This window comes from Prescottella sp. D32, from assembly GCF_037287305.1.
Taxonomy (GTDB): Bacteria; Actinomycetota; Actinomycetes; order Mycobacteriales; family Mycobacteriaceae; genus Prescottella; species Prescottella equi.
On sequence record NZ_JARBSW010000001.1, the window covers coordinates 1,034,235 to 1,089,697 of the forward strand.

A 55,463-nucleotide genomic window follows, 5' to 3' on the forward strand; every position below is an offset into this window, starting at 1 on the left:
GGACGGCTGCACCTGCAGGTGTTCTCGCTGATGCGTTCGCCACACCGGATGAAGTTCCTCGCCGGTTCCGAATCCGGGATGGGCGCGTGGATCAGTGACACCACCCCCGAGCGGATCGCCGCGCGATTCCGAGAGGTCGCGCCGTGACGGTCTGGTTCGACGCCCGTTCCGACGCCGAACTCGCTACTGCGGTAACGGATTCGTTCCGCCACGAGTTCGGCGTGGGCGCGGACGGCGTGTGGGCGGCACCCGGTCGGGTCAACCTGATCGGCGAGCACGTGGACTACGCGGGCGGGCTGTGCCTGCCGATCGCGTTGCCGCACAGCACCGCGGTCGCGGTGACGCGTCGTACCGACGGGCTGATCCGGCTGCGGTCGTCGAACGGCGACCCGTGGGACGGCCGGCTCGCCGACATCGGCCCCGGGCGGCCGGCGGGGTGGGCGTCGTACCCGGCTGGCGTGATCTGGGCACTGCGTGAGAAGGGCTTGCTCACTGGCGATTTCGGCGGAGTGGATGCCGTGTTCGTGTCCACCGTGCCGATCGGCGCGGGGCTGTCGAGTTCGGCGGCGCTCGAATGTTCGCTCGCGCTCGCGCTGGTTCCCGACGCCGATCGGGCGGACCTGGCAGCGGCGTGCGTGCGGGCCGAGAACGACGTCGCCCTCGCCCCCACCGGCGGAATGGACCAGGCGGCGTCGCTGCGTGCATCGGAAGAGACTGCGCTGCTGCTGGATTCGGATTCGGGTGAAGTGTCTCACGTACCGTTCGTCCCGGAGGATTTGTCGCTGTTGGTGATCGACACCCGGGCGCCGCACCGGTTGGCGGACGGGCAGTACGCGAAACGTCGGGCGGCGGTGGAGCGGGCGACGCGTCGGCTCGGGGTGGCGTCGCTGCGCGTACTGGCCGATCGGGGGCGGGAGGGCGCGGACGCGGTCCGGTCGCTGAAGGACGACGTCCTGCGGCGGCGGGCGTGGCACGTGATCAGCGAGATCGCCCGCGTCCGGCTCGCGGTGGCGGCAGCGGAATCCGGGGACTTCGCGGAGTTCGGCCGACTGCTGTACGCGTCGCACATGTCGTTGCACCGCGACTTCGAGGTCTCGTGCCCCGAGCTCGACACCGCCGTCGAGGCCGCGATGGTCGCCGGGGCGCTCGGTGCGCGCATGACCGGTGGCGGGTTCGGTGGTTCCGCGATCGCACTGCTCCCCGCAGAGAAGGTCGACGACGCGATCGACACCGCCCGCCGCCTGGCCGCGGACCGAGGCCTGCCCGAACCGGCCTTCGCCGTCGTCGCCGCTTCGGCCCCCGCCCGCCGCCTGCTCTGACGCCCCCCTCTCGCGTTTTGCGCACTTATCGCGCCTTCCGGGGTGCCCCGGGGCGCGATAAGTGCGCAAAACGCGGGAGCCGGGATCCCGTGGACCGGGAGACGGGGATCCCCTCCCTGCAGGGACCGGGCATGCTCGGTCCAGTCGAGGAACGGAGCGCCGGTGAGCCAGGAGCGGGTGCGGATGTCGGAGCTGGGCTCCGATTCGGTGTCGGTGCTACGGATCATCGCCTACTTCGACGAACTGGGGGAGTCGGCCGCCAACGCGGACACCATCGTGCGGGCGGCGGCACTGCTCGCGGAGTGCTCCGTCGGTGCGGGCTGGGCGTCCGGCACCGTGATCGGCTACGACGCGCTCGGGAACCCTCGGGGCGACCTGCGCCCACCGGCCTGCGGCCCCGAGGGGCCCGGCGTGTGGCTCGACCGCGACGGCACCGACCGCCCCCTCGACTCGGTGCTGCTGGACCGCCTCCGCCACACCCTGCGGGTCGCGGCCGCGCGCTCCGGATCGTCGGAGACACTGCGGCTGGGGGACCCCGCGCTGCTCGAGGTGGTGCTGTCGGACAAGGAGCGCCGTGAGGACCGGGTGCGGGCGGTGGGTCTGCTCGGACTCGACCCCACGCGCGACATTCGGGTCCTGGCGGTGTCGTCGAACACGAGTACCACTGCTGTCGAACAGATCTCACGGATCTGCGTGGGCCGGTTGGTCCGCTCCGTCGACGTCGGAAACCTCACGGCCGTGCTCCTGCAGGACGGCGCCGACAGCCGTACGCTCGCCGACGATCTGCACGCCGCGATGGCCGACGCGTACCCGACGTCGGGCGTCGATCGCGGCCCGTGGGTGGGGATCGGGGAACGACTGAGCGTGTATGCGGCGCCGACGTCGTGGAAACAGGCGCGGCGGGCGCTGCGGTTCGCGTCGTCCACCGGGTACGGCCGGCGGGCGGTGGCGTATTCACGGCTCGGTTCGCTCGAGCTGCTGGTCGAACTGCCCCTCGAACGCCTGCTCAACGACCGGGACGTCGCCCGGATCAACGCGATCGCGGCGTCGGCGTCCGGCGCCCAGGACGTGGCGACGCTCGAGGCGTTCTGCGTGTTCGGGTCCCTGCGACGCACAGCCGCCGAACTGCACGTCCATCACAGCACCGTCGCCGCTCGACTGGCGCACCTGGAAGCCGAGATGGGCTGGAACCTCGAGGACTCGATGGACCGGTTCACTGCGACGCTGGTGCTGATGATCCGGCGGATGGCCTTGTCGTCTACCGAGTTGGCGGCGTCCGAGGTGTTCGGTTCGGGCTTCTGAGCCCGACGCCCGATACCGGCGCCCGACGCTCGTCGGACCCGACGGGCGGAACGGTCGACGCGCGTCGGGTGACCGGTACGGGTCCGATGGGTGACGATCGTCGCGAAGTTCGTTTCATCGGAAAGGAATTCGCACATGGCCGTGATCGACCCGAATCGCACGTGGGAACTGCTCGAGCAGCGCCTCGCCGTCACCACCGATGCCCGCCACCGAGTCGTTCTCGGTGCGGTGATCGAGCACATGCGAGCGGAGGCCGCCCCGGACCTGGATCGGCTGATGGCGACGCTGAATCCCGCTCCCGACTACCACTTCTGGAACGGCGGCCAGGACGTCGGGCCGAAGGGCACCGAGGGTGTGAAGACGTATTACATCGACTTCCTCGCGACCCGCACCAACATCCTCGAGTACGAGCTCGACCGGCTCGTCGTGGACGACCACTGCCTGGTCACCGAGGGTTTTCTCAAGCAGATCCACCCCGGCTCGTATCCTGCGCAGATCGGCATCCCGGTCGACGACGAGGCGGCCGACTATCTCGTCGTCTTCCGTCAGCTGATCCTGTGGCCGGTGGACGAGGACGGGCTCATCCAGGGCGAGGACTCGTACCACTCCGGCCCGTCGAGCGTCACCAAGCTGTCGTTCGAGGAGTTGCCGCAGGAGTACGTCGACCTGGTGCACACCCCGGCCACCTGACCCCCGAACGCGTTTTGCGCACTTGTCGCGCCCGGGGCACCGGGATTTCCGCGACAAGTGCGCAAAACGCGAGGGGGAGGGGGACAGGGAGGAGGAGGGGGGAAGGGTACCGACCTCAGTCGGCGTCGCCGACCGTGACGGCGACGGCCTCCTCGACGCTGTGCGGTTCGGGATCGTGATCGTCGACGTGCGCCAGCACCTTTCGTCCCGTGGCGAGGACCAGGATGCCCAGGACGGTGCATCCGGCGCCCACCCAGAACGGCACGTGGACGTTGTGCTCGCCGAGCTTGCCGGCGACGTACGGAGCCGCTGCGCCGCCGACGAAGCGGACGAAGCTGTACGCGGCCGACGCCGTCGAACGTTCGATCGGCGCCGAGATCATCACGGTCTCGGTGATGAGGGTGTTGTTGACGCCCAGGAACAGTCCCGCCAGGACGACGCACACCACCAGTGCCGGCTTGGAGTCGGTGAACAGTGCCATCGCCGCGAGGTCGACGGCGAACAGGCTGAGGGCGGCGATCATCATCGGCAGCGTGCCGAAGCGGCGCTGCAGGCGCGGGGCCAGGAACACCGACGCGATCGCCAGCGCCACACCCCAGCCGAAGAAGATGAAGCCGATCGAGTACGCGCCCATGTCCAGCGGGAACGGGGTGTAGGCGAGCAGCGTGAAGAAGCCGTAGTTGTAGAGCAGCGCGGTGATCGCGACCGTCAGCAGACCGCGGTGGCGCAACGCGAGGAACGGTGCGGCCAGCGAGGTCCGGTGCGTCGGCTTGGGCGCCTTGGGCAGCATCACCATGATCAGGATGAAGGCGATGGCCATGAGCGTCGCGACACCGAAGAACGGTGCGCGCCAGCTGATGTTGCCGAGCACTCCACCGACCAGCGGTCCGACGGCGATACCGATGCCGAGCGCCGCCTCGTACAGGATGATCGCCTGTGCGACACCGCCACTGGCAGCGCCGACGATCGCCGCGAGGGCGGTCGCGATGAACAGTGCGTTGCCCAGACCCCAGCCGGCACGGAAGCCGACGATCTGGTTGATGGTGTCCGACGTGCCGGCCGCCGCCGCGAACACCACGATGATCGCCAGGCCCCACAGCAGCGTCTTCTTGGCGCCGATGCGGCTCGAGATCATGCCGGTGAACAGCATGGCGACGCCCGTGACCAGCATGTAGCTGGTGAACAGCAGCGACACCTGCGACGGGGTGGCGTCGAGCTGTTCGGCGATGGGCTTGAGGATCGGGTCGACGAGCCCGATGCCCATGAAGGCGATGACGCTGGCGAAGGCGACGGCCCACACCGCTTTCGGTTGATGCAGGATGCTCGGCTTGCTCGCGGCCGGTGCGGTCGTGGTGCTCACGTATCCCTCCTCGGGTGATGTCGTGGTGGTCAGCGCTCTGCTGCGGCGGTCCGGATGATCGCCCGGAGTTCACCCAGTCCGTCCGAGATGCGGGCTACCTGCTCCGGCTCGAGGTGCGCGAAGTGTGGCGTCAGCGCGTCGGCGACCTCGTGGCGGGCCTCGGCGAGCCAGCGCCGTCCGTCGTCGCTGATGCCGACGAGGACGGCCCGGCAGTCGTCGGGATCCGTCTGGCGCGATACCAGCCCCTCCTCGCCGAGGCGCTTGAGCAGTGCCGTCGCCGACGGCTGGGAACAGCGGTCGAGGCGCGCGAAGGTGCTGATCCGGATGGGGCCCTGCTCCTCGAGTAGCGACAGTGCCCGCATCCACGGCCGGGGGCGGTCGTCGACGGAGAGTGCCGACGCGAGTCGGGTGAACCGGTGGGCGTTGCTCACCAGCTCGACGAGCAGGTCTCGGAACTGCGGATCGGTGGAACTCACGGAAGATAATAATTACATAAGCTAACTATCTATGTCTACCCCTCGCGTTTTGCGCACTTGTCGCGGGTTCGGCGCCCCGGAAACCGCGACAAGTGCGCAAAACGCGGGGAGGGGAAAGGCAGGGAAGGAGGGGCGCGGCGGTACGGTCGTGCGAAATCGGACACGGCGCTCCCAGCGAAGACCGTCGTGCCGGATCGGACACGAGGAGTGGGCATGGCATTCGCGAGCGGCAAGAAGTGGGGACTCGAGCACGCGGTGTTCGCCGGGGCGACGGCGGCGACGATCTTCGGTGCGGTCACCGGACGGGAGCGGGTCCAGCAGGTGGCGAAGCCGTTGATCGCGCCCGCGCTCGCGACCCGGGTCCTGCGCCGGCGCGACGACCTGGACACCGCCGACGCCGCGCTGCTCGTGGCGGGCCTGGCCGCCGCCACCGTCGGTGACGTGTTCATGATCGACCCCGACGTCGACGCCCGCCTGCGCCGCGGCGCCACGTCGTTCGGCGTCATGCAGACGACGTATTCGTCGTTGCTGGTCCGTCGGGGCGCCAAGCCGCGGCGGGCGGCGGTTCTCCCGCGACTCGGTGCCTGGGTGGGCGCGTCAACCCTGTTGCACGCGAAAGCTCCCGCCGTCGCGAAGACCCTCACCGGGTACGGGGCGCTGCTCGGCACCACCGCGACGCTCGCCGCCGATCCTGCGCTCGCGCCCGGCGCCTCGGACGTCGCGGGACTGCCGATGCCCAACCGCGGCGACCGCCGCAGCTGGCTCGGCCTCGGCGGGCTCCTCTTCACCGGTTCCGACGGAACGATCGTGGTGCGCAAGCTCTTCCTGCGCGGCGAGAAGACGCGGGCCGCGGCCGAGGGCGCGATCCTCGCCTCGTACGCGGCCGCGCAACTGCTGCTCGTCGAGGGGATGATCGAGTTGGGCCGACACGCACGGAAGCGAATGGGCTAGGGGTAGATCAGGATTCGATCGCGATTGCGCGGGTCGACGCGGATCGAGATCGTCTCGCCCGGGAGGAAGCGCTCGCGGAACTCGCGCGCGACCTCGTAAACCACGGTGCCGGTGTACGACTCGGATCCGGGCACCGTCAGCGCCAGATCGAGTTCGGTGAGCTGGCCGTTGTCGACCGTCCGGCGCAGCGGTTGCGCGCGGCGGATGGTCGCCCATCCCTCGATCCCGTGCCTGGCCAGTTTGCGCTCGGACCGGGTGGGGCGGTCGGCCCACATCATGCCCAGCCCGAGGGTGGAGCCGTACGCCGCGAGAAGACCGCCGATCTGGTACGGGATCGTGCCCTCGGGAGTGTGCTCGACGAGCCAGCCGAGCCAGGCCGACAGCACGATGAGGTAGCCGACGGTGATGAAGCAGACGGTGCGAACGATGCGTGGGTGATTCATGGCCTTCTCTTCTTGACGCCACCCAGCCTAGTCGTCCGAAGTGCGCCCGGCAGCGTCGTAACCGGGCTGCGCGACGATCACCGGAGCGAGCCATCGCTGCAGGTAACGGCGTAGTTCGGCGTCCGGGCGCTGCGGGTTGCCGGGGGAGACGAAGAACGACTGCATCGTCCGCAACAGATGCTCGACGAGTTCGCTCAGGGCCGCGTCGTCGTAGCCGTGCCGCGCCCAGTCGACGTCGAAGCGCCTGATCATGGTGAGGCCGAAGGCCTGCGCCTCCTCGGACGTGATGCCGTCCGTGTGGGAGTGCGCGCCCGAGAGCATGATGCCCAGGTGCGGAGTCCGGCGGACGTCGTCGAGCGTGTAGACGACGGCCTCGACCAGGGCGTCGGCGGGATCGCGGCGCCCCTGCACGTGGTCGGTGAGGCGATCGAGGAAGTCGCCGACCGACGCGATCGCGGACGCCCGCATCAGCGCGTCGGCGCTCGGGAAGTAGCGGTACACCGTCTGCCGGATCACGCCCAGCGATTCGGCGACGTCCGCGATGCTGACGGCCGATCCGGTGCGGGAGATCCCCTCGACCGCGGCGGCGACGATCCGCCGCGCGGCCTCGTCGTCGTCGACCGGCGGCTTGCCGCCCCATCCGCGTCTGCGTGCCACGGCCGGACCGTACCAGCCGTGCGGCCGGTCCCCGCGCAGGTGGCGACGATTTCGCCGAAACCAATCATACAAATGACAAGTCGATCGTATGATTGCTGCGATCGTGGCCCCGGCCTGCCAGGACGGGCCCGCACCGACGACGAACGAGGTAAGTGCGCATGACGGATCTCAAGCCCCGGAAGATGGATTTCGGCTTCGACGACGGGGACGTCCCGTTCCTGTGGAACCCCGACAACCCGGCCTGGTCGAGCATGTCGAACGCGGTGTCGTTCCTGGCCATCGGCTTCGAGAAGATGATCGTGAAGCTGATCCTGCAGGCCAAGCCCCTCATCACCGACCCCGAGGTCGCGGAGGAGGCGGTGGCGTTCATGAGGCAGGAGGGCCACCACTCGACTGCACACCGCCAGCACGTGAACGGGCTGATCCGCAGCTACCCGGGCCTGCAGAACACCCTCGACGCGGTCGTCGGCGAGTTCGATCTGCTGACCGAGCGCACTTCGATCAACTACCGGCTCGCGTACACCGCCGACCTCGAGGCGACGTTCACGCCCGTCTTCAAGCTCATGCTCGACAACGAGGCCACCCTGTTCCGGCCCGGCGACGACCGGGTTGCGTCGCTGTTCCTGTGGCACTTCGTCGAGGAGGTCGAGCACCGCAGTTCGGCACTGATCATCTACAACTCGATCGTCGGCAACGAGCTGTACCGGATGCGGATGGCGCCGTCGATCTTCGCGCACGTCATGAAGTCCATCCGCATCGCGTGTGCCGGCTTCAACCAGCATGTTCCGCTGTCCGAGCGGAAGGTCGACTCGCTGTCGATGTTCGCGCGGCACCGGGTCAAGCAGCGGGTGCTCACCACCCTCGCGCCGTACCTGACCAAGGGTCCGATGCCGCGCGCGTTCGACGGCCTCCCCATCGGCGAGCAGCTCACCGCGCTGCGCGGTGCCGTCCGCAGCCAGATGCCCGGCCACAACCCGACGCACGAGAACCTGCCGGTGCTGGCCGACGAGTGGTTCACCCGCTACGACGCCGGTGACGACTGCACCCGTTGGTACTCGGCCGCGCCGGTGTCGTCGGGGGTGAACTGATGTCGGACCTGTGTACGCCCACGTTCGAGGACCTGGCGACCCGGCTCGGTTTCTCGTGCGAGGAGGCCGGCGGCTTCTTCGAGCTGCGTAACCCGGCGGCGTTGGAGAACTGGACGCTGCCCGTCCTCGAGCTGACCATCGTCCTCGGTTCGGTCCTGGCGCTCGTGTACGCGATCGTGCGGCTGCGCCGGCACGGCGATCCCACCAACCTGGTGCTGTGGTTCGGCGCCACCGCGTTCCTGTTCGTGATCGAGCCGCCCATCTACTTCCCGGGCACGTTCGGTACCGAGGAATACCTCGGCACGATGTTCGCGCACAACGTGTTCACCGTCGACTTCCTGTGGGGCAGACTGCCGCTGTACATCATCGCGATCTATCCGTTGATGGCCACGCTGGCGTTCGAGCTCGTCCGCATGCTCGGCGTGTTCCGGCGCTACGGGGTGTTCCTCGGCGCGGTGTGCGTCGGCTTCGTCCACCACGCGTTCTACGAGATCTTCGACCAGCTCGGACCGCAGCTGCGGTGGTGGGAGTGGACGCTCGACAACAAGGTCAACCTGCCGTTCTTCGACTCGGTGCCGCTGCCGAGTGTGGTGGTGTTCGCCGCGCTGTGGCCGATGTCGCTGGCGCTGTGCGTCCAGTTCTTCGTCGGCCGGCACGTGGACGGGGGACGGCACTTCTCCGGGCTCGAATTGGTGTGGCGCACTGTCGTGGTCGGCCTCGTGGCGTCGGTCGGGGTGTTCGTTCTGCCGCTCCCGGCCACGGTCTTCGGCATGGGCAGCGACACGGTCCGCGGCGTCCTCTACGCGGCCGAACTCGTCGCCGTCACGGTGGTCGCGGTGCCGCTGCTGGTGAAGCAGTGGTCCCGATTGCGGTCGAGGACCTCCGACGTTCCGGCCTACTCCAACGACTTCGTCCGCATCTACGCCGTCGTGTACCTCGTGGTGATGGGCGGGTTGTGGCTGAGCGCCCTGCCCGACTTCTTCGGGGCGGTCGACGGCGTCACCACGAACGGTGATCCGATCGGCAACATCTGGTACACGATCGCATGCTTCGCCGTCGCGATCGCGTGCGTCGCCGCGACGTTCACCGTGCCGCGCCCGACCGCCGACCGGGACACGGCCCCCGACGAGCGTCCGGTGACCAACTCGGCCTGAGTGCACACGGTTTCGTCCCGCAGCGCCTAGCCTGACGGCATGGCAGCGACATCTCGGCCCACCGTGTTCGTCACCGGCGCCGCGGCGGGGATCGGCCGCGCGACCGCCCTCGAGTTCGCGCGCCGCGGGTACTTCGTGGGCGCATACGACATCGACGAGGACGGGCTCGGCTCCCTGCGCGAGGAGATCGTCGCGCAGGGTGGCCGGGCCCGCACCGGCGTCCTGGACGTCACCGACGCCGACGAGTGGCGGCTGCGTCTGGCCGAGTTCACCGCGGGGAACGGTCGACTCGACGTCCTCGTCAACAATGCCGGTGTCCTGGCGTCGGGGCACTTCGAGGACATTCCCCTGGAGACACAGCGGCGGATGGTGGACATCAACGTCGTCGGCATGATGAACGGCATGTACACGGCGTTTCCGTACCTGAAGGAGACGCCGGGAGCGCAGGTGGTGAACCTGGCGTCGGCGTCGGCGATCTACGGCCAGCCCGAACTCGCGACGTACAGCGCCACCAAGTTCGCGGTGCGCGGACTCACGGAGGCACTCGAACTGGAGTGGCGCGGCCACGACATCCGGGTGCTCGACGTGTGGCCGCTGTTCGTGCGGACCGGGATGATCCGCGGGATGTCCATCGGCAGCACCCGGTCGCTGGGCGTGCGGCTCACCCCGGAACACGTCGCGCGGGCTGTGTTCGACGCCACCCGGAATCGGGGACGGTTCCCGAAGGTGCACTTCCCTGTCGGCACTCAGGCCCGGGTCCTCGCCGCGGCATCGGGGATCTCGCCCTCGTGGCTGGCGCGGCTGTCGAACAAGGTACTCAGCCGCGCCTGAATCGAGTGCCGGTGTGGACGACTAGAGTTCGGTGACGGCGGATGGCGTCGAGAAATCGGTCAGGAGTGGGTGTGCGTCGGGGATTTCTGTCGTGGCTGGGAGTGGCCGCGGCGCTGACCGCCGTGCCGGCGCTTGCCGGGTGCGGAAGTTCGGCGCAGACACCGGCGGCCGAACCCACCACTACCGTCGCAGCGCCGACGACCACGACATCCGTGGCCGCGCCCACCACCACGACGACGACGGCCCCGACGACCACCACGACGGCGCCCACGACCACCGCGGCGGCCACCACGACGCTCACCGACGTGCAGTTCCAGCGCAACGAGTCGTACTTCTTCTCCTCGCCCGACGGCACCTTCACGTGCGGGATCGTGCGGCTGCCGGGCCGCACCGAGGCCGGCTGCGAGGGCGTCACCACACCGGTGCCGCCGCGGCCCGAGGACTGCATGGTCAGCTGGGGGAACGGGATCCGCGTCGAGGACACCGGACGCGGCGCATTCATGTGCTCGGGCGGGCAGCTCTACACGTCCGGCTCCGGCACCGAACCGGTCCTCGCGCCGGGTACCCCGCTCGCGAAGCTCGGGTACACCTGCGCGACGACGGCGTCGTCGGTGACGTGCACCAACGACGAGACCGGGCACGGGTTCACCGTCGCCCCCGATTCGAACGAGACGTTTTGACCAGCGAGGAACCGAAGATGCACTCCCCGCTCGCCGACGACGCAGACGCGGCGGGTCCCACCGAGTGGGGCGAGCACCCGCACGGCGTAGGCCCGTGGGCGGACGAGCACGAGACGCCGATGCCGATCGACGAGCGCTACGACCCGCAGTTGCTCGTCGACGGCGACCGCCGCAACGTCGTCGACGCGTACCGCTACTGGACGCGGGAAGCGATCGTCGCCGACATCGACTCCCGACGGCACCCGCTGCACGTGGCGATCGAGAACTTCGCGCACGACTCGAACATCGGCACGGTGGTGCGCACCGCGAACGCGTTCGCGGCCGCCGCGGTCCACATCGTCGGGCGTCGACGCTGGAATCGGCGCGGCGCCATGGTCACCGACCGCTACCAGCACCTGGTCCACCACACCGATCTCGACGAGTTGGCCGCGTTCGCGCGGGAGAACGGGCTGACGGTCGTCGCGGTCGACAACACGCCGGGGTCGGTACCGATCGAGACGGTCGAGTTGCCGCGGGACTGCCTACTGCTTTTCGGGCAGGAGGGGCCCGGCGTCACCGAGCAGGGGCACGCGGTCGCGTCGATGACGGTGTCGATCGCTCAGTTCGGATCCACCCGCAGCATCAACGCCGGAGTCGCGGCGGGAATCGCGATGCACACCTGGATCCGTCAGCACGCGGATCTCGGCCGGGCGTGGTGACCGGACCGCGCGGCACATACCAGCGAGTCCGGTAGCAAAAGTACCGGCGCCCAGGCAAGATCGGGGCATGCAGCGCGAATGGTCTGCCCGGGCGGACGCCGCCGAGGAGGCGGTCATGACCCGGCACATTCGCCGCGTGTGGGGGATGCCGGGGACCGCGCTCGCGGTGGTGGCGTGGCCCGCGGTGCGGCGCGAACGGATGTTCGTCAACTGGCACTACTGGTGGCAGGCGAACCTCATCAACTGCACCGTCGACGCCGCGGAACGAAACCCCACCGCACGCCGCCGGCGTCGGCTCGCGCGGCTCATTCGCGGTCACCGCTTCCGGAACATCTCGGGCTGGACCAACAACTACTACGACGACATGGCGTGGCTCGCGCTCGCGCTCGAACGTGCGCAGCGGATGCAGTTGATCGACAGCCGCAAAGCGCTGTCGACACTCGAGTCGCAACTGTTCGATGCCTGGTCACCCGATTCCGGCGGTGGGATCCCGTGGCGTAGGAACTCCGATTTCTTCAACACCCCGGCGAACGGGCCGGCCGGACTGGTACTCGCCCGGCTCGGCCGGTTGTGGCGGGCGCAGGCGATCGCGGACTGGATCGACGAGACGCTCCGCGATCCGGAGACGGGACTGATCTTCGACGGCATCCGGTCCGACGGCACGATCGAACGCAACATCTACTCGTACTGCCAGGGCACGGTGCTCAGCCTCGAGACGGAGCTGGCGGTCCGGATGGGCGCACCCCGGCACCTGTCGAGGGTGCACCGTCTGGTCGACGCGATCGACGAGCGACTGACGCGCGGCGGGGTGATCCGCGACGGGGGAGGTGGCGACGGCGGCCTGTTCAACGGGCTGCTCGCCCGATACCTGGCGCTGGTGGCGCTCATGCTGCCCGGCGATGCCCCGGAGGACGTCCGCGCCCGGCAACTCGCCGCGCAGTTGGTGCTCGGCTCGGCGGAGGCGGCGTGGGAGAACCGGCTCCAGGTCGAGGAGCTGCCACTGTTCGGCAAGGACTGGAGCATTCCCGCGCAGCTACCCGGCCTCGGTTCGGGGATCGCGACGTTCTCCGACGGGTCGGTGCATCCGTCGGACATCGCCGAACGGGACCTGTCGGTGCAGTTGGGCGGCTGGCTGCTGATGGAATCGGCGTACCTGGTGTCGGCGGCCGGATACCCGAAGCGTCGGTGACCGAGCGTCAGTTGTGGACGTCGTCGACTTCGACGTCCTCGGCCGGCTTCGCCATCTCGCGGCGATAGCTCCACACTCCCGCGGCGGTGCCGATCACGAGCAGCGTCACCAGGAGCCCGAGTACGAGCGGCATCAGCCACGGCACCCGTTCGAGCAGGGAACCGCAGTAGAAACCGATCATCAGCAGCACCGGCGCCCACACGACCGCACCGATGCTGCTGGCGATCGTGTAGCGCCGGTGGTCCATGTTCGCGGCACCCGCAACCATCGGGCACAGCGTCCGGACCCAGGGAATCCAGCGGGCGACCAGGACCGCCCAGAAGCCGTGCCGGTCGAGGAGCACGTTCACCTTGTGCAGGTTCGCCGCATTGACGTACTTGCCGTTGCGACGGGCCACGAGATGGTGGCCGCTGCGCTTTCCGATCGCGTAGCCCACCTGGTTGCCGGCGATCGCGGCGCCCATCGCGCCGGCCGACAGCGCCCACGTGTGCTGCGCGCCCGCCTCGTGCGTCGCGAGCACGATGCCCGCCGTCACCAGCAGCGAGTCACCGGGCAGGAACAGCCCGATGATCAGTGCGCACTCCAGGAAGACGAACGTGAGAACGATGATCCAGACCAGTGCGGGACCGGCCGATTCGAGCGGGCCGAAGGAGCCGGCCGCAATGGTCATCGTCAAGCGGTGGGGTCGTTCGGGGTCCGCACGGGCTCGATGGGCTCGACGCCCTCGACAGAGGTCTTCGGCGCCTTGCGGGAACCGAAGTAGCGCTTACCCACCTCGACGATGATGGGGACCACCGACACCAGGACGATGCCGATGAAGATGTAGTCGATGTTGTCGGCGATGAACTGGATCTGGCCGAGCCAGAAACCGAGGAGCGTGACGCCGGCGCCCCACACGATGCCACCGATGACGTTGTAGGTGATGAACGTCGAGTACTTCATCTTCGACGCGCCCGCGACGAGCGGCGCGTAGGTGCGCACGATCGGCACGAAGCGGGCCAGGAAGATGGTGGCCGGGCCGTGCTTCTCGAAGAAGGCGTGCGCCTCGTCGATGTAGCTCTTCTTGAAGACCTTCGCGTCGTTCGACTTGAACAGGGCCGAGCCGCCCTTCGCGCCGATCAGGTAGCCCACCTGGTCGCCGAGGACCGCGGCGATCGGGATGGTCACCATCAGCACCCACAGCGGTGCGAACGGTTCCACCTCCGCCGACTTCGACGCCGCGATCAGACCGGCGGTGAACAGGAGCGAGTCGCCCGGCAGGAGCGGGAACAGCAGACCCGACTCGATGAAGACGACCAGTAGGAGGCCGATCAGCATCCAGGTGCCGAACGAGTTCAGCAGATTCACTGGATCGAGGAATCCCGGCAGCAATGCCAGATTCGTGGTCACGGGCTCCGAGGCTGCCAGCACATTCACGCGCACCAGACTACCGGCGGCCGCTGAGAGACCGCTGAGTCCACCGGGCCGGGTGAGCCGACACGGTCCGGACACCAAGGGAGGCGGGGGCGCGTACGGGTTGCCATACTGCATAGAGAACCGGCGCGCCGTCACAGTCGGCCGCGCCATCAACCGTCACATGGAGGACAGCCGCCGTGCCTATCGCAACTCCCGAGGTCTACGCCGAGATGCTCGGCCGCGCCAAGGAGCACTCCTTCGCCTTCCCCGCCATCAACTGCACGTCGTCGGAGACGATCAACGCCGCGATCAAGGGTTTCGCGGACGCAGGCAGTGACGGCATCATCCAGTTCTCGACCGGTGGCGCGGAGTTCGGCTCGGGCCTGGGCGTCAAGGACATGGTGACGGGTGCGGTCGCGCTCGCCGAGTTCGCGCACGTCGTCGCCGCCAAGTACGACGTGACGATCGCGCTGCACACCGACCACTGCCCCAAGGACAAGCTGGACACCTTCGTGCGCCCGCTGCTCGCGATCTCCCAGGAGCGCGTGAACAACGGTCGGAACCCGCTGTTCCAGTCGCACATGTGGGACGGCTCGGCCGTGCCGATCGACGAGAACCTCGAGATCGCGCAGGAGCTGCTGAAGCTGTCGAAGGCCGCGAACATCATCCTCGAGGTCGAGATCGGCGTCGTCGGCGGTGAAGAGGACGGCGTCGAGGCCGAGATCAACGACAAGCTGTACACGTCGCGTGAGGACTTCGAGAAGACGGTCGACGCGCTCGGTGTCGGCGAGAACGGCAAGTACCTGCTGGCCGCGACGTTCGGCAACGTCCACGGCGTCTACAAGCCGGGCAACGTCGTCCTCAAGCCCGAGGTGCTCAAGGAGGGCCAGGAGACGGCCGTCGCCAAGCTGGGTCTGTCCGCGGGCTCGAAGCCGTTCGACTTCGTCTTCCACGGCGGTTCGGGCTCGCTGAAGTCGGAGATCGAGGACTCGCTGCGCTACGGCGTCGTGAAGATGAACGTCGACACCGACACGCAGTACGCGTTCTCGCGTCCGATCGTCGGCCACATGTTCTCGAACTACGACGGCGTCCTGAAGATCGACGGCGAGGTCGGCAACAAGAAGGTCTACGACCCGCGCAGCTACCTCAAGAAGGCCGAGGCCGGTATGACCGCCCGCGTCATCGAGGCCTGCAACGACCTCAAGTCCGCGGGACGCTCCGTCTCCGCCGGCTAGTCACCCTTTTCGCGTTTTGCGCACTTATCGCGGTTCCCGGGACGGGAAACCCGCGATAAGTGCGCAAAACGCGTTTCGGGGGCGGTGCGCTACTCGCGGTCGCACACCTTCCAGGTGCCGTCGACTCGCTCGAGGTCGAGTGTGCGCGGCGACGCGTCGGACGGATCGGCCTCGGTGTGCGCGGTGACCTGAGCGATCGCGGTGTCCCCGGTGATCTGGACGGTGTCGACGCTCGTGACCACCGGGACACCGCCGTGCGCGACGACGTCGCGGTGCACGCCGGCGAAGTCGGCGGGCGGGATGTCGCGGTAGAAGTCCGCCAGCGTGCCGCACGTCGAGGACTGCAGGGCGCCCAGATTGCCGGAGTCGAGGGCCTGCGCGAAGGTGTCGACGGCGTTCCGGACGCGGGACTCGTCAGGGTCCTGGGCGCCGGTGCGGGCGATGACGAAACCGGTCACGCCGAGCGCGGCCAGGACGCCGACCACCGCCAACGTCGACGCGACGATCCAACCGCGGTTGCCCCCGCGCCGCCGATCCTTCTTCGTGCTCGGCGCCGTCGGCCGGATGCGCTGCGGACCGGCGGCCGGGCTGGTCGGATTGTCGTTCTGGTCGGGCACGTGACGCCTCTCGGTCCGGGAGCGAGATCAACTGGTGGGCAGCCTATCGGCCTTCCGGCCGATGGCGGCACAATGGACGCCATGACGTCATTCGGTGATCTTCTCGGACCACAGCCCACCCTGCTCCCCGGCGACGAGGACGCGGAATCGGCGCTGCTCAACCACGAGGACCCGGCGAAGGTCGCCGCCGAGCACCCCACCGCGTCCATCGCGTGGGCGTATCTCGCGGAGGCGGCGCTCGAGCAGGGGCAGACCATCACGGCGTACGCGTACGCGCGTACCGGCTACCACCGTGGACTCGACCAGTTGCGCCGCAACGGGTGGAAGGGCTTCGGTGCCGTTCCCTACAGCCACGAGCCCAATCGCGGTTTCCTGCGCTGTGTCGCCGTCCTCGCGAAGGCCGCGCAGGCCATCGGTGAGAACGACGAGTACGCCCGCTGCCTGGACCTGCTCGAGGACAGCGATCCGCGGGCAGCCGAAGCACTTGGTCTCGGCTAGCCGCTTCGTTCCCAGCCCGGCGGCGGGCCGAGCGCGCGCAGCGGCGAACGTCCGTCGTCTGCGCGCGTCGGCGTTGCCGATCCTGCAGTGCGGTCTGGCGGCCGGTTTCGCGTGGTGGTTCGCGACCGAGGTCGTGGGGCACACGAGACCGTTCTTCGCGCCGATCGCCGCCGTCGTCTCGCTGGGACTGTCGCTCGGTGCGCGGATGCGCCGGTCGGTGGAACTGGTGTGTGGTGTCACCGTCGGGATCGGTATCGGTGACCTGCTGATCTCGCTGATCGGTACCGGCGCGTGGCAGATCACGCTGGTCGTCACGCTCGCGATGGGTACCGCCGTGCTGATCGGGTCCGGCCCGATCTTCTCGATGCAGGCCGGCACGTCGGCGGTGCTCGTCGCGACGCTGCTTCCGCCCGGTGACGCCGCCGGGTTCGAGCGGATGGTCGACGCCCTCGTCGGAGGGCTCGTGGGTATCGCGGTCGTCGCGGTGGTGCCGACGCATCCGGTGCGGCGAGCCCGACGCGACGCCGCCGGCATCCTCGCGACCGCGAGCGAGGTCCTGCAACTGGTGGCCGACGGGCTCATCGCGAACGATGCCAAGCCGATCGAGAAGGCCCTGCGCAAGGCCCGGGAGACGCAGCCGGCGATCGATTCCCTTCGCAGCAACCTGTCCGGCGGCAAGGAGATCAGCCGGATCTCCCCGCTCTACTGGGGCAGCCGGGCCCGGCTCGCCAGGCTCACCGCGACCGCCGACCCGATCGACAACGCGATGCGTAACATCCGCGTCCTGTCGCGCCGATCGCTCACGCTGGTGCGCGACGACGAGATTCTCGACCCGCGCCTGGTCGACGAGATCGAGAAGCTCTCTCAGGCCCTCGACGTGCTGCGCCGGATGATTCTCGCGGAACCGGGGGAGCAGCCGGACCAGGCGGAGGCCGCGCGGGTGCTGCGGACGGCGGCGTCGGGCCTGAAACCCGAACTGGTCGAGGGTGCGGGCATTTCCGCGACGGTGGTGTTCGCGCAGATCCGTTCGCTCATCGTCGACCTGTTGCGGGTCGCGGGGCTCGAACGGATCTCGGCGATCGCGACGTTGCCGCCGACCGTGCCCAGACCCGCCTACCGGCCGGACCTCTGACAGCCTTTTCATATATGCGAATACATGCATATGATGGGCCGAACCGACGAGGAGGTCCATCATGGGAGCCGGTCACGGGCACAGCCACGGCAACACCGCCGCCGCGAACGGGGTAGGGCCCACGCCCACCCGCATCCGCAAGATGGTGATCGCCCTGGCCATCCTCGTCGGCTTCCTGGTCCTCGAGACGGTCGTCGCGCTCGCCATCGGCTCCCTGTCCCTGCTCGCGGACGCCGGCCACATGCTCACCGACGTCGTCGGCATGTCGATGGGGCTGGTCGCGCTGCTGCTGGCGAAGCAGGGTTCCAAGGCGGCGGCCCGCACGTTCGGGTGGCATCGCGCCGAGGTGCTCACCGCGATGGCGAACGCCGTCCTGCTGCTCGGCGTCGCCGCGTTCGTCATGTACGAGGCCATCGGCCGCATCGGCCACGCGCCGGAGATCCCCGGCGTCCCGCTCATGTTGACGGCCGCCGCGGGACTCGCCGCCAACATCGTCGTGATGCTGATGCTGCGCGGCGACGCCAAGGACTCGCTCGCCGTCCGCGGCGCGTACCTCGAGGTGCTCGCCGACGCCGTCGGCAGCGTCGGGGTCCTGATCGCCGGCGCCGCGCTGGTGCTGTTCGACTGGAGCTACGCCGACATCGTCGTCGGTGTCCTGATCTCGCTGTGGGTGGTCCCCCGCGCGCTCAAGCTGGCCGGATCGGCGCTGCGGATCCTCACGCAGGCCTCACCCGCCAACGTCGACGTCGACGCCGTCCGGGCCGATCTGCGTGCCGTCCCCGGCGTCTCCGACGTGCACGACCTGCACGTGTGGACGCTGACCACCGGCATGGACGTCGCGACGGTGCACCTCACGACCGATTCCGATTCGCAGCGGGTGCTGGCGGCGGCCAAGACCGTGCTCGATGCGCACGGCCTCGGCCACGCCACCGTTCAGGTCGAATCGTGTGTCGAGGGATCGCGGTGCCAGGAGGACCTGACGTGGTGACGGCCTGCGGACCGGCGGTCGCTCAGCGGTAGCCGTCGGTGTTCGCCGGCAGGTCGGGGTCCTGCACCTCGACGAGGTACCGCCAACAGTCGGGCCGGGAGCCGTCGACGTCGGTGACGCCGTACCGCTGCGCCAGTTGCCCGCTCGAGACGACCCGGCCGCTGAACTCGCCGACATCCGGGTCCCCGGCCAGCGCGGTCACCGCCCGGCCGACGAACGTCGGTGTCTCCGAGATCGCGAAGTGCGGCACCTGATCGAGGGCGTCGCGCCAGTTGTCCTCGGTGACGCCGAAGGCGTCGAGCATGTTCTCCGACCGCAGCCAGCCCGGCGTCACCGCGACGGCCGCGCCGCCGTGCGGGGCCAGCTCGTACGCCTGCGCGGTGGTCATCCGCTGGACGGCCGCTTTGACGAGGTCGTAGAAGAACCCGACCTGGTGCCGGTAGGCGACGTTGTACTCGGCGGTGCCGTCGGTCATCTCGACGACCAGTCCTCCCGGCCGGCGGATGAGCAGCGGGAGCGCGAAGTGACTCGTGATCACGTGGGTGTCGATTCCCATCCGCAGCATCCGCAGACCGCCGTCCAGGTCGTGCTCCCACAGTGTGGTGCCGAACTGGGCGTAGCGGTCGCCGCCGAAGATGTCGTTGACGAGGATGTCGAGGCGGCCGTGGTCGGCGTCGATGCGTTCGACCAGGGCGAGCACCTGATCGGGTTCGAGGTGGTCGACGCGCAGCGCGACGCCGTTCCCGCCGGCGGCCGCGATGAGCTCGCCGGTCTCCTCGATGGTCTCGGGTCGGCCGATCTCGGACCGGCCGTCGACCCGGCTGCTGCGTCCGGTCGCGTAGACGGTGGCGCCCGCGCGGGCCAGTTCGACGGCGATGGCCCGGCCCGCGCCGCGCGTCGCCCCGGCGACCAGCGCGACCTTCCCGGTGAGATCCGGCGCGCTCACCGGCTGGTCCTCACGACGTCGGCGCCGGGACGCCAGAGGTCGACGTGCAGGCGGTCGTCCGAGACGGTGGTGAGCACGACGTCGTCGATGCCGAGCTCGAAGATCTGTGCGTCGTCGCCGGGATTCTCCGGATAGGAGTCGAGGATCGCTCGCTTCTCTTCGCCGGTCAGCTCGCGAGCCCGGCCGGAGATCTTGGCGTCGCCGCCCTCCATGGTGTGGTGGCCGGGATTCGAGTGCAGCGCGTACCGCGGATCCCGGTGCAGATCCCGGACCTTCCGCGCGCCCGGCATCGATCCGAGGACCAGTAGACCGCGGAAGGTCTCGACCTCGGTGCCGCTCACGCGCGGCGAGCCGTCGGCGCGCAGCGTCGCCAGGACGTGGTGTCTGTGCGCGGTGAGCCGCGCGCGGACGGCGTCGGCCAGTGCCGGCGCCGCTTCGGTGAACTCCTGCCAGGTTGCCATGTCATCAGTGTGCGACCGCATCACTGACATCTTGTGTCAGTGATTTTCCGTAGGCTGCGGGCATGCGCTCGAGCCGGCTCCTCGACCTGATGCTGCGTCTGCAGGGCAGTCCCGGCGCCACTGCGGCACGGCTGGCGCAGCAGCTCGACGTCTCGGTCCGCACGGTCTACCGCGACGTCGCGGCGCTGCAGGCCGCCGGTGTGCCGGTGTGGACCGAGAGCGGCCCGGGCGGTGGCATCCGCCTGCTCGACGGCTGGCAGTCCAAGCTCAGCGGGATGACCGGGGCGGAGACGTCGGCGCTGATGCTGCTGGGTATCCCCGGGCTCGCCGACGATCTGGGTCTGGCGGACGTCACGGCCCGCGCGGAGTCGAAACTGCTGGGCGCGCTGCCACTTCCGCTGCGGACGGGTGCGCTGCTGTGGCGCGAGCGCCTGCACGTCGACGCGCCGGGCTGGTTCGCGAGGACGTCGGACACGGGCGAGTTGGCGGCTGTCGCGTCGGCGGTGCTCGAGGGCCGACGCCTGCGGATCCGCTATCGCAAGGGCGCGCGGGAGACGTCGCGCACGCTCGACCCGCTCGGCCTGGTCGCCAAGGCCGGCGTCTGGTATCTCGTTGCCCGGCATCGTGATCGCACGCTCTCGTACCGGGTGTCGCGGATCGACGCCGCGCAGATGCTGGACGAACGCGCGCGCCGGCCGGAGTCGTTCGACCTCGCCGCCTGGTGGTCGGCGTCGACCGCGGAGTTCGACCGGGCGTTGCTGCGCTTTCCGTGCCGGGTGCGGCTCTCCCCGTACGCGTGGCGTCGGCTGCCCGCGGTGGTGGGCGAGGAGGCCGCCAAGGTGCCGGCCTCCGATCCGGACGAACAGGGCTGGGTGACGGTCGATCTGAGGCTCGAGGCCGAGGACGTCGCGGCCGACCAGCTGTTCACCCTCGCGCCCGGCGTCGAGGTGCTGGCCCCGGCGAACCTGCGCGCGGCGCTGGCGACCGCGGCCCGGGAGGTGCTGCGACTCAACTCGACGTAGCGTGGGCGCCCGTTCCCGACGGCCGCAGCGGTGTTTGCGCGCCGGGGCACGAGCAGTGGACCCCCACGCCGAAACTCGCTGTCGCGTCCGAGCGCCGTTCCCTACGATCTCGGGGCATGGCTGATCCGCATCCCCACGTGTATTTCGGTGATCGACTCGTCCCGGCCGCCGAGGCCACCCTCGGTGTCGCGACCTCGGCGGTCCTCTACGGGCTCAGTGTCTACACGGTGTTCCCGGTCCACGTGGACGCCGGCGTGCGCTCGGCGTTCCGGTTGCGGGACCACTACCGGCGGCTCGTCGAGTCCTGCCGGATCATCGGCATCGACCGCTTCGCCGACGAGTGGAGCTTCGACCGGTTCGTGGCGGTGGCCGGGGAACTGGTCGCGGCGAACGCGCCCACCTCCGACGTCTTCGTCCGCGCCACCGTGCACGTCGACGAGTCGATCCCGGGCACCCGGGTGCGCGGCTGCCGCACCGTCGTGTCGATGTTCGTCTACGACGCGGTGCCGATCGTGCCGCAGGACGGGATGCGATTGGGGACGAGCACGTGGCGGCGGATCCCCGACTTCGCGATCCCGTCGCGGGCCAAGGTCAACGGCGCGTACGTGAACTCGGTGCTGGCCAAGCAGGGCGCGATCGACGCCGGCTACGACGACGCGATCTTCCTCGACGGCGCGGGGCACGTGTGCGAGCTGAGTGCGGCCAACATCTTCCTGGTGCGCGGCGGCACCCTGATCACCCCCGACGTCTCGTGCGACATCCTCGACGGCATCAACCGGCGCTCGGTGCTCACCCTCGCCGCGGAGGAGGGCATCCCCGTCGTGGAACGGGCCGTCGACCTCACCGAGCTCTACATCGCCGACGAGGTGTTCGCGACCGGGACGTCGGCCGGGGTGGCGCCGGTGGTGGAGGTGGACGGGCGGACCGTCGGGGAGGGTGTGCCGGGACCGGTGTGCGAGGTGCTGCGCAAGCGGCACGCGGCGGCGCTGCGCTCGGACGACGGCCGCGGATGGGTGTCCTACCTGCGGTGATGTGCGCCGGGCGAGATCGGGTAGTGAACTACCTACGTGCCTACGCGGACGTGTACCTAGCGTTTACGGCATGACCAGCGCACAGGCAACGAACATGTCGGCCACCCCCTCGGCAGACCGTCGATCGGACGTCGACATCGAGCAGCTTCGCAGCGAGATCGACCGCCTGGACGCACAGATTCTCGCGGCGATTCAGCAGCGCACCGAACTCTCCCGCCTGATCGGTGAGGTACGCATGCTCGGCGGCGGCACCCGCTTGGTGCACACCCGAGAAATGAGGGTGTTGTCGCGTTTCGACGACCTGGGACCGGAGGGCCACACACTCGCGCTGTTGCTCCTCCGGCTCGGGCGGGGGCGTCTGGGTCATGCCATGTGACCGGCCGACCCCGATCAGGAACCGATCGGGGTCGGTGCGGTCGCGTCCGTGATGTGGCGACTCAGCTGCGCCAGAACTGCATGAGGTAGTTGCCGAACATCGCGAAGACGTCGGGTACACCGGACAGTTCGAACAACCAGTAGATCGCGTCGAAGAAGACGGTGTTGATCTGCGGGACGAACAGCAGGGCGATCAGCAGGAGCAACCCGAACGGCTTGACCTTGTCGAGCGAGGCCCGCGTGCTCGGCTGCAGGTGCGGTTCGAGGGCGCCGTAGCCGTCCAGCCCGGGCACCGGCAGCAGATTCAGTACGGTCGCCATCACCTGCAGGAATGCCAGGAAGCTCAGTCCCCACCAGAACACCTGATGGTCGCCGTCGAGGCCGAACAGCCGTATGACCGCCAGCAGCACGATCGCGGCCACCGCGTTCACCGCCGGGCCGGCGAGGCTGACGCGGGTCTGCGTCCGCGGCGGCATCAGTCCGGTCTGCAGGTACACCGCGCCGCCGGGCAGACCTATGCCACCGAGCGCGAGGAACACCACCGGCAGGCCGATCGACAGCAGCGGCTGGGTGTACTTGCGCGGGTCGAGCGTCAGATAGCCGCGCATCACGACGTCGTGGTCGCCGTTCCGCCACGCCACGAAGGCGTGCGCGAACTCGTGCAGGCAGAGAGTGACGACCCAGCCGGCGACGACGAGCAGGAACACCCCGATGCGGCCCGACATCTCGTTGCCGGTCGCCCGCCACGCGAGGACACCGCCGACGGCGGCGATCGCCACGATGCCCAGGAACACCGGGCTCGGGCGGACGAGGCTGGCGCGGGGACGCGCGTCGGAGTACATGACCCCAGTATCCAGGCGGACGGGGCTCAGGCGGCGCAGACGAGCAGCCAGTCCTGGTCGTGCCGGTAGAACGTCGAACGCTTGACCGCGCGCGGGGTGCGGACGCCGTCGCGGGTGAGCACTGCGGCCGGTGAGCCGAGCTGGACGGCGCGTCCGGTCAGCCACCGGTGGCCACCGAACCAGCGGCGCTTGTCGACGGTGGCACGCAGGCCCGGCAGTTCGGGGGTGGGCACGATCCGCATGCCGGGCACGGTGCCGGAGAACAGGCGCTCGTCGTCGACGTAGGCCTCGCCGACCAGCTCGCCCGCGTGCTCGGAGCCGTAGACGAGGGCCTCGCCGACGAGCGCGATGCCGGCGTCGTCGCGGATCAGCGGCGTGGAACGGGCGACACCGGACACGGCGATCGTCGCGGCCTTGGAGCCGGTGCGCAGTCCGTAGGCGTGGGTGGCGTCGGTTCGTTCCTCGGGCACGTAGGCCAGTTCGACGTGCAGCCGATCGGTCCGCATCAGCCGGGTCAGCGCGGCCGCGAACGCGGCGTCGTCGCCGACGACGATCAGTCGCGGCTTCTCGGACGTCTCGATCTTGGCGAACGCCTCGTCGAAGTCGTCCTTGTCGGGCAGGGCCGGGACGCTCAGGACGTCGAGCGACCGCAGCGCCAGCGGTAGCGGCGCGTTGCCGCACTTGAGCACTACGGGAACCATGACACTCCTTGCTTGTCTCCGACGCGGCGGTTCGGATCGTGGCGTTGCGGAGGGTGGGCGAGCACGACGCGACCACCGCACGCAAGGGCATTTCGATGTCTACCCGAACCGACGCGGCCGCTGCAAACAGTCTGGGTGGTCGGAAGTGGTTTCGGTGCGCGTCGGGACACCTCGGGGGCTGGACGACGGTCGGTCTCGGCTAGACTGTGCGTCCGGCCACTGCCTACAGCACGGCAGGACCATGCAGTCGTACATGGCTGTACGTCGACCGTAGGAGACAGCGAAATGCCGGCAATCGTCCTCATCGGTGCCCAGTGGGGCGACGAGGGTAAGGGCAAAGCTACCGATCTACTGGGCGGACGCCTGCAGTGGGTCGTGCGGTACCAGGGCGGCAACAATGCCGGACACACCGTGGTGCTGCCGAACGGCGACAAGTTCGCGCTGCATCTGATTCCGTCGGGCATCCTCACCCCGGGCGTCACCAACGTGATCGGCAACGGCGTCGTGGTGGACCCGGGTGTGCTGCTGCAGGAGCTGGCGGGCCTCGAGGAGCGCAACGTCGACACCAGCGGGCTGCTGATCAGCGCCGATGCGCACCTGATCATGCCGTACCACGTGGCCATCGACAAGGTCACCGAGCGCTTCCTCGGCGCCAAGAAGATCGGCACCACGGGCCGCGGTATCGGCCCCTGCTACCAGGACAAGATCGCGCGTGTCGGTGTCCGCGTGGCCGACGTCCTGGACGAGAAGATCCTCACCCAGAAGGTCGAGGCCGCCCTGGAGTTCAAGAACCAGGTGCTCGTCAAGATCTACAACCGCAAGGCTCTCGACCCGCACCAGGTGGTCGACGAGGTGCTGACGCAGGCCGCCGGTTTCAAGCACCGGATCGCCGACACCCGCCTGCAGCTCAACCTGGCGCTCGAGCGCGGCGAGACCGTGCTGCTCGAGGGCTCGCAGGGCACTCTGCTCGACGTCGACCACGGCACCTACCCGTACGTGACGTCGTCGAACCCGACGTCCGGCGGCGCGTCGGTCGGTTCGGGCATCGGCCCCACCAAGATCGAGACGGTGCTCGGCATCCTCAAGGCGTACACGACGCGTGTCGGCTCGGGACCGTTCCCGACGGAGCTGTTCGACAACCACGGCGAGTACCTGGCCAAGCAGGGCGGCGAGGTGGGCGTCACCACCGGCCGCGCCCGCCGCACCGGCTGGTTCGACGCCGTGATCGCCCGCTACGCGACCCGCGTCAACGGCATCACCGACTACTTCCTCACCAAGCTCGACGTGCTGTCGAGCCTGGACACCATCCCGATCTGCGTCGGCTACGACGTGGACGGCGTGCGTGTCGACGAGATGCCGATGACGCAGACCGACGTCCACCACGCGAAGCCGATCTACGAGGAGATGCCGGGCTGGTGGGAGGACATCTCGCACTGCCGCACCTTCGAGGAGCTGCCGGTCAACGCGCAGAACTACGTGCTGCGGCTCGAGGAGCTGTCGGGCGCGCGGATCTCGTGCATCGGCGTCGGCCCGGGCCGCGACGAGACCATCGTCCGCCACGACATCCTGGCCTGACCTCACCCGCTCGTGTGTGACCGAATGTCACATGCGTTCAGTTCGACTGAACGCATGTGACATTCGGCGTTTCGGGATGCGGAGGCGCACGCCGGTTACCATCGGGGACATGGCCCTCCTCTACGCGGCACAGCTGTCACCCACCAAGCCGGAGCTGATCGCGGCCTGGCTCCCGTCGTCCCCGTACTACGACGGTGCGTCGCCGGCGATCGAGCCGATCGGCGCGTACCGGTTCGACGACCCGGACGGCGAGGTCGGCATCGAGGTGCATCTGGTGCGCGACGCCGACGGCACGCTCTGGCAGGTGCCGTTGACGTACCGCGCGGCGCCGCTGCCCGGCGCCCGCCCGGCCGGGGAGATGGAGCACTCGGTGCTCGGCCGCCGGTACGTCTACAACGCGACCACCGACCCGGTGTTCGTGCAGCAACTGCTCGATGCCGTCCACGGCGGCCGACACGAGGCGGACCAGTTCGTGCACGTCGACGACGCCGAGCCCCGGAAGATCGACAATTCCGCGCACGCGTGGGGGACGGGCGTCGCAGATGCCCCGGTCCCCGTCGTGTCCGACGTGCGGGTCTCCGCGGACGGCACCGACACCGTGATCGAGGCGGGTGGGACCACCGTGGTCGTGCACCATCGGCCGGTCGGCGGCGAGCCCACCGGGCCCGCGCTGCTGGGCGAATGGGACGGTGGCCGAGGCGTTCTCGCGACGCTGCGCTGATTCGTCCGAGAGGTCAGCGCATCTCGCCGGCCCCGGCGTACGGGTGCAGGCTCACGAGTGGTTTGCCCTCGCCGAAGCGGCTGTAGCGGAAGTCGTTCCCGTCGACGGCGGGGTCGCTGCTGATCCCGTCGAGCAGTAGATCGGCCGCCAGACGCCCCACGGCCGGCGAGATCTTGAAGCCGTGGCCGCTGAAGCCGACGGCCAGGAACAGGCCTGCGGCGGGCGAGGGCCCGATGATCGGGTTGTAGTCGGGAGTGATGTCGTAACAGCCCGCGTACGACGACGCGAGTCGCGGATCCGGCATGTCGGGCAGGATGCGGTCGAGTCTGCCGATCGCGGTCTCGACGAAGTCCTCGGTCGCGCGGTTGGGATAGGCGTCCGGATCGGCGATCTCGGGATTCGAGTGATCGCTGTTGCCGACCAGCAGGTGACCGTTGGGTTCGCGTCGGATGTACTGCAAATTCACCAGATCCGAGAATGTCGGGACGTCGGGGGTGGGCGCACCCTGATCCACCAGCACCAGTTGCTCGCGCTGGGCCCGGATGGGCAGGTGGACGCCCGCGGTTGCGGCGAGGGCAGGACTCCACACCCCGGTCGCGAGTACGACGGTATCGCACAGAATCTCGGTTCCGTCGGCGCACAGGACGCCGCGGACGGCTCCGAAGTCGTCGGAGATCAGGCGAACAACGTTGGTGGACTGACGAATCCGTACGCCGAGCGCGCGGGCTCGGGCACCGTACGCCATACCGGTCATGTAGGCGTCGCCGTGACCGCCGAGCGGCTCGTAGGCGAAGCCTGCGAAGTCGTCGAGGTGGATTCCGGGCCACAGCGCGCGGACCGCGTCGGCGTCGACCAGGTCGACGGGAACGCCGAGCGTGCGGTGCATCTCGATGTTGGCGCGCAGGGGTTCGACGTTGTTCTCACCCACGCCGACGACGTATCCGGTCTGTCGGAATCCGATGTCGGTGCCGAAGATCTCGTCGGCCCGACCGAACACCTCGACGCCGTACCACGCCATCGCGGCCAGCGACGGAACGCCGTAGTGGCAGCGCACGATTCCGCTGGACTTGCCCGTCATGCCCCCGCACAGGGTGTCCCGCTCGAGGACGAGCACGTCGGTCTCGCCGCGGTCGGCGAGTTGCCACGCGATGGCCAGACCCTCGAGCCCGCCTCCGACGATCACGATCCGTGCGCGCTCCGTCGCCTTTTCTGTCATCTCCGACCTCCAGTCGCAGGGTTTCTTGATGAGAGACAGTGTTGCATGGAATGAAACAATGGCAACCCGCAGATCCTGTGCGGACCCCGTTACGCACTGTTCACCGCAGCTACTTGCAGGCCTTACAGCCGCCGTTCACTCTCGGGTGACCTCGATTCCCCGTGTAAGACGGGCCGACGCAAGGTGGGCAGATATGGAACAGGCTCTCGCGGCCGCCGACACCGCATGGTTATTGGCGGCATTCACGTTCGTGGCGTTGATGATCCCGGGTCTCGCGCTGTTCTACGGCGGCATGGTCAGCATCCGCAACTCCCTCAACATGATGATGATGACGTTCGGATCGTTCGCCGTCGTCGGTGTGCTGTGGGTGCTGTTCGGCTACTCGACGGTTCTCGGTAACTCGTTGGGCGGCTTGGGTATTCTCGGCGACCCACTCGAGTTCGTCGGACTCGGGCAACTGCTCGAGCCGTCCGCGGAGCCTGGCCTGCCGCCGGCGCTGGTGGCGGGATTCCAGATGTTGTTCGCGGCCATCACGGTCGCGCTCATCTCGGGTGCGCTGGCCGACCGCATCAAGTTCGGAGCGTGGATGCTCTTCGCCGGCCTGTGGGTCACGCTCGTGTACTTCCCCGTGGCCCACTGGGTGTTCGCGTTCGACTCCGACGACGGCAGCGTGGTCGGCGGCTGGATCGCGAACAAGCTGGGAGCCATCGACTTCGCGGGCGGCACCGCCGTCCACATCAACGCCGGTATCGCCGCGTTGGCGATGGTCCTGGTGCTCGGCAAGCGGCACGCGTTCCCGAACATGCCTCGGCCGCACAACCTTCCTCTGACGCTGCTGGGTGCGGGCATCCTGCTGTTCGGCTGGTTCGGCTTCAACGGTGGCTCCGCGCTCGCCGCCGACAATGCCGCGGCCGTCGTCGTGCTCAACACCGTGGCCGCTGCGTGCGCCGGCATCTGCGGGTGGCTGCTGGTGGAGCGAGTACGGGAGGGACGCCCGACCTCGCTCGGCGCGGCGTCCGGACTCATCGCCGCGTTGGTCGCGATCACGCCGGCGTGTGGTGCGGTGTCGCCGATCGGTGCGCTCGTCATCGGCGCCGCCGCGGGTGCGCTGTGCTGCTTCGCGGTGTCGCTCAAGTTCCGTCTCGGCTACGACGACGCCCTGGACGTAGTCGGCATCCACCTGGTCGGCGGCATCCTGGGCACGCTGCTGATCGGCCTGCTCGCGACGGAGGACGCCCCCAACGGTGTCGCGGGTCTGTTCTACGGCGGCGGCCTGGGGTTGCTGGGCAAGCAGGCGCTCGCGGTCGTCGTGGTGCTGGCCTACTCGTTCACGGTCACCTGGCTCATCGCGAAGGCAATCCAGGTCACCATCGGTCTGCGGGTTCGCCCGGAGGACGAGCACGAGGGTCTCGACGTCACAGAGCACGGCGAGACCGCGTACGTGACCGAGACGATGGCCGTCACGGTGACAGGTTCGGGGCCGGTGGATCCGGTTGCCGTCGCGGACGCCGCCGAGGCGCTCGCGACGCGGGTCGCGACCACCGAGCAGCGCACGTAGATTCTCGAACGGTCCACGCGGCCGCTGTTCGTCATCCGACGGGCTGCGGCCGCGTCGCCATGTCGCGTCGCCCGCTCTGCCGTCGGCATAATGTTCGTCGGCGAGAGTTTCGGGAGACGGGATTTCGAGGCGGTACATGAGCGAGCGCACGAACACCGACGGCGGCGGCCCCGCGACCGGTGCGGGCTTCTCGCGCTGGTTCGTCGAGCGGTTCGCCGACTACTGGCAGTCGGCGGGCGCTTCGCGCATCGAGGGACGGATCGCCGGGTACCTGCTCATCGACGACACTCCCGGCGTGACGGCCGAGGAACTGGCCACCGAACTGGGTGCGAGCCGCGGTTCGGTGTCGACGTACGTGCGCCGGTTGATCGACCGCGGATTCGTCAAGCTGGTCCGGAAACCACGGGACCGAACCCACTACTACGCAATGGATTCGGATGTGTGGGGTGGCTTTCTCGAGAACGAGCACGCGTATCTGGAGAATCAGCGGCGGCTGGCGGCCGAGGCGCTCGCGCACACCGATCCCGACGGGCCCGCGTACGAGCGGGTGCTGAACATGCGCGACTACATGGGCTGGATCATCGACAACCGGATGCTCCGCAGCGAGTGGAACCGCTTCAAGGCCGAACGCGACGGGCAGGCGCGCGCCGGCGGAGCATCCGGCGGAGACGACGAGTGATCAGTTGCCGAGCTGGGCGACAGCCCCGTCGATCATCGGGACGTAGCGCTCGAGCGACCACGGCACGGTCAGCGGATTGATCATCGAGGACCCGGTGACGAACGACTGATCCTCGGGCGCCACCACCGAGCCGCGTGCGATTGCGGGGATCTGACGGTAGACGGGCTGAGCCTCGATCTCCGCGCGGTTCGCGTCGTCGGAGTAGAACGTGAACAGCAGGTCGGAGTCCTTCAGCAGGTGCGCGTTCTCCAGACCGATCAGCGCGGAGTCGGTGCCCTCGGTCTCGGGCAGGGTGTTCACGATCGGGTCGACCTGCAATCCGAGGCCGCGCACCATCGCGACGCGCTGCTCGTCCGGGAAGAACACGCCCAGTGTGCCGGGGCCGGTGTTGTAGACGAACGAGAACGACACGTCCGCGTACTCGGGGTGTGCCGCCGTGGCATCGGCGAACTGCGCCTTGACCTTCGCGATCTCCTGATCGGCCTCGGGGGCCTTGCCCATCGCCTTCCCGATCACCCTGATCTGGTCCTCCCATGTGGTCGTCCACGCCTTCTCGGCGTACGCGACGGTGGGGGCCAGGGCGCTCAGGGCGTCGTACTGCTGCTGGGTGACACCCGACCACGGTGCGAGGATGAGGTCCGGGTCGAGCTTTGCGACGGCCTCGATGTCGATCTCGCTGCCGCCGGTGAACTGGACGGGCAATTGCGCGCCTCGGTCGGTGATCGCGTCGTGGATCCACGGCAGGTATCCGGTCTCGTCGCTGCCCCATTCGTAGGCCTCGATGCCCACCGGCACGGTGCCGAGGGCGATCGCGGTCTCCGCGGAGCCCTGGCCCAGCGTGACGATGCGTTCGGGTTCGGCGGTGATGACGGCGGTGCCGAGGGCGTGCTCGATCGTCACGGTTTCGAAGTCGCTGTCGGCGGACTCCGTGGTGGGCTCGCTCGAACCGCAGCCGGCGACGACGAGAGCCGCGGCTACCAGGCCGGACAGCAGGACGGACCGGCGAGCGGTCCGTGATCGAGCAGATCTCATGGAGGGGCCTTTCCACACGGGCGACGATGCGCGGTGAGCATAGGCTTACCTTCTATGAAATTTCAACTCAAATGAAAGTTCGGTTTCGTCCGGGGATCCGGAGGCAACCCCTCACTCCTGATGGTTGTCCGGATAGGCGGTCACCGCGAGGAAGCGGATCGGCAACTGCACCAGATCGTTGGGCCCGTGCAGGCCCTCACCGTCGAGAAGCAGCGAGTCTCCGGGCTTCAGTCGGTACTCGCTCTCGCCGTGGCCGTAGACCATCTCGCCCTCGAGCATGTAGATCAGCTCGGTGCCCGGATGCTGGAAGAGCGGGAACACCTCGCTCGCGTCGGTGAGGGTGACGAGCACCGGTTCGAGCCGTTTGTGCTGTCCCCGCAGCGCGCCGAGCAACTCGTAGTGGTGGCCGACGCGGGTGCCGCGTCCGACGATCACCGCGCCGCTGCCGGCCTCGACGAACACGGCGTCGCGCGTGGAATCGGCACCACGGAACAGTGACGTCACCGGCACGTCGAGGCCGGCAGCGAGGCGCGCGAGGGTGGACAGGCTGCACGACGTCTGCGCGTTCTCGATCTTGGACAGCATCGCCTTGGAGATGCCGACCTTCGCGGCCATGTCGCCCACCGAGAGTCCGCTCGCCAGGCGGAGTTTGCGGACCTGGGTCGCGATGACGCGCTCGAGGTCGACGCCGGTGGGGGTGTCGGCGGGCACTTCGCGTTGCGCGGTGTCGTGGTGGACGGGGCGCTTGGACGGGCTCATTGCCTCACAGTAGCGTTCGGTCCACTGGCAGTGGACCCGCCCCGGCGGGTGGGGTCTCCCGGGCGTGTCTCCGGCCGCCGTTCGGGCTGCGGCATCGCTCTCACCTGGGCCTGTGTGGAAGACGAAAGTTTTTGTGGAGATGAGGGTTTAGATCTTCACCGCCTCCGGGTACAAGATCGATGTGCCCCTTCGTGGGGTACATGCATTGAACACCACACAGATTGGAGAAAACATGTCGGCCGAACTCGATGGCTTCCTCGGCATCATCAACAAGCTGCTGGCGTTCCTCGGATCGTCGGGTGAGGGGCAGACCCCACCCACGGACCCGCAGGCCTGACCGGCTGCCGGGTACGAAGGCCGGGTCCCCGCGACGCGGGGGCCCGGCCTCGCCCTGTCCCGCATCAGATTCGGCCGGGAATCCAGTTCGTGCCCGCGAGCGGCACCTGCGCCATCGCCGACGCCTCGACGGTGAGTGCGACGAGGTCCTGTGGTTCGAGATTGCGCAGGTGGGACTTGCCGCACGCGCGGGCGAGGGTCTGGGCCTCCATCGTCAGCACGCGCAGGTAGTTCGCGAGGCGGCGTCCGCCGTCGACCGGGTCGAGGTTCTTCTGCAGTTCCGGATCCTGTGTCGTGATGCCTGCGGGGTCGAGTCCGGCCTGGAAATCGTCGTAGAAGCCGGCCGCCGAGCCGAGCGCCTCGTACTGCTGCTGGAAGCGGGGATGGTTGTCGCCCAACGCGATCAGCGCTGCGGTGCCGATCGCGACGGCATCCGCGCCCAGAGCCATGGCCTTCGCGACGTCGGCGCCCGAGCGGATGCCGCCCGACACGACGAGTTGCACCCCGCCCGGTGTCCGGTGCACACCCAACTCCTGCAGCGCCTGCGCGGCCTGCGGGATCGCGGCGAGCGTGGGGATGCCCACGTGCTCGATGAACACGTCCTGTGTCGCGGCGGTGCCTCCCTGCATGCCGTCGACGACGATCACGTCGGCTCCGGCCTTCACGGCGAGCTTGACGTCGTAGTACGTGCGGGTGGCGCCCACCTTCACGTAGATCGGCTTCTCCCACCCGGTGATCTCGCGCAGTTCGATGATCTTGATGGCGAGGTCGTCCGGGCCGGTCCAGTCCGGGTGTCGGCACGCGCTGCGCTGGTCGACGCCCACGGGCAACGTGCGCATCCCGGCGACACGGTCGGTGATCTTCTGGCCCAGCAGCATTCCGCCACCGCCGGGCTTGGCGCCCTGGCCCAGCACGATCTCGATCGCGTCGGCCTTGCGCAGGTCGTCGGGGTTCATGCCGTACCGCGACGGCAGATACTGGTAGACGAGGTGCTTGGACTGCCCGCGCTCCTCGGTCGTCATGCCGCCGTCCCCGGTCGTGGTGGAGGTGCCCACCTCGCTCGCGCCGCGGCCCAGGGCCTCCTTCGCCCGACCGGACAGCGCGCCGAAGCTCATGCCCGCGATGGTGATCGGAATATCGAGGTGCAGTGGGTACTTCGCGTGGCGGTCACCGAGCACGACGTCGGTGTCACAACGCTCGCGATAACCCTCGAGTGGGTAGCGGGACATCGACGCGCCCAGGAACAACAGGTCGTCGAAGTGTGGGAGCTTTCGTTTGGCGCCCCATCCTCGGATGTCGTAGATGCCGGTCTCGGCGGCGCGCTGGATCTCGTGGATGACGTCGCGATCGAACGTCGCGGATTCGCGCAGCCCGGGGGTGTGCGTGGTCATGGGGCCTCCTGGAAATGGCGCGCGTCAGTAGGACGAGGTGTTGTCGACGTGGAAGTTGTAGAGCTTGCGGGCCGAGCCGTAACGGGTGAACTCGGTGGGGTCGGCGTCGAAACCCGCGGTGTCGAGCAGTTCCCGAAGTTCGGCCCGGTGTTCGTCGCGCATCTCCTTCTCGATGCAGTCGGCCCCGAGCGAAGCGACGGTTCCGCGCACGTAGATACGGGTCTCGTACAGCGAATCACCCAGCGCCTCACCGGCGTCGCCGAGCACGACGAGCCGTCCGGCCTGGCCCATGAACGCGCTCATGTGGCCGATGCTGCCGCCGACGACGATGTCGACGCCCTTCATCGAGATGCCGCAGCGCGCTGCGGCATTGCCCTCGATCACGAGCAGGCCGCCGTGCGCGGTCGCGCCCGCCGACTGCGATGCGTCGCCGGTGACGCGGACGGTGCCCGACATCATGTTCTCGGCCACGCCGACACCGGCATTGCCGTCGATCGTCACGGTCGCCCGCTGGTTCATGCCGGCCGCGTAGTAGCCGACGTGCCCGTCGATGCGTACGTCGATCGGGGCGTCCAGGCCGCACGCGAGGGCATGCGCACCGGCCGGTTCCACCACCGTCACCGTTGCCGGCGGCGCGGTGGACTGCAGTGCGGCGTTGAGCCCGCGGGTCCCGACGTCGGAGACGTCGTACGTGGTGGTGGGGGTGGCGGTCAGCGGTGCCATACGTAAACCTCTTCCGGTTCGGGTTCGAAGATGCGGGCGCTCTCGATGCCGGGCAGGCCGGCCAGCGCGCGGTACTCGGACGCCATCGCGACGTAGCCGGTGTGCTCGGCGATGATCGCGGGCTTGCACGCGATGGGGTCGCGCACCACCGCGAACGAGTCCCGCGTGGACACGAGCAGCGTGTAGAAGCCGTCGAACCGCTCGCCGAGCAGACGCAGGGCCTTCTCCAGGTCGACACCCTCCGCGAGCTGCTTCGCGACGAAGCGTGCGCCCACCTCGGTGTCGTTCTCACTGTCGAACGCGACGCCCTCGGCCTCGAGTTCACGTTTGACGCTCAGGTGATTCGAGAACGATCCGTTGTGCACCAGACACTGGTCCGGTCCGACGGCGAACGGATGCGAACCCGCTGCGGTGACGGCGGATTCGGTGGCCATGCGCGTGTGCGCGACGCCCTGCCGGCCCGACGCGGCGAGCAGCCCGAATCGGTGTGCGAGGTCCACCGGGTCGCCCATGCCCTTGAGTACCGTGACGTCGTCGCCGAATCCGATGAGGATCGCACCGGGCGCTTCGCCGAGTGCGGCGTCGGCGAGCGCCGACGCCGGAACCGGTGCGTGCAGCAACGTGTTCGGGCCGATGTCGACGCCGGTGACGACGACGCCCAGTGTGCTCCCGACCGCGGCGGCCAACGACTGCGCGGTGGCGTCGGCGCCGAGCAGCGACACCGTCGCGTGCCCGGCCGGTGACCAGACCGGGTCGCCGTAGATGGCCATGCCCGCAGAGTCCGGTCCGCGGTCGACCATCTGGCCGAGCATCCCGGTGAGTAGTTCACCGAGCCGCGGATACAGTGAGGGCTCCCGGAGATGAAGCCCGACGATTCCGCACATGTGTTGTCTCCCTTTGTTCGCGGTGGCGGTCAGAATGCGGTGAGGTAGCTGTCGACCTCCCACGGCGTGACCGTGCTGTGCCATTCGAAGAACTCGTCCCGCTTGAGGGCGGTGAAGTAGTCGGCCACGCCGGGGCCCGCGGCGTCGAGGGCGCCGGTGACCACGGCGTCCTTCCCGAGCGCATCCATCGCGTGCAGCAGGGTCATCGGCAGGTCGTCGGGGCAGATGCCACCGCCGGGTTCGCCGGGGTCGGTGCCGCGGCGGATGCCGTCCAGCCCGGCCGCGACGGTCACCGCCGACGCGAGATACGGGTTGGCGGAACCGTCGCCGCCGCGCAACTCGACGCGGCTGGCGTCCGGCACCCGCAGGTAGTGGGTGCGGTCGTTGCCGCCGTACGTCGGCCTTCGCGGCGACCACGTCGCACCGCTGCTCGTCGAGGTGGCCCCGGTTCGTTTGTAGGAGTTGACCGTCGGGGCGAGCACACCCTGCAATCCGCCGGCATGCTCGAGGATGCCGCCGATGAACGCGTAAGCGGTGGGCGAGAGACCCAGTCCGCGCGGGTCCGTGTGGTCGGGGAAGACCGGTGCGCCGTCTCGCCACAGCGACAGGTGCATGTGCATGCCGCTGCCGGTCCGGTCGGCGAAGGGCTTGGGCATGAACGTCGCCGTCATACCGCGCTGTTCGGCGAGTACGGAGATGAGATAGCGCAACGTGACGACGCGGTCGGCGGTGGTGAGGGCGTCGGCGTACCGGAAGTTCTGCTCGAACTGACCGTTGCCGTCCTCGTGGTCGTTGGCGTAGTTGCCCCAACCCAACTGGTTCATCGCGGCGGAGATCGCAGTGAGGTGCTCGTACATGCGGGTGACGTCGCGAGCGTCGTAGCAGGGGCGCCGGGAGGTGTCGAGGGCATCGGCGGTGCGGAGGCCACCGTCCCCGTCGCGGTCGACGAGGAAGTACTCGATCTCGGTGCCGATGTTGACCTCGAGGCCGAGGTCGCCGGCCTGTCCCAGCACCTTCTTCAGGATCACGCGCGGGGCGAAGGGCCACGGCTCGCCCTGCACGTGCGGGTCGCAGTGCACCAGCGCGAGGCCGGGGCGCACGAACGGGATCGGGGTGAACGACGCGGCGTCGGGGACGGCGACGAGATCGGGATCCGCGGGCACCTGACCCATCGCTCCGGCGGCGTAGCCGGCGAAGCCGACGCCGTCCTCCTGCAGTTCCTCCACCGCCTCGACGGGCACCAGCTTGGCGCACGGCTTGCCGGCCAGGTTGGTGAACACCGCCAGGACGAAACGGGTGTCGGTGGTCCGGGCGAGGGTCGCGAGATCCGGGCCATCCGGCGCGCCGGCCTCGGGTAGGCACATCACGGTCAGATCTGCGGGGTCGAGCGCCATGTGAACTCCTCGGTGGTCCGACTATGTTTCATTGAGTGAATCACTGTTGCATGTCAGGAAACATAGCATCCGTGACGGATGCGTTACGGGCGGGTGAGAATGTGGTGACGCCTTCGGGTGGGGTGAGTTCGGTCGCGAACGTCCTGGGAATTGCTGGGCACGAGGAGGATTCGATTGCAACGTTTAAGTGCCGTGTAGTCGTCGGAGATGCGATCGACTTCCCGGCCGGGTCGCGGATCCGCTGCACGACCCCCGATCCAACACTGGTGTTCCACGTCGGCCTGCGGTCGTTCGCGGCGCCGCCGAACCGCGGGCGCGGGCGCTGGTTGCAGGGCGGTCAGGGCGCAGGGTCGGCTGGTTACTCACGTCGCCGGGCTGGACGGCGGGTGCGGAGGCGGTGCTCTCGCGTGAACTCGTCGCCGCCCGCGTCGGCTGGCGACTCGCCCTCGCTGGGGACGAGGTGACGGTGCTGCAGGCGCGGGCGTTCGCCGTGGAGGCGGGAGCGCTGGCGCACCTGCAAGCTGAAGGGTCCCTTCATACGCTGCGAGCGCATGAAGGGACCCTTCAGCTGTCGGGGGGGCGGTCAGTGACCGCGGGCGATCCACTCCTCGAGGTGCGGTGCCTCGGTGCCCAGGGCGGTGTCGTCGCCGTGACCGGTGTGGACGCGGGTTTCCGCGGGTAGTGCGAACAGCTTGTCGCGGATCGAGCCGATGATCGTCGGGAAGTCCGAGAACGAGCGTCCGGTGGCGCCGGGTCCACCCGAGAACAGGGTGTCGCCGGAGAACAGCTCGCCCGCCTCCGGCAGGTACAGGCACGTCGAGCCGGGGGAGTGGCCCGGGGTGTGGATGGCCTGGATATCCGTGCCCGCCACCGCGATCCGCTGACCGTCCTCGAGCGCGAGGTGGTGGACACCCGGATGGGTCATCTGCCACAGCACGTCGTCGGCCGGGTTCAGGTAGATCGGCGCATCGAGCTTCTCGGACAGCTCCGGGGCGACGGTGACGTGGTCGTTGTGCCCGTGCGTGCACACGATGCCTACCACCTTGCGGCCGCCGACGGCGTCGATGATCGGCTGCGCGGTGTGCGCGGCGTCGATCACCAGTACCTCGTCGTCGTCGCCGACGAGCCAGATGTTGTTGTCGACGTCCCAGCTGCCGCCGTCGAGCTCGAACGTGCCCGACGTGACGACGCGGTCGACCCTGAGGACCCCGCTCACAGGACCACCACCGAGCGCAGCACCTCGCCGCGGTGCATGGTCTCGAAGGCCTGCTCGACGTCCTCGAGCTTGATCCGCTCGGTCACGAACTTCTCGAGCGGCAGCCGACCCTGCTGGTACAGGTCGACGAGCATCGGGAAGTCGCGCTCGGGCAGGCAGTCGCCGTACCACGACGACTTGAGCGAGCCGCCGCGCGAGAAGAAGTCGACCAGCGGCATCTCGAGGGTCATGTCCGGGGTGGGGACGCCCACGAGGACGACGGTGCCGGCCAGGTCGCGGGCGTAGAACGCCTGCTTCCAGGTTTCCGGGCGGCCCACGGCGTCGATCACGACGTCGGTGCCGAAGCCGTCGGTGAGGTCCTGGATCGCCTCGACCACGTCGTCGACCTTCGACGCGTCGATGGTGTGGGTGGCGCCGAGCTCGACGGCCCACTCGAGTTTCTTCGGGTCCCGATCGATCGCGATGATCTTGTTGGCGCCGGCCAGGCGCGAGCCCATGACGGCGGCGTCACCGACGCCGCCGCAGCCGATGACCGCGACGGAGTCGCCGCGGGTGACGTTGCCGGTGTTCATCGCGGCACCCATGCCGGCCATGACGCCGCAGCCGAGCAGTCCGACGACCGCCGGATCGGCGGTGGGGTCGACCTTGGTGCACTGGCCGGCCGCGACGAGGGTCTTGTCGGCGAACGCGCCGATGCCCAGTGCTGGGGTCAGTTCGGTGCCGTCCTCGAGCGTCATCTTCTGCTTCGCGTTGTGGGTGTCGAAGCAGTACTGCGGACGACCACGCTTGCAGGCGCGACACTTTCCGCACACCGCGCGCCAGTTGAGGACGACGAAATCGCCGACCTCGACGGTGTCGACGCCCTCACCGACGGCCTCGACGATTCCCGCGGCCTCGTGCCCCAGGAGGAACGGGAACTCGTCGTTGATGCCGCCGTCACGGTAGGTCAGGTCGGTGTGGCAGACGCCGCACGCCGCGATCGCGACGACGGCCTCGCCCGGCCCGGGGTCGGGGATGTTGATGGTCACCAGTTCGACGGGGGCGTCCTTCGAGCGGGCGATGACGCCCCGTACCTGCTGCGGCATGGTTTCTCCACTCCAATTCGGTCGACGTGAACGCGCGGGCACACCCATGCTGGCGTGCGCATCCGACTACGAGGCTAGTCACCGGCGGGCGGTATCGGGACTGGTCGATCGGGGAGGTGGACCTGGCCGAACGGTCAGGGGACGGGCCGGATGCCGGCCTCGCCGGCCAGGGCGGCCGCCTCGGCGCGCGTGGCGACGTCGAGTTTGCGCAGAACACCGGCGACGTGGAACTTCACGGTGCTCTCGCTGACCCCGAGGCGTTCGGCGATGGCCCGGTTGCGGCGGCCGGCGACCAGATGCCCGAGCACCTCGAGTTCTCGCGGGCCCAGGTCGGTGAGGGCGTGGTGCGTCGGAGGCGCGGTGGTCCGGGTGCGCAGCGGCAGGGTCGCGACGACCCGTGAACCCCAGCCCGGCGTCGACTCGGTCGTCAGTGTGCCGTCGAGGGTCTCCACCCGCGGACGGAGCTGACGCTCGAGGTCCGTGGCGTCGGCCAGTCCGCGCCCGTCGTCGCGGATGTCCACCACCAGTTCGGATTCCGAGCAGGTCCAGGCCACACGGATCCGGCTGAGTCCGTTCTGCGTGGACAGCGACAGGACGGCGCCCCGCACCACCGCGCGGGCGCCGTGCGCCACCTCGCCGGGCACGGCGCGGCCGTCGACCGCGGGCTCGACGAGATCCAGTTCGAGGTCCCGGTGCCGGAGCAGTCCGCGGAGTTCGCCGCGCAGACGGGCGAAGGCGGTGACGACGGATTCCTCGGCCAACTCGCGGTGCGTGTCGACCGTCGTCCGCAACCGGATGAGCGCGCCCGACGCCGCCTCCCGTGCCGCCGCCCGGGCCCGGGTGTCGTCGAGGTCGCCGGACCGCAGCGTCGCCAGCAGCGTCTCGAGCGTCGTGGCATGCACCTCGGTGAGTTCGGCGACGGTGCGAGCGCGTTCGGCCGAAGCGGCGCGGGATTCCGCGAGATACGCGGGGCTCGCGCCCTGCACCTGCAACTGGATGCCGGTGGCGACGATGCCGAACATCGACCGGACGGACTCGAGCGGCGCGGTCCGTGACAGCGTGCCCGACGGGACGATCACGAGCAGTGTGTCGGTGCGGTCGAGGATCGCGTACACCTCGCGCGGACGTCCCGCGATCTCGGCGCGACCGCGGAACGTCCGGCCGTGATCGAGATCTGCTCGCAGGGAATCCAATTCGGCGATCGTCACCCGGTCGACGATCGCGGGATCGCCGGCGACCTTGCGGGGACGGCCCGTGCATTCGCGAGTGAAGATCACCAGCGCGGTGTGCGGCACGGCGTCGGCCAGCACGGCCGAGAACCGGCGACCGATGTCGGAGAGACGGCCGACCAGGACGTCACGCAGACCGTCCAGTACCGCGTCCGTTCCGGTCTCGCTCACGTCGCCACGATATCGCTCCCGGTGTCCGCCGGATCCTGGGGCGCACGGTCCGAGCCCGAGCAGTCCAGTGCGCGGTTACTGGACTGCTCGGCCCCCGGTCGGGCCGAATCCGTCTCGGCGCGCCGCTCCGGTGTGGCCGGGGAGGCGCCGTCGTCGAAGATTCCCGCCAAAGGTGCTGCAGGCCGGAATTGTTCGAGGTGAAACGGCGATCCCTGCCGTTCCTTGGGCATGTAGCGGTAGACGAAAGCGGCGAGAGCGGCGATGGCAAGGAAGGTGATCAGGGTGCTCATGTCGACCAGTCTGGGAAACGATTGGCTTTGAAATGAAGGGCCAGAACGGGCACGCTGGACTGCATGATGATGCATGCACTGAGCGCGCGGTCGCTGGCTCGTGATCTCGGGGCCTGGCACGACAACGGGGGACGGAGGGCGTCCCGCCCGGCGTACCGTGCGCTCGCCGACGGGATCCGGCTGTTGGTGCACGACGGCCGGGTTCCGTTGGGGTCGGCGCTGCCGAGCGAACGGGAACTCGCGGCCGAGCTCGAGCTGAGCCGCACCACCGTCACCTCGGCGTACGCGGTGCTGCGCGACGAGGGCTACGTGCTGAGCCGGCAGGGGTCGCGGACTACCGTTGCACTGCCTGATTCGGTGAACCGTGCTGCGGCGCAACAGCGACCACGCCACCTTCCGCCGTCCGACGAACCGCTCGTCGATCTCAGCTACGCGGCCATGGTGGCGCCCGTCGCGGAGGTCGAGGAAGCCTACGGCGCTGCGCTGCACGAGCTTCCCCCGTTCCTGTCGACGCACGGCATGGAGCCGGTGGGCATCGCGATGCTCCGGGAGGCCGTCGCGGCCCGGTATCGTGCGCGCGGTCTGGAGACGTCCACCGACCAGATCATGATCACGTCGGGCGCGCAGCATGCGCTGCGGCTGCTGCTCGGGGTGCTCACCGCGCCGGGCGAGCGGGTTCTCGTCGATCACCCGACCTACCCCAACGCGCTGGAAGCGATCAGGCGGGTCGGGGCACGCCCGGTCCCGGTGCCCGTGCGTCCCGAGGGCGGTACGTCGCGTGGCTGGGACCTCGACGCGATTCGTGGGGCCGCGCGACAGACCGCCGCTCGGATGGCGTACCTGCTGCCTGACTTCCACAACCCGACCGGGCTGTGCCTCGACGAGCTGGGGCGGGCGGAACTGGCGCGCATCGCCCGCGAGACCCGGATGACGCTGGTGGTGGACGAGACGATGGTGGACGTCTGGCTCGACGGACCCCCGCCGCCGCCGGTTGCCGCCCTGGCCCGCGACACGTCCGGTGCCGACGTGGTGACGGTCGGCTCGATCTCCAAGTCCCACTGGGGTGGCATGCGGGTGGGGTGGATTCGGGCGAATCCGGAGCTGATCGCCCGGCTCGCCGGCTCGCGCTCGGCCCTCGACCTCGGCACCCCGGTGATGGACCAGCTGGCCGCGGCCCACCTGCTGGCGCTGGGCGACGAACCGATCGCGGAGCGCCGCGCACTGCTGCGGGTACAGCGCGCCGCGATGCTCGACGAGTTGTCGGCGCGGCTGCCGGACTGGGTGCCGACCGTCGGGTCCGGCGGCATGTCGCTGTGGCTGCGGATGCCCGCCGCGGTGTCGACGGCGCTGGCTGCGACCGCGCCGAGTCACGGCGTGGTGCTCGCGGCCGGCCCGCGCTTCGGTGTCGAGGGTGCCTTCGAGCGCTTCATCCGGCTGCCGTACGCACGCCCGGTGGACGAACTCCGACGGGCGGTGGCCGGTGTGGCGGCGGCGTACTCGGCGCTGGGTGTCGGCACCGAGGCCGTGGAACCGGCCCTGGTGGTGTGACGACGGTGGTGGGCAGGGCCGCCGAGGCCCCCACCCACCACCTTGCCGGTCAGGCGATCAGGAGCCGAACGGCGCCGTCAGCGAGCCCGGCGAGGGCAGTTCGAGGGAGCCGATCGCGCTCCCGGATCCACCGCCGGCGACCACGATCGTGGCATCCGCGGACAGCGACGGACGGAAGGTGCCGTTACCGACGTACCGGGCGGCCACGTTATGCGATCCGCCGGTGAAGACGTGGGACAGGGTCGCCGTGCCGTCGATCACCGGAGCCTCACCGACCACGACACTGTCGACGAGGAACGCGACGTTGCCGCCGTTCGGGTTCGGGGTGACCGTGGCCGAGAGTTGCACCGCCTCACCGGCGTCGGCCGTCTCGGGAGCTGTCACCTGCGTGGTCGTGACGTTGCCGGTCTGCTCGCCGACCGCAATCGTGGCGAGCGGGCCGCCACCGCGGTTCAGCGGCGCGGAGTCGTCCTTGGCGTCCTTGGGGACACAGCGCGTGGGTGCCCACTGGTTGCCGCCCAGAGCCACCGCGAGAGCGAGGAAGGTGTTGTAGTTGCCCTCGTCGCCCAGGTTCGCTGCGCTGCCGCCGGTCCGCAGCTTCGGGGTGATCTCGCCACCGGCGCCCGCGGTGAGGGTGACGTCGATCGCCGGCAACTGGAACCACGTCGAGCCGTCGGAACTGGGCGTGCCGTTCAGATAGTTCTTCGTCTTCTCGGCGACGATGCCGCCCTGGCTCTTCTTGTCGGCCTTGGGGCTGTTGCCGATCACCTCGTTGTCGCCGGACAGGCGCAGGATCGTGCCGGCCGGGTCGGGTTCGCCGCTCTCGTTGATCCGCAGCACGTTCGCGGGGGTGCCGGAGATGCCGATGCCGCTGCCTGGGACCACCTCTGCGCCGACGAAAGTTGCGTTGTCCGGAAGCTGGTAGTCCATCTTCATGCGGGAGACGTTCGTCGTGGTGGCGATGCTCTCCTTGTCCGGGAAGGCGGACGGCGCCGGCTGGATTCGGTAGGTGAACGTCTCACCCGGATCGACCCGGGCGGGGCCGTCGACGGTGAACACGTGCTGTGCGACCTTGTCGACGGTGAGAATTGCCGCGGCGCGGCACTGGGCGTCGAACGGGGTGGTCGTGGTGGCGGCCGAGGCCGGGGATCCCGACAGCACGAGCCCGGCTGCGAGGCCGGTCGCGCACAACGGGGTGAGATATCGCCTGGTCGAATTTTCGGTCATGCTGCGTTCCTTGACATTCGAAGTAGGGGAGGGAGTGGGACCGTTCGGTCAGGAGCCGAACGGCAGCGTGAGCGAGCCGAACGACGGCAGCTCCACCGAGCCGGTTCCGCCGCCGGGGCCGACGACCGTGACGGCGGCTGCTGCCGACGTCGACGGGTTGGCCGCGATGTGGCCGCTGTAGCGCGCAGTGACCTGGAACGTGCCGGCGTCGGTGAAGGTGTGACCGATCGAGGCGAAGCCGTTCACGACCGAGACCGGATCGCCGACGGGGGTGTCGCCGACGTAGAACTGCACGGTGCCTCCGTAGGGCGCCGGGGCGACGTTCGCGGTCAGGGTCACCGGGATACCCGGGATCGTGGCTGCCGGGGCGGTGACCGTGGTGGTGGTGTCCCCGGGCTGGGCCGCCGAGATGCTCAGCGGTGCAGGCGCAGACGTCGACGTGACGAAGCCGGTGCCCGTGAACACCGCCGTGACCGAGTGTTCGCCGGCTTCCTCGAAGATGTGTGCGGCCGTGGCGACACCGTCGACGACCGGCACCGGTGCGCCGAGCGGCGTGCTGCCCGAGAGGAACTGGACGGTTCCGTCGGCCGGCAGCTGCGCCGTGACGGTCGCGGTGAGCGTGACCGGCTGACCGGCCCGGCCGCTGTTGGGTGCCAGCAGGGTGGTGCTGGTGGCCAGATCCTTGTGCTGCACCTCCAGCGGGGTGTCCGCCGAGGTGGACGGGGCGAACCCGGTGTTGCCGGAGAACCGCGCGGTGACGGTCCGGGTGCCGGCGTGCAGGAAGGTCGCCTTGATGCTGGCGGTGCCGTCCGTCAGGATCGACGTTGCCGTGCCGAGCAGGTCGTCGCCGTCGTAGAAGCTCACCTTGCCGTTGGTGCGGATCGGCAGAATCCCGCCGGACTGCAGGGACACCTTGGCCTTGAGAGTGGCCTGGACGCCGGTCTCGACGGGGGTGTCGTTCGGCAGGATCTCGACGACCGTGGCCACGTCCTGCTCGACGGCCGTGATGGTCCCCTGGGTGCTGCTCGCCGCGGCGGTCTCGGTGACGCCGGTGATCTTGCCGCCGCCGAGGTACTGGACGGAGACGGTGTGCGGCCCGGCGGTCGTGAACGTGTGCTTGAGGGTGGCGAGTCCGGTGCTGCCGGCCTTGATCTGCGCCCCCGTCTCGACCCCGTCGACCAGGAACTGGACCATGCCGCCGTTGACACCCTTGTTGGCGTCGACGCCGAATGTCTGTGACTTGAGGTCGATCTCGATACCGGTCTTGATCTGGGTCGGCATGGTCAGATCGACACGGGTCGCGAACTCGGACGGCCCGGGGTCGTCGGCGAGCAGGACGGGTGATCCGGTCGGCGGGTTCTGCGCGGGTTCCGCCGTGGCACTTCCCGTGAAGAAGAGCAGGCTGCCGGCAGCCGCGGCCGCCGTCGTGAGCGCTGTTCGGCGCCATCGGTTCGTCATGGATGAGACTCCTGGATTCGGAATGCGAACGTTCTCGATTGGGGAGTGGAACGTGTTTCACCTAACACGCATTCGAAACCCGGCATAAGCGGAATTTACGCTTGATCGATCAAGGCGCAACTTGAACGACCGTCCGGATTGTTTGTTGTGAAATCGACTGTGCCGGAGGGTTACTCGAGAGTAATTAGCGGGAGAAAAGAAGTGGGACGCCACGGAGGTGGTAGGGCTGCCAGGGGTCCGTCCCGCTCCGAGAACGAGTTGCAGAAATGCCGACGGGCCGGACACTCGAGGTGTCCGGCCCGTGGTGACTGTCGTCGGTGGCGAAGGTCGATCGGCGGAGATGAGCCTCCGAGCCGTGAAAGGTGCTCAGCGCCAGAGAGTGTCGACATCCGTGGCCACCCGTGCGGGCGGCTGCGGCGTGGTCGTGGGGGTCCGCGAGAAGCGGGGTGCCGGGGCGTGCTGGGTGACCCCTTCGAGTTCGATGATGCTGCCGCGGGCCGCGATGTGCGGATCGTTCGGTGCCTCGGTGAACGTGAGGACCGGCGTCGTGCAGGCATCGGTCCCGTCGAAGATCTTGGTCCACTCGTCGCGGGTCTTGCTCAGGAACTTGTCGGTGAGGATCTGGCGCAGTTCGGGCCAGCGGCTCGCGTCCTGCTGGCCGGGCAGGGCCGCCGGATCCAGCTCGAGGCCCTTCAGCAGTTCGGCGTAGAACTGCGGCTCGATCGCGCCGACCGCCATGTACTTGCCGTCGGAGGTCTCGTAGGTGTCGTAGTACGGGGCGCCGCCGTCGAGGAAGTTCACGCCGCGCTCGTCCGACCACATGCCGATGCGGCGGAAGTTCCAGATGATGTGCGACAGCGCGAGGGTGCCGTCGACCATCGCCGCATCGATGACCTGCCCCTTGCCCGACGTCTGACGCTCGACGAGCGCAGCGAGGAGACCGAACAGCAGGAACATGGAGCCGCCACCGAAGTCGCCGACCATGTTCAGCGGCGGCACCGGGCGCTCGCCCTTGCGTCCCACCGCGTGCAGGACGCCCGTCAGCGAGATGTAGTTGAGGTCATGGCCCGCGGACTGCGCGAGCGGACCGTCCTGGCCCCAGCCCGTCATGCGGCCGTAGACCAGACGCGGGCAGCGTTCCAGGACGACGTCGGGGCCCAGGCCCATGCGCTCCATGACGCCCGGACGGAAGCCCTCGATCAGGATGTCGGCGCGCCCCAGCAGCTCGACGACCTTCTCGACGTCGGCAGGATTCTTCAGGTCGGCCTCGACGACGCGGCGGTTGCGCGCGGTCTGATCACCCACCTGGCCCTCCGCCGGCAGCATTCCCGCGCGCTGGACCCGCACCACGTCGGCGCCCAGGTCCGCGAGCAGCGTCGCGGCGTGCGGGCCCGGTCCGATTCCGGCGAATTCGACGACGCGGATGCCCGTCAACGGGCCCTTCCGCTCAGCTCCTGCGGTAGTCACGTAATTCCTCCTGAGTGATGGTCGAACCTCCGTTCCTGTGACGGTAACCCGTCCCGTACGCCGGTTGTGGTCCGGGTCACGGAGCTGCGGTGACTTGTCGCCGACCGCCGTCGAGGCGCACAGTTGACGACATGGCCTTCCCCGGAGAACTCGTCGCGTTCCTGGCCAGTACCGATCTGGACGTGTCGTCGATGTTCTACGTCGACACCCTGGGTCTGACGGTCACCGAGCGAACCCCGTTCGCACTCGTCGTCGACGGGGGCGGCGGAACGGAACTGCGCGTCACCCTCGTGCAGTCGAAGGCCGACACCGGCTACACCGTCCTCGGCTGGCGCACGGCGGATCTGTCCGCGACCGTCGACGAGCTCCGCGCGAAGGGCGTCGACTTCCTGCGCTATCAGGGCATGGACCAGGACGATCACGCCGCGTGGACCGCGCCCGACGGCACCCGGGTCGCGTGGTTCCACGATCCGCACGGCAACGTGCTCTCGATCCACCAGCCGCCGAGCTGAGCGGGTGGGATTCGTCGATGCCGCCGGCGCGCGGCTGCACTACGAGGAGCGCGGCGCCGGGGAACCGCTGGTGCTGCTGCACGGCAACAGTGAGAACCTCGGGTACTTCGCGGCGCAGGTGCCCGTCTTCGCCGAGCGCTACCGGGTGCTCGCGCTCGACACGCGTGCGCACGGCGAGTCCACCCGCGGCGACGGGCCCCTCGATTTCGCACGCCTGTCCGAGGACGTGGAAGCGGTGCTCGACGCCCTCGGTATCGAGAGCGCGCACATCCTCGGGTACAGCGACGGCGGGAACACCGCGCTCACCCTGGCGCTGCGCGACCCACGTCGGGTGCGTTCGCTGATCGTCAACGGCGCCAACCTCGATCCGCACGGGCTCGGTGCCCGGTTCCGGATTCCCGCGACGCTCGCGTGGCTGGCAGCGGGGGCGATCGCGCCGCTGTCGGCGAAGGTCCGGCGGCACCGGGAACTGCTCGAGCTGATGGTTCGGCATCCGCACATCCCGGTCGACGCGCTCTCCACGATCGGGGTCCCCACGCTCGTGATCGTGGGGGAACGCGACGCGATCCCGCGCCGGCACACCGAGCTGATCGCGCGGTCGATCCCCGACGCCGAACTGATGTACGTCCCGGACGCCGGACACGCGTGCGCCGAGCAGCGACCCGAGGTGTTCAACGCGGCGGTGCTCGACTTCCTGGCGCACGTCGAGGCGCACGACTGACCGGCTACAGCAGCTGCGCCGCGACGAAGCCCGCGAGCAGCACCGCGAACGCGCCCACCTCGCCGACGACGAGTGCGATCATCGCCACACGCAGCGCGGCGTCGGGGCGCTCGAACTGGTTGGTGGTGTCGCGGCGGGCGCCGTGTGCGATGTAGCTGCCGATGGCCGCGACGAAGAAGAACACCAGGATCCCCGCGCACGTCGCGTTCACGGCCGTCGGCCAGTCGCTGAGCTCGACGAAGACCGACACCAGCAGCGTGGCAAACGAATACATCAGTGCCGAGCGGTGCGCGATGTCGACGTACGGGTGCGCGAGATGATCGGGCGACGTCGCCATCTGCCGGTACTTCCACACACCGAGCAGCAGGGCCAGCAGGAAGATCAGCCCCGCCGCGAGCAGCGTCAGGCGGGTGTCGAGTCCCAGGGTCATCGCGACAGTATGCCCAGCGTCGACCGCATATAGTCCGAGCCATGCCCCTCGAGATTCCTTCTGACGTCCCCGCCCGCATCGGCACCCCGCTGAGCCCGAGCGCGACCCGCGTGATGCTGCTCGGCTCCGGCGAACTGGGCAAGGAAGTGATCATCGCGCTGCAGCGGCTGGGTGTCGAGGTGATCGCCGTCGACCGCTACGCCGATGCGCCGGGGCACCAGGTGGCGCACCGCGCGCACACCGTCGACATGGGTGACCGCGAGCAACTGTTGCGGCTGGTCGAGGACGAGCGCCCGCACTTCGTGGTGCCCGAGATCGAGGCCATCGCGACGGAGGCCCTCGCGGAGGTCGAGGAGCGCGGTCTGGCCGTCGTCATCCCCACCGCCCGCGCGACGCAGCTGACGATGAACCGCGAGGGCATCCGCCGTCTCGCCGCCGAGGAACTGGGTCTGCCGACGTCGCCGTACGCATTCGCCGACTCCCTCGACGAAGTGCGGGCCGCCACCGAGCGGATCGGCTTCCCGTGCGTGATCAAGCCGGTGATGTCGTCGTCGGGCAAGGGGCAGTCCGTGGCCCGCAGCGCCGACGACCTCGAAAAGTCCTGGGAATACGCCCTTTCGGGTGGCCGCGTGAACAAGGGGCGCGTGATCGTCGAGGGTTTCGTCGACTTCGACTACGAGATCACCCTGCTCACCGTCCGCGCCGTCGACGGCACCCACTTCTGCGAGCCCATCGGGCACCTGCAGGACTCCGGCGACTACATCGAGTCGTGGCAACCGCAGGCGATGAGCCCCGCCGCGCTCGCGGCCGCGCGCGACGTGGCCGAGAAGGTCACCACCGCGCTCGGCGGCCGCGGCATCTTCGGCGTCGAGCTGTTCGTCAAGGGTGACGACGTCTACTTCTCCGAGGTGAGCCCGCGCCCCCACGACACCGGTCTGGTGACGCTGCGCTCGCAGCGGTTCTCCGAGTTCGAACTGCACGCCCGCGCGATCCTCGGCCTGCCGGTCGACACCACGCTCGCCGCACCCGGTGCGTCCGCGGTGATCTACGGCGGTGTCGAAGCGGTCGGCGTGGCGTTCGAGGGCGTCGCCGACGCGCTGGCGGTACCGGAGACCGACCTGCGGCTTTTCGGCAAGCCCGAGGCGTTCACCCGTCGCCGGATGGGGGTCGCGGTGTCCACCGGACCCGACGTCGACACGGCCCGTGAGCGGGCCCGCGAGGCGGCCTCGCGGGTGCGCGTCGTCGTACCGGAGTGAGCGGGCCGGCGTGAGCACCGGGGTCCTGGTCCTGCTCGGGCTGGTGATGCTGGTGGGGCTGGTCGGCATCGTGGTGCCGATCCTGCCGGGCACGCTGCTGATCGCCGGAGCCCTGCTGGTGTGGGCGATCCTCGACGCCACCGCCGCCGGGTGGGCCGTGTTCGCGGTCGCGATGTTGCTGCTCGTGGCATCGGGTGTGGTGAAGTACGCGTGGCCGGGCAGGCGCATGCGCGACGCCGGTGTTCCGGGCCGGTCGGTGATCTTCGGCGGCCTGGTGGGGATCGTCGGGTTCTTCGTCGTCCCGGTCGTCGGGCTGCTGCTCGGTTTCCTGCTCGGAACCTACGTCGCCGAGGCCGCTCGGCACCGCACCCACCGCGACGCGTGGACCTCGACGGTGCACGCCACGAAGGCCGTGGGCCTGTCGATCCTCGTCGAGTTGTTCGGGGCGCTGCTCGCCGTCGGGCTGTGGCTGGGCGCGGTACTGGCGCTGTGAGTCAGGCCGGGCAGCGGTACCACTCGCGTGCGTTGCCGCCGAGCACCGCCTCGAGATCGTCCCCGACGGCGTCGGCGATGATGTCGACGTCGGCGGCCTCGAAGGCGCGGCGGGCGCGGGTGCCGGGTAGGTCGGTGCCGAACATCAGGGCCTTCGGGTTGACGGCGTGGATCTGCCGGAGGACGTCGCCGACGTCGTCGATCGAGGTCCGCCCGAAGCCGGTGGCCTTCACCTTGGCGCCGCGGTCGACGAGGTTGAGCAGGTACCGCAGCCCGCGTGTCGACATCCCCAGGTGGTCGATGCTGACGGCCGGCAGCTTCGCGAACACCGGTTCGAGCGACAGCAGCAGCGTCGCGTCCACGTAGAACTCGGCGTGCCAGCCGGCCAGCTCGTACGCGCGCAGGGCCTGCGTCGTGAGGACCTGCACGTCGGTGGCGCTGCGCCGGAGGTTGAACCGGATGCCGCGCACCCCGGCCCGGTCGAGTTCGAGGATGTCCTCGTCGGTGGCGTCGGGATCGAGATGGGTGACACCCACCCAGCCCTCGCCGAGTTCGCGCAGCGCCGCCAGCAACTGCGGACCGCCGAGCGTGCCCTGGTACGACGCCGTCACCACCGCACCGCCGTCCACCCCGAACCCGGCCATCCGGGCGCGGTAGTCGTCGATCGTGAACGGATCGGGCAGGTACCCGTTGTTCTCCACCAGCGGGAACCGCGGGTCGATGATGTGCACGTGCGCGTCAAACACGTGTTCATCATGCCCCGCGAAAAGCTGAAGGGTCCCTTCGTACGCTGACAGCGCACGAAGGGACCCTTCAGCTGGGGAACGGAAAATCAGGCCTTGTGCGGCTCGCTGGCGCGGAGCATGTCCTCGCGCTCGACGACCTTGATGCGCTCGCGGCCCTCGGGCTCGCCGAGGGAACGCTCGTGGGCGTCGAGGCGGTACCAGCCCTGCCACGTGGTGTACGGGACACCCTTGCCTTCGAGGAACTCGATGATGGCGTCCTCGGCCGGCTCGGCCGCACCCGCGAAGTTCGGTGCGTCCTCGAGCAGGCACGCGATGGTCTCGTTGGCGTCGCCCTTGGTGTGGCCGATCAGGCCGACGGGGCCGCGCTTGATCCAGCCGGTGACGTAGGTGCCGTCCATGTGCTTGCCGTCGTCGCCGATGACGCGTCCGGCCTCGTTGGGCACCGTGCCGGCCTGGTCGTCGAACGGGATCGACGGGATGTTCTGCGACAGGTAGCCGACGGCGCGGTACACGGCCTGGACGTCCCAGTCGTTGAACTTGCCGGTGCCACGGACGTTGCCGGTGCCGTCGAGTTCGGTGCGCTCGGTGCGCAGACCGACGACCTTGCCGTTCTCTCCGAGCACCTCGTGCGGGGACTCGAAGAAGTGCAGGAACAGCTTGTGCGGGCGGTCGCCCTGGTCGCGGATGGCCCAGTCCTGCAGCGTGTTGGCGACCATGTCGACCTGCTTGGAGCTGCGTCGAGCGATCTCGGAGCCCTCGTCGTAGTCGATGTCCTCGGGATCGACGATGACCTCGATCGTGGGGGAGTGGTCGAGTTCGCGCAGCTCCAGCGGCGTGAACTTGGCCTGTGCCGGGCCACGGCGGCCGAACACGTGGACCTCGACGGCCTTGTTGTTCTTGAGGCCCTCGTAGACGTTCGCGGGGATCTCGGTGGGGAGCAGTTCGTCGCCCGTCTTGGCGAGCACGCGGGCGATGTCGAGCGCGACGTTGCCGACACCGAGGACCGCGACCTTCTCGGCCTCGAGCGGCCAGGTGCGCGGGACGTCCGGGTGGCCGTCGTACCAGGACACGAAGTCCGCGGCGCCGTACGAGCCGTCCAGATCGATGCCCGGGATGTTCAGGGCGCGGTCGGCGTTGGCGCCGGTCGAGAAGATCACCGCGTCGTAGAAGCGGCGCAGGTCCTCGAGGGTGATGTCGGTGCCGTAGTCGATGTTGCCGAGCAGGCGGACCGCATCCTTGTCGAGCACCTTGTGGAGGGCGGTGATGATGCCCTTGATCCGCGGGTGGTCGGGTGCGACGCCGTACCGGATGAGCCCGAACGGGGCCGGCATCCGCTCGAACAGGTCGATGCTCACCTCGGTGTCGGACTTCATGAGCGCATCGGCGGCATAGATTCCGGCGGGGCCGGCACCGACGATGGCCACGCGCAGTGGACGAGTCTGGTCAGTCATCTGAGGCGAACTACCTTTTCGATTGGACGGACGTACGTGTGCTTGCGACACGAATGCGTGAGGCTCCAGCTTAAACTGAGCCCCGCCTTACTTGGGGTGTCGCGGAGCGGGGGCGGGTGTGAATTCCCGGGAGTTCACGGTGTCCCCGCCTTCATGCTAGAACCCGACGACTGCTCGCACCTCATGGTCGGGGGGTCGGCGCACCGCCGGTACTGCGCTCGAGGTTGAGGGGGCACAAACGAGATTTGTGCCCCGCGTTGTGTGGGACCCGGGTGCACGCCGCGGGTGCGGACACGCGAAACTTGCAGGTATGAGCGACGAGCACGCCCCTGTCGACGATCCCTCGCGGACCACGGCCAAGCCGTTCATCCTCGCGGTGTCAATAGTTGCGATCCTGATGATCGGAATCGTCGTCTCGGCGCTGCTGCGGCCCGCCGACGAGAGCCGGTCCGACGCCGACCGGCTGAACGCGTCAGCCACCGACTTCGTCCGCGCGAGCAACAACGACGACGCCGAGGCACTCGATCGCATGGTGTGCGACGGTTTCGCCGAGGATCGGTCACCGATCGCCGGGCGCGAGGGCGAGGTGGTCGTCGAGGCGCTCGACAACGCCGTCGTCGACGGCGACTCGGCGACCGCCGACGTCCGGATCTCCGCGAAGGACGACAAGGGCGCGACGACCTCCACGTGGACGTTCGTGCTGGGCGACGACCGCTGGCTCGTCTGCGACTGACGCGCCCGACGGCCCGGTTCACGGGTTTCGCACGATCCGCGTGCTAGCCCCGATCGGACTCTGTGGAAAGCTGGAGCGGTGAGCTACGCAGGTGACATAACGCCGCAGCAAGCCTGGGAGCTGCTGCGCGAGCATCCGGAAGCCGTGCTCGTGGATGTGCGGACCGACGCGGAATGGCGATACGTCGGGGTCCCCGACACGTCGGCCATCGACCGCCGGACCGTGCTCATCGAATGGGTGAGCTACCCCACGGGTGCGCGCAACGAGTCCTTCGTCGACCAGCTCGTCGAGGCCGGGATCGTCGGTGGCGCCCAGGATGGAACTGTCGGCACCGACGACGCGCGACCGGTGATCTTCCTGTGTCGCTCCGGCCAGCGGTCCATCGGTGCGGCCGAGGCCGCGACCGCCGCCGGGATCGGGCCGTCGTACAACGTGCTCGACGGCTTCGAGGGTGGACTCGGCCCGGACGGCCGCCGTGGCACTTCCGGTTGGCGGGCCGTCGGCCTGCCCTGGACGCAGTCGTGAGCGCGATCCCGCAGGGCGGCTCCTTCCGCAAGCAGCTTCCCGAGTCCGTCCGCCCGGCCACCCTCGGCGTCCGCGGCGGCACGCTGCGCTCCGGTTTCGAGGAGACGTCCGAGGCGATCTACCTCAACTCGGGCTTCGTGTACGAGTCCGCGGAGGCCGCGGAGCAGGCGTTCACCGGCGAGGTCGACCACTTCGTCTACTCCCGCTACGGCAACCCCACCGTCAAGATGTTCGAGGAGCGGCTGCGGCTGCTCGACGGCGCCGAGGGCTGCTACGCGACCGCGTCGGGCATGTCCGCGGTGTTCACTGCGCTGGCCGCGCTGCTCGGCCAGGGTGACCGCCTCGTCGCGGCCCGCAGTCTCTTCGGTTCGTGCTTCGTGGTGTGCAACGAGATCCTCCCGCGGTGGGGCGTCGAGACCGTCTTCGTCGACGGCGAGGACCTCGACCAGTGGGAGCAGGCGCTGTCGGTGCCGACCACGGCCGTGTTCTTCGAGACGCCGTCCAACCCGATGCAGACCCTCGTCGACGTCCGCAAGGTGTCGGAGATGGCGCACGCCGCGGGCGCCAAGGTGGTCCTCGACAACGTCTTCGCGACGCCCATGCTGCAGCGCAGCATCGACCTGGGCGCCGACGTCGTCGTGTACTCGGGTACCAAGCACATCGACGGTCAGGGCCGCGTCCTCGGCGGCGCGATCCTGGGCCCGAAGGACTACATCGACGGCCCGGTGCAGCAACTGATCCGGCACACCGGCCCGGCGCTGAGCCCGTTCAACGCGCACACCCTGCTCAAGGGCCTCGAGACGATGCCACTGCGCGTGGGTCACTCGGTGGACAGCGCACTGCGCATCGCACGGTTCCTGGAGTCCGACCCGGCGGTCCGCTGGGTGAAGTATCCGTTCCTCGCGTCGCACCCGCAGTTCGAGCTGGCGACGTCGCAGATGAGCGGTGGGGGCACGGTCGTCACGTTCGAGCTCGATTCGGCCGACGGTGAGGGCAAGAAGCGTGCCTTCGAGCTGCTGAACAAGCTGCGCGTCATCGACATCTCGAACAACCTCGGCGACTCCAAGTCGCTCATCACCCATCCGGCCACCACCACGCACCGCGCGATGGGGCCGGAGGGGCGTGCCGCGATCGGCCTGTCCGACGGCGTCGTGCGCCTGTCGGTGGGCCTCGAGGATCCGGAGGATCTGCTGGAGGACCTGGCGCAGGCGCTGCGCTGACACGCACGGAAGGGGTTGGACCATCGAGGTCGTACTGCTGGGCACCGGCAGTGCCGACGGGTGGCCCAACCCCTTCTGCGTGTGCGCGTCGTGCCACGTCGCCGCCGAGCGCGGCGAGATCCGCGGGCAGACCGCGGGCCTGATCGACGACGCGATCCTGCTCGACTGCGGGCCGGACGTCCCCCGCGCCGCCGTGCGCGCCGGACGCTCGCTGGCCGACGTGCGACACCTCCTGCTCACGCACGCCCACCCCGATCACCTGAATCCGGCGGCGCTGCTGTTCCGCTCGTGGGTGCGCCGCGACCGCCCACTCGACGTGGTCGGCCCGGCCGATGCGCTCGACCTGTGCCGCGACTGGGTGGGGCCGGACGATCCGGTGCGGTTCGTCCCTGTCGTCCCCGGCGACCGAATCATGCTGGAGGGCTACACGATCCGGGTCCTCGCGGCCGAGCATCGGGTGTTCCGCGACGGGGACAGCGTGCTCTACGACATCACCGGTCCTCACGGCGACCGCGTGCTGTGGGCCACCGACACCGGGCCGCTGCCGGGGTCGACGCTGGAGGCGGTCCGGGATGCCCGCTTCGATGCGGTGTTCCTGGAGGAGACCTTCGGCACGCGCACCGATCTCGGTGCCGGACACCACGATCTGACGACGTTCCCGCGCACCCTCGCCGCGCTGCGCGAGGCCGGGGCGGTCACGGACACCTCCGACGTCGTCGCGGTGCACCTGAGCCACTACAACCCGCCGACGCCCGAACTGTCGGATCGACTGGCGCCGTGGGGTGCTCGCGTCGTGGACGACGGAACGACTGTACCGGTCGGCGAACCCGTCGTGCGATCCGGGCATGCGTCGCGCACGCTGGTCCTCGGCGGGGCGCGTGCCGGCAAGTCGACGTACGCCGAGGCGCTGCTGGCCGCCGAACCCCGCGTCACCTACCTGGCGACCGGGGGTGTCCGGGAGGGCGACCGGGAGTGGGCGCAGCGGATCGCGCTGCACCGGGCCCGCCGGCCGCCGGGGTGGACAACGGTCGAGACCTCGAATGTTGCGCAGGCGCTGCGAAACGCCCGGGAGCCGGTGCTGCTGGACTGCCTCGGCACCTGGCTCACCGCGCGCCTGGATCACCACGGTGTGTGGACCGGCGGCGACTGGACTGCCGTCGACGCCGACGTCACGGACCTGCTGGGTGCGCTGCGCCGGGCGACGGTGCCCGTCGTCGCGGTCAGCAACGAGGTGGGCAGTGGCGTGGTGCCGCCGACACCCGCGGGCCGACGATTCCGGGACCTGCTCGGGAGGGTCAACTCCGCGGTCGCGGCCGAGTCGGAGTCGGTGGTGCTGA

The 55,463-nt window shown here is 69.2% G+C and carries 59 protein-coding genes (2 of these 59 cut by a window edge); 31 read left to right on the forward strand and 28 right to left on the reverse strand.

Features of this window, described 5'->3' with window-relative positions; all coding sequences use genetic code 11:
- The 4 genes from galT to PSS76_RS04625 all read left to right on the forward strand — a co-directional run.
- Positions 1–147, forward strand: the 3' end of a protein-coding gene (galT, locus tag PSS76_RS04610; RefSeq protein WP_337455924.1) for a galactose-1-phosphate uridylyltransferase. 969 nt of this gene lie to the left of the window's left edge; the window shows 147 of its 1,116 coding nt (coding positions 970–1,116); its start codon lies off the left edge, out of view; the stop codon is at positions 145–147.
- Positions 144–1,319 carry a galactokinase gene (galK, locus tag PSS76_RS04615; protein ID WP_337455925.1) on the forward strand — a complete coding sequence of 392 codons (1,176 nt, stop codon included), beginning with the start codon at positions 144–146 and terminating at the stop codon, positions 1,317–1,319. The genes galT and galK overlap by 4 nt, the downstream gene beginning before the upstream one ends.
- A gap of 183 nt (positions 1,320–1,502) precedes the next feature.
- Positions 1,503–2,621, forward strand: a complete 1,119-nt coding sequence (locus tag PSS76_RS04620) for a PucR family transcriptional regulator (RefSeq protein WP_337456141.1) — start codon at positions 1,503–1,505, stop codon at positions 2,619–2,621.
- A gap of 135 nt (positions 2,622–2,756) precedes the next feature.
- On the forward strand, positions 2,757–3,311 hold the full coding sequence (locus PSS76_RS04625) for a nuclear transport factor 2 family protein (protein ID WP_084846879.1): 555 nt from the start codon (positions 2,757–2,759) through the stop codon (positions 3,309–3,311).
- 115 nt (positions 3,312–3,426) lie between these two features.
- Here PSS76_RS04625 and PSS76_RS04630 read toward each other — a convergent pair whose 3' ends face one another.
- Positions 3,427–4,671, reverse strand: a complete 1,245-nt coding sequence (locus PSS76_RS04630; protein ID WP_205316930.1) for an MFS transporter — start codon at positions 4,669–4,671, stop codon at positions 3,427–3,429.
- 29 nt (positions 4,672–4,700) lie between these two features.
- On the reverse strand, positions 4,701–5,147 hold the full coding sequence (locus tag PSS76_RS04635) for a MarR family winged helix-turn-helix transcriptional regulator (protein ID WP_013417147.1): 447 nt from the start codon (positions 5,145–5,147) through the stop codon (positions 4,701–4,703).
- A gap of 213 nt (positions 5,148–5,360) precedes the next feature.
- On the opposite strand from PSS76_RS04635, the gene PSS76_RS04640 reads away from it, so the two are divergent.
- The gene (locus PSS76_RS04640; RefSeq protein WP_081205873.1) at positions 5,361–6,098 is read left to right on the forward strand and encodes a lysoplasmalogenase family protein; all 738 of its coding nucleotides are present in this window, start codon (positions 5,361–5,363) and stop codon (positions 6,096–6,098) included.
- Here the strand turns inward: PSS76_RS04640 and PSS76_RS04645 are convergent.
- Positions 6,095–6,541, reverse strand: coding sequence for a hypothetical protein (locus tag PSS76_RS04645; RefSeq protein ID WP_064077302.1), 447 nt, complete (start codon positions 6,539–6,541; stop codon positions 6,095–6,097). The genes PSS76_RS04640 and PSS76_RS04645 overlap by 4 nt on opposite strands.
- Positions 6,542–6,568: 27 nt before the next feature.
- Positions 6,569–7,198 (reverse strand): TetR family transcriptional regulator, encoded by a 630-nt coding sequence (locus PSS76_RS04650; RefSeq protein ID WP_069855938.1) that lies wholly within the window; start codon positions 7,196–7,198, stop codon positions 6,569–6,571.
- A gap of 158 nt (positions 7,199–7,356) precedes the next feature.
- Between PSS76_RS04650 and PSS76_RS04655 the strand changes: the two genes are divergently transcribed.
- The 6 genes from PSS76_RS04655 to PSS76_RS04680 all read left to right on the forward strand — a co-directional run bounded on the left by PSS76_RS04655 (position 7,357) and on the right by PSS76_RS04680 (position 12,838).
- Positions 7,357–8,286: a metal-dependent hydrolase gene (locus PSS76_RS04655; protein ID WP_005517751.1), complete on the forward strand. Its 930-nt coding sequence runs from the start codon at positions 7,357–7,359 to the stop codon at positions 8,284–8,286.
- Positions 8,286–9,440 carry a hypothetical protein gene (locus PSS76_RS04660; protein WP_013417145.1) on the forward strand — a complete coding sequence of 385 codons (1,155 nt, stop codon included), beginning with the start codon at positions 8,286–8,288 and terminating at the stop codon, positions 9,438–9,440. The genes PSS76_RS04655 and PSS76_RS04660 overlap by 1 nt, the downstream gene beginning before the upstream one ends.
- A 39-nt stretch (positions 9,441–9,479) precedes the next feature.
- Entirely contained in the window at positions 9,480–10,271 is a 792-nt protein-coding gene (locus PSS76_RS04665) for an SDR family oxidoreductase (protein WP_337455927.1), read from the forward strand.
- Positions 10,272–10,312: 41 nt separating this feature from the next.
- Positions 10,313–10,951 carry a DUF6636 domain-containing protein gene (locus tag PSS76_RS04670; RefSeq protein WP_081184288.1) on the forward strand — a complete coding sequence of 213 codons (639 nt, stop codon included), beginning with the start codon at positions 10,313–10,315 and terminating at the stop codon, positions 10,949–10,951.
- A 17-nt stretch (positions 10,952–10,968) separates the two neighbouring features.
- Entirely contained in the window at positions 10,969–11,649 is a 681-nt protein-coding gene (locus PSS76_RS04675; RefSeq protein WP_081184625.1) for a TrmH family RNA methyltransferase, read from the forward strand.
- Positions 11,650–11,716: 67 nt separating this feature from the next.
- On the forward strand, positions 11,717–12,838 hold the full coding sequence (locus PSS76_RS04680; RefSeq protein ID WP_022597810.1) for a glycoside hydrolase family 76 protein: 1,122 nt from the start codon (positions 11,717–11,719) through the stop codon (positions 12,836–12,838).
- Between the two features lie 7 nt (positions 12,839–12,845).
- Here the strand turns inward: PSS76_RS04680 and PSS76_RS04685 are convergent, their stop codons facing one another.
- Positions 12,846–13,508 (reverse strand): DedA family protein, encoded by a 663-nt coding sequence (locus PSS76_RS04685; RefSeq protein ID WP_013417141.1) that lies wholly within the window; start codon positions 13,506–13,508, stop codon positions 12,846–12,848.
- 2 nt (positions 13,509–13,510) lie between these two features.
- A complete protein-coding gene (locus tag PSS76_RS04690) occupies positions 13,511–14,254 on the reverse strand; it encodes a VTT domain-containing protein (RefSeq protein ID WP_175274640.1) in 744 nt (247 codons plus the stop codon).
- A 176-nt stretch (positions 14,255–14,430) separates the two neighbouring features.
- Here PSS76_RS04690 and fbaA point away from each other — a divergent pair, with 176 nt between their 5' ends.
- Positions 14,431–15,468: a class II fructose-bisphosphate aldolase gene (gene fbaA / locus PSS76_RS04695; protein WP_064057645.1), complete on the forward strand. Its 1,038-nt coding sequence runs from the start codon at positions 14,431–14,433 to the stop codon at positions 15,466–15,468.
- An 89-nt stretch (positions 15,469–15,557) separates the two neighbouring features.
- On the opposite strand, the gene PSS76_RS04700 is transcribed toward fbaA, so the two are convergent.
- Complete coding sequence (locus PSS76_RS04700) at positions 15,558–16,085, reverse strand: Rv0361 family membrane protein (RefSeq protein ID WP_064078508.1); 528 nt, start codon at positions 16,083–16,085, stop codon at positions 15,558–15,560.
- An 81-nt stretch (positions 16,086–16,166) separates the two neighbouring features.
- Between PSS76_RS04700 and PSS76_RS04705 the strand changes: the two genes are divergently transcribed.
- The 3 genes from PSS76_RS04705 to PSS76_RS04715 all read left to right on the forward strand — a co-directional run bounded on the left by PSS76_RS04705 (position 16,167) and on the right by PSS76_RS04715 (position 18,703).
- Positions 16,167–16,583, forward strand: a complete 417-nt coding sequence (locus PSS76_RS04705; RefSeq protein WP_022597808.1) for a DUF3151 domain-containing protein — start codon at positions 16,167–16,169, stop codon at positions 16,581–16,583.
- A gap of 58 nt (positions 16,584–16,641) precedes the next feature.
- Positions 16,642–17,715 (forward strand): FUSC family protein, encoded by a 1,074-nt coding sequence (locus PSS76_RS04710; protein ID WP_372440037.1) that lies wholly within the window; start codon positions 16,642–16,644, stop codon positions 17,713–17,715.
- Positions 17,716–17,776: 61 nt separating this feature from the next.
- Positions 17,777–18,703: a cation diffusion facilitator family transporter gene (locus tag PSS76_RS04715; RefSeq protein WP_005517770.1), complete on the forward strand. Its 927-nt coding sequence runs from the start codon at positions 17,777–17,779 to the stop codon at positions 18,701–18,703.
- Positions 18,704–18,725: 22 nt separating this feature from the next.
- Here PSS76_RS04715 and PSS76_RS04720 read toward each other — a convergent pair whose 3' ends face one another.
- Both PSS76_RS04720 and PSS76_RS04725 read right to left on the reverse strand, forming a co-directional pair.
- Entirely contained in the window at positions 18,726–19,649 is a 924-nt protein-coding gene (locus PSS76_RS04720; RefSeq protein WP_022597803.1) for an SDR family oxidoreductase, read from the reverse strand.
- Positions 19,646–20,110: a pyridoxamine 5'-phosphate oxidase family protein gene (locus tag PSS76_RS04725; RefSeq protein ID WP_013417138.1), complete on the reverse strand. Its 465-nt coding sequence runs from the start codon at positions 20,108–20,110 to the stop codon at positions 19,646–19,648. Before PSS76_RS04725 ends, PSS76_RS04720 begins: the two co-directional genes overlap by 4 nt.
- Before the next feature lie 62 nt (positions 20,111–20,172).
- Between PSS76_RS04725 and PSS76_RS04730 the strand changes: the two genes are divergently transcribed.
- The 3 genes from PSS76_RS04730 to PSS76_RS04740 all read left to right on the forward strand — a co-directional run bounded on the left by PSS76_RS04730 (position 20,173) and on the right by PSS76_RS04740 (position 22,539).
- Positions 20,173–21,132 (forward strand): helix-turn-helix transcriptional regulator, encoded by a 960-nt coding sequence (locus tag PSS76_RS04730; protein WP_337455929.1) that lies wholly within the window; start codon positions 20,173–20,175, stop codon positions 21,130–21,132.
- A gap of 116 nt (positions 21,133–21,248) precedes the next feature.
- Positions 21,249–22,163: an aminotransferase class IV gene (locus tag PSS76_RS04735; protein WP_013417136.1), complete on the forward strand. Its 915-nt coding sequence runs from the start codon at positions 21,249–21,251 to the stop codon at positions 22,161–22,163.
- A gap of 70 nt (positions 22,164–22,233) precedes the next feature.
- Complete coding sequence (locus tag PSS76_RS04740) at positions 22,234–22,539, forward strand: chorismate mutase (RefSeq protein WP_005517775.1); 306 nt, start codon at positions 22,234–22,236, stop codon at positions 22,537–22,539.
- A 61-nt stretch (positions 22,540–22,600) separates the two neighbouring features.
- Here the strand turns inward: PSS76_RS04740 and PSS76_RS04745 are convergent, their stop codons facing one another.
- Together PSS76_RS04745 and PSS76_RS04750 are read right to left on the reverse strand one after the other, a co-directional pair.
- Positions 22,601–23,380, reverse strand: coding sequence for a site-2 protease family protein (locus PSS76_RS04745; protein ID WP_013417135.1), 780 nt, complete (start codon positions 23,378–23,380; stop codon positions 22,601–22,603).
- Positions 23,381–23,406: 26 nt separating this feature from the next.
- Positions 23,407–24,081, reverse strand: a complete 675-nt coding sequence (locus PSS76_RS04750; RefSeq protein ID WP_005517777.1) for a hypothetical protein — start codon at positions 24,079–24,081, stop codon at positions 23,407–23,409.
- A gap of 285 nt (positions 24,082–24,366) precedes the next feature.
- Here PSS76_RS04750 and PSS76_RS04755 point away from each other — a divergent pair, with 285 nt between their 5' ends.
- Positions 24,367–25,656, forward strand: a complete 1,290-nt coding sequence (locus PSS76_RS04755; protein WP_005517780.1) for an adenylosuccinate synthase — start codon at positions 24,367–24,369, stop codon at positions 25,654–25,656.
- Positions 25,657–25,765: 109 nt separating this feature from the next.
- Positions 25,766–26,377: a maltokinase N-terminal cap-like domain-containing protein gene (locus tag PSS76_RS04760; RefSeq protein WP_337455931.1), complete on the forward strand. Its 612-nt coding sequence runs from the start codon at positions 25,766–25,768 to the stop codon at positions 26,375–26,377.
- Between the two features lie 13 nt (positions 26,378–26,390).
- On the opposite strand, the gene PSS76_RS04765 is transcribed toward PSS76_RS04760, so the two are convergent.
- Positions 26,391–27,593 (reverse strand): NAD(P)/FAD-dependent oxidoreductase, encoded by a 1,203-nt coding sequence (locus PSS76_RS04765; protein ID WP_013417132.1) that lies wholly within the window; start codon positions 27,591–27,593, stop codon positions 26,391–26,393.
- Between the two features lie 193 nt (positions 27,594–27,786).
- On the opposite strand from PSS76_RS04765, the gene PSS76_RS04770 reads away from it, so the two are divergent.
- Both PSS76_RS04770 and PSS76_RS04775 read left to right on the forward strand, forming a co-directional pair.
- Positions 27,787–29,151 (forward strand): ammonium transporter, encoded by a 1,365-nt coding sequence (locus tag PSS76_RS04770; RefSeq protein WP_337455932.1) that lies wholly within the window; start codon positions 27,787–27,789, stop codon positions 29,149–29,151.
- Between the two features lie 136 nt (positions 29,152–29,287).
- Entirely contained in the window at positions 29,288–29,830 is a 543-nt protein-coding gene (locus PSS76_RS04775; protein WP_064077294.1) for a GbsR/MarR family transcriptional regulator, read from the forward strand.
- Here PSS76_RS04775 and PSS76_RS04780 read toward each other — a convergent pair whose 3' ends face one another.
- The 10 genes from PSS76_RS04780 to PSS76_RS04830 all read right to left on the reverse strand — a co-directional run bounded on the left by PSS76_RS04780 (position 29,831) and on the right by PSS76_RS04830 (position 40,340).
- Positions 29,831–30,862: an iron-siderophore ABC transporter substrate-binding protein gene (locus PSS76_RS04780; RefSeq protein WP_064057640.1), complete on the reverse strand. Its 1,032-nt coding sequence runs from the start codon at positions 30,860–30,862 to the stop codon at positions 29,831–29,833.
- A 111-nt stretch (positions 30,863–30,973) separates the two neighbouring features.
- Positions 30,974–31,621, reverse strand: coding sequence for a helix-turn-helix domain-containing protein (locus PSS76_RS04785; RefSeq protein WP_005517788.1), 648 nt, complete (start codon positions 31,619–31,621; stop codon positions 30,974–30,976).
- Positions 31,622–32,022: 401 nt separating this feature from the next.
- Entirely contained in the window at positions 32,023–33,348 is a 1,326-nt protein-coding gene (locus PSS76_RS04790; RefSeq protein ID WP_022597778.1) for an FMN-binding glutamate synthase family protein, read from the reverse strand.
- Positions 33,349–33,372: 24 nt separating this feature from the next.
- On the reverse strand, positions 33,373–34,071 hold the full coding sequence (locus tag PSS76_RS04795) for a GltB/FmdC/FwdC-like GXGXG domain-containing protein (RefSeq protein ID WP_084869918.1): 699 nt from the start codon (positions 34,069–34,071) through the stop codon (positions 33,373–33,375).
- Positions 34,059–34,955 (reverse strand): class II glutamine amidotransferase domain-containing protein, encoded by an 897-nt coding sequence (locus PSS76_RS04800; RefSeq protein ID WP_205316927.1) that lies wholly within the window; start codon positions 34,953–34,955, stop codon positions 34,059–34,061. The genes PSS76_RS04795 and PSS76_RS04800 overlap by 13 nt, the downstream gene beginning before the upstream one ends.
- A 29-nt stretch (positions 34,956–34,984) precedes the next feature.
- Positions 34,985–36,349, reverse strand: a complete 1,365-nt coding sequence (glnT, locus tag PSS76_RS04805; RefSeq protein ID WP_337455933.1) for a type III glutamate--ammonia ligase — start codon at positions 36,347–36,349, stop codon at positions 34,985–34,987.
- Between the two features lie 583 nt (positions 36,350–36,932).
- The gene (locus tag PSS76_RS04815) at positions 36,933–37,565 is read right to left on the reverse strand and encodes an MBL fold metallo-hydrolase (RefSeq protein WP_005517795.1); all 633 of its coding nucleotides are present in this window, start codon (positions 37,563–37,565) and stop codon (positions 36,933–36,935) included.
- Positions 37,562–38,650, reverse strand: a complete 1,089-nt coding sequence (locus tag PSS76_RS04820; protein WP_005517799.1) for an S-(hydroxymethyl)mycothiol dehydrogenase — start codon at positions 38,648–38,650, stop codon at positions 37,562–37,564. The genes PSS76_RS04815 and PSS76_RS04820 overlap by 4 nt, the downstream gene beginning before the upstream one ends.
- 134 nt (positions 38,651–38,784) lie before the next feature.
- Positions 38,785–40,050 carry a helix-turn-helix transcriptional regulator gene (locus PSS76_RS04825; protein WP_064077287.1) on the reverse strand — a complete coding sequence of 422 codons (1,266 nt, stop codon included), beginning with the start codon at positions 40,048–40,050 and terminating at the stop codon, positions 38,785–38,787.
- A complete protein-coding gene (locus PSS76_RS04830) occupies positions 40,047–40,340 on the reverse strand; it encodes a hypothetical protein (RefSeq protein ID WP_005517805.1) in 294 nt (97 codons plus the stop codon). Before PSS76_RS04830 ends, PSS76_RS04825 begins: the two co-directional genes overlap by 4 nt.
- Before the next feature lie 63 nt (positions 40,341–40,403).
- Here PSS76_RS04830 and yczR point away from each other — a divergent pair, with 63 nt between their 5' ends.
- A complete protein-coding gene (gene yczR, locus PSS76_RS04835; RefSeq protein ID WP_084847612.1) occupies positions 40,404–41,888 on the forward strand; it encodes a MocR-like transcription factor YczR in 1,485 nt (494 codons plus the stop codon).
- 57 nt (positions 41,889–41,945) lie between these two features.
- On the opposite strand, the gene PSS76_RS04840 is transcribed toward yczR, so the two are convergent.
- The 3 genes from PSS76_RS04840 to PSS76_RS04850 form a co-directional block, all read right to left on the reverse strand.
- The gene (locus PSS76_RS04840) at positions 41,946–43,115 is read right to left on the reverse strand and encodes an Ig-like domain-containing protein (protein ID WP_022597762.1); all 1,170 of its coding nucleotides are present in this window, start codon (positions 43,113–43,115) and stop codon (positions 41,946–41,948) included.
- Between the two features lie 48 nt (positions 43,116–43,163).
- Entirely contained in the window at positions 43,164–44,573 is a 1,410-nt protein-coding gene (locus tag PSS76_RS04845) for an Ig-like domain-containing protein (protein ID WP_013417121.1), read from the reverse strand.
- Between the two features lie 366 nt (positions 44,574–44,939).
- Entirely contained in the window at positions 44,940–46,040 is a 1,101-nt protein-coding gene (locus PSS76_RS04850) for a CaiB/BaiF CoA transferase family protein (protein ID WP_044991398.1), read from the reverse strand.
- 131 nt (positions 46,041–46,171) lie between these two features.
- Here PSS76_RS04850 and PSS76_RS04855 point away from each other — a divergent pair, with 131 nt between their 5' ends.
- Complete coding sequence (locus PSS76_RS04855) at positions 46,172–46,552, forward strand: VOC family protein (protein WP_005517814.1); 381 nt, start codon at positions 46,172–46,174, stop codon at positions 46,550–46,552.
- Between the two features lie 4 nt (positions 46,553–46,556).
- Positions 46,557–47,273: an alpha/beta fold hydrolase gene (locus PSS76_RS04860; protein ID WP_337455934.1), complete on the forward strand. Its 717-nt coding sequence runs from the start codon at positions 46,557–46,559 to the stop codon at positions 47,271–47,273.
- A 4-nt stretch (positions 47,274–47,277) separates the two neighbouring features.
- Here the strand turns inward: PSS76_RS04860 and PSS76_RS04865 are convergent, their stop codons facing one another.
- Complete coding sequence (locus PSS76_RS04865; RefSeq protein ID WP_064057633.1) at positions 47,278–47,703, reverse strand: hypothetical protein; 426 nt, start codon at positions 47,701–47,703, stop codon at positions 47,278–47,280.
- A 41-nt stretch (positions 47,704–47,744) separates the two neighbouring features.
- On the opposite strand from PSS76_RS04865, the gene purT reads away from it, so the two are divergent.
- Positions 47,745–48,959 (forward strand): formate-dependent phosphoribosylglycinamide formyltransferase, encoded by a 1,215-nt coding sequence (purT, locus tag PSS76_RS04870; protein WP_022597750.1) that lies wholly within the window; start codon positions 47,745–47,747, stop codon positions 48,957–48,959.
- Between the two features lie 10 nt (positions 48,960–48,969).
- On the forward strand, positions 48,970–49,452 hold the full coding sequence (locus tag PSS76_RS04875) for a DUF456 domain-containing protein (protein WP_013417117.1): 483 nt from the start codon (positions 48,970–48,972) through the stop codon (positions 49,450–49,452).
- A gap of 1 nt (position 49,453) precedes the next feature.
- Here the strand turns inward: PSS76_RS04875 and PSS76_RS04880 are convergent, their stop codons facing one another.
- Positions 49,454–50,197, reverse strand: coding sequence for an amidohydrolase family protein (locus tag PSS76_RS04880; RefSeq protein WP_005517820.1), 744 nt, complete (start codon positions 50,195–50,197; stop codon positions 49,454–49,456).
- Between the two features lie 86 nt (positions 50,198–50,283).
- A complete protein-coding gene (locus PSS76_RS04885) occupies positions 50,284–51,648 on the reverse strand; it encodes an FAD-dependent oxidoreductase (RefSeq protein WP_005517822.1) in 1,365 nt (454 codons plus the stop codon).
- A gap of 310 nt (positions 51,649–51,958) precedes the next feature.
- Here PSS76_RS04885 and PSS76_RS04890 point away from each other — a divergent pair, with 310 nt between their 5' ends.
- From PSS76_RS04890 to PSS76_RS04905, 4 genes are all read left to right on the forward strand, one after another.
- Positions 51,959–52,381 carry an Rv0361 family membrane protein gene (locus PSS76_RS04890; RefSeq protein ID WP_005517838.1) on the forward strand — a complete coding sequence of 141 codons (423 nt, stop codon included), beginning with the start codon at positions 51,959–51,961 and terminating at the stop codon, positions 52,379–52,381.
- A 78-nt stretch (positions 52,382–52,459) separates the two neighbouring features.
- Complete coding sequence (locus PSS76_RS04895) at positions 52,460–52,906, forward strand: rhodanese-like domain-containing protein (protein WP_069855927.1); 447 nt, start codon at positions 52,460–52,462, stop codon at positions 52,904–52,906.
- Entirely contained in the window at positions 52,903–54,126 is a 1,224-nt protein-coding gene (locus PSS76_RS04900; RefSeq protein ID WP_069855926.1) for an O-succinylhomoserine sulfhydrylase, read from the forward strand. The genes PSS76_RS04895 and PSS76_RS04900 overlap by 4 nt, the downstream gene beginning before the upstream one ends.
- A gap of 22 nt (positions 54,127–54,148) precedes the next feature.
- Positions 54,149–55,463, forward strand: the 5' portion of a protein-coding gene (locus tag PSS76_RS04905) for a bifunctional adenosylcobinamide kinase/adenosylcobinamide-phosphate guanylyltransferase (RefSeq protein ID WP_069855950.1). It continues 32 nt past the right edge of the window; only the first 1,315 of its 1,347 coding nucleotides appear in the window; its start codon is at positions 54,149–54,151; its stop codon lies off the right edge, out of view.

Coding starts and splice junctions, on each gene's coding strand:
- yczR (WP_084847612.1), top strand. CDS start 40,404: ATGATGATGCATGCACTGAGCGCGCGGTCGCTGGCTCGTGATCTCGGG.
- PSS76_RS04670 (WP_081184288.1), top strand. CDS start 10,313: ATGGCGTCGAGAAATCGGTCAGGAGTGGGTGTGCGTCGGGGATTTCTG.
- PSS76_RS04750 (WP_005517777.1), bottom strand. CDS start 24,081: ATGGTTCCCGTAGTGCTCAAGTGCGGCAACGCGCCGCTACCGCTGGCG.
- PSS76_RS04755 (WP_005517780.1), top strand. CDS start 24,367: ATGCCGGCAATCGTCCTCATCGGTGCCCAGTGGGGCGACGAGGGTAAG.
- PSS76_RS04680 (WP_022597810.1), top strand. CDS start 11,717: ATGCAGCGCGAATGGTCTGCCCGGGCGGACGCCGCCGAGGAGGCGGTC.
- PSS76_RS04865 (WP_064057633.1), bottom strand. CDS start 47,703: ATGACCCTGGGACTCGACACCCGCCTGACGCTGCTCGCGGCGGGGCTG.
- PSS76_RS04760 (WP_337455931.1), top strand. CDS start 25,766: ATGGCCCTCCTCTACGCGGCACAGCTGTCACCCACCAAGCCGGAGCTG.
- glnT (WP_337455933.1), bottom strand. CDS start 36,349: ATGGCGCTCGACCCCGCAGATCTGACCGTGATGTGCCTACCCGAGGCC.
- PSS76_RS04840 (WP_022597762.1), bottom strand. CDS start 43,115: ATGACCGAAAATTCGACCAGGCGATATCTCACCCCGTTGTGCGCGACC.
- PSS76_RS04620 (WP_337456141.1), top strand. CDS start 1,503: ATGTCGGAGCTGGGCTCCGATTCGGTGTCGGTGCTACGGATCATCGCC.
- PSS76_RS04785 (WP_005517788.1), bottom strand. CDS start 31,621: ATGAGCCCGTCCAAGCGCCCCGTCCACCACGACACCGCGCAACGCGAA.
- PSS76_RS04795 (WP_084869918.1), bottom strand. CDS start 34,071: ATGGCACCGCTGACCGCCACCCCCACCACCACGTACGACGTCTCCGAC.
- PSS76_RS04660 (WP_013417145.1), top strand. CDS start 8,286: ATGTCGGACCTGTGTACGCCCACGTTCGAGGACCTGGCGACCCGGCTC.
- PSS76_RS04655 (WP_005517751.1), top strand. CDS start 7,357: ATGACGGATCTCAAGCCCCGGAAGATGGATTTCGGCTTCGACGACGGG.
- PSS76_RS04845 (WP_013417121.1), bottom strand. CDS start 44,573: ATGACGAACCGATGGCGCCGAACAGCGCTCACGACGGCGGCCGCGGCT.
- PSS76_RS04665 (WP_337455927.1), top strand. CDS start 9,480: ATGGCAGCGACATCTCGGCCCACCGTGTTCGTCACCGGCGCCGCGGCG.
- PSS76_RS04745 (WP_013417135.1), bottom strand. CDS start 23,380: ATGTACTCCGACGCGCGTCCCCGCGCCAGCCTCGTCCGCCCGAGCCCG.
- PSS76_RS04675 (WP_081184625.1), top strand. CDS start 10,969: ATGCACTCCCCGCTCGCCGACGACGCAGACGCGGCGGGTCCCACCGAG.
- PSS76_RS04685 (WP_013417141.1), bottom strand. CDS start 13,508: ATGACCATTGCGGCCGGCTCCTTCGGCCCGCTCGAATCGGCCGGTCCC.
- PSS76_RS04820 (WP_005517799.1), bottom strand. CDS start 38,650: ATGCCGCAGCAGGTACGGGGCGTCATCGCCCGCTCGAAGGACGCCCCC.
- PSS76_RS04780 (WP_064057640.1), bottom strand. CDS start 30,862: ATGAGATCTGCTCGATCACGGACCGCTCGCCGGTCCGTCCTGCTGTCC.
- PSS76_RS04715 (WP_005517770.1), top strand. CDS start 17,777: ATGGGAGCCGGTCACGGGCACAGCCACGGCAACACCGCCGCCGCGAAC.
- PSS76_RS04855 (WP_005517814.1), top strand. CDS start 46,172: ATGGCCTTCCCCGGAGAACTCGTCGCGTTCCTGGCCAGTACCGATCTG.
- PSS76_RS04625 (WP_084846879.1), top strand. CDS start 2,757: ATGGCCGTGATCGACCCGAATCGCACGTGGGAACTGCTCGAGCAGCGC.
- PSS76_RS04800 (WP_205316927.1), bottom strand. CDS start 34,955: ATGTGCGGAATCGTCGGGCTTCATCTCCGGGAGCCCTCACTGTATCCG.
- PSS76_RS04640 (WP_081205873.1), top strand. CDS start 5,361: ATGGCATTCGCGAGCGGCAAGAAGTGGGGACTCGAGCACGCGGTGTTC.
- PSS76_RS04790 (WP_022597778.1), bottom strand. CDS start 33,348: ATGACCACGCACACCCCCGGGCTGCGCGAATCCGCGACGTTCGATCGC.
- purT (WP_022597750.1), top strand. CDS start 47,745: ATGCCCCTCGAGATTCCTTCTGACGTCCCCGCCCGCATCGGCACCCCG.
- PSS76_RS04890 (WP_005517838.1), top strand. CDS start 51,959: ATGAGCGACGAGCACGCCCCTGTCGACGATCCCTCGCGGACCACGGCC.
- PSS76_RS04725 (WP_013417138.1), bottom strand. CDS start 20,110: ATGGCAACCTGGCAGGAGTTCACCGAAGCGGCGCCGGCACTGGCCGAC.
- PSS76_RS04770 (WP_337455932.1), top strand. CDS start 27,787: ATGGAACAGGCTCTCGCGGCCGCCGACACCGCATGGTTATTGGCGGCA.
- PSS76_RS04765 (WP_013417132.1), bottom strand. CDS start 27,593: ATGACAGAAAAGGCGACGGAGCGCGCACGGATCGTGATCGTCGGAGGC.
- PSS76_RS04730 (WP_337455929.1), top strand. CDS start 20,173: ATGCGCTCGAGCCGGCTCCTCGACCTGATGCTGCGTCTGCAGGGCAGT.
- PSS76_RS04830 (WP_005517805.1), bottom strand. CDS start 40,340: ATGAGCACCCTGATCACCTTCCTTGCCATCGCCGCTCTCGCCGCTTTC.
- PSS76_RS04705 (WP_022597808.1), top strand. CDS start 16,167: ATGACGTCATTCGGTGATCTTCTCGGACCACAGCCCACCCTGCTCCCC.
- PSS76_RS04645 (WP_064077302.1), bottom strand. CDS start 6,541: ATGAATCACCCACGCATCGTTCGCACCGTCTGCTTCATCACCGTCGGC.
- PSS76_RS04735 (WP_013417136.1), top strand. CDS start 21,249: ATGGCTGATCCGCATCCCCACGTGTATTTCGGTGATCGACTCGTCCCG.
- PSS76_RS04885 (WP_005517822.1), bottom strand. CDS start 51,648: ATGACTGACCAGACTCGTCCACTGCGCGTGGCCATCGTCGGTGCCGGC.
- PSS76_RS04775 (WP_064077294.1), top strand. CDS start 29,288: ATGAGCGAGCGCACGAACACCGACGGCGGCGGCCCCGCGACCGGTGCG.
- PSS76_RS04740 (WP_005517775.1), top strand. CDS start 22,234: ATGACCAGCGCACAGGCAACGAACATGTCGGCCACCCCCTCGGCAGAC.